Source organism: Pseudomonas alkylphenolica (assembly GCF_004025535.1).
In the GTDB taxonomy this organism is placed as follows: domain Bacteria; phylum Pseudomonadota; class Gammaproteobacteria; order Pseudomonadales; family Pseudomonadaceae; genus Aquipseudomonas; species Aquipseudomonas alkylphenolica_A.
Genome location: NZ_QJRG01000038.1, coordinates 1 through 57,671, shown reverse-complemented (window position 1 = coordinate 57,671; position 57,671 = coordinate 1). Strand labels below are relative to the sequence as shown.

Sequence of the window (57,671 nt, the reverse complement as noted above, 5' to 3'; positions counted from 1 at the left end):
CGGTGACAACATCAGCGAAGAGGCCGCAATTGCCGCCGCTCGCGGTTTCCCTGGCCTCAAGGGCATGGACCTGGCGAAAGTCGTCAGCACCACCTCCAGCTACGAATGGCGCTCCAGCGTCTGGGAGCTGAAAACCGACAGCCACGCGACCATCGATGCCGCCGAGCTGCCGTACCACGTGGTTGCCTACGACTTCGGCGTCAAGCTGAACATCCTGCGCATGCTGGTTGCCCGCGGTTGCCGCCTGACCGTGGTGCCGGCGCAAACCCCGGCCAGCGAAGTGCTGGCGCTCAACCCGGATGGCGTGTTCCTGTCCAACGGCCCTGGTGATCCGGAGCCATGCGACTACGCGATCCAGGCGATCAAAGACATCCTCGAGACCGAAATTCCGGTGTTCGGTATCTGCCTGGGTCACCAGCTGCTGGCCCTGGCCTCCGGTGCCAAGACCGTGAAAATGGGTCATGGTCACCACGGTGCCAACCACCCGGTCCAGGACCTGGATACCGGCGTGGTGATGATCACCAGCCAGAACCACGGTTTTGCGGTTGACGAAGCCACCTTGCCGAGCAACGTTCGCGCCATCCACAAGTCGCTGTTCGACGGTACCCTGCAAGGTATCGAGCGCACCGACAAGAGCGCTTTCAGCTTCCAGGGTCACCCTGAAGCCAGCCCGGGCCCGACCGACGTCGCGCCACTGTTCGACCGTTTCATCGATGCCATGGCCAAGCGCCGCTGAGCACCTGCGAGAAGGCCCTGAACCGGTGCAAGCCGCGTTCAGGTGCTGTCCCAAGATTGTTCAAAGCGGCTTGCCGACTGACCTGCGGAATTGAGTGATACCCATGCCAAAACGTACAGACATTAAAAGCATCCTGATTCTCGGCGCTGGCCCGATCGTGATCGGCCAGGCCTGCGAATTCGACTACTCCGGCGCCCAGGCCTGCAAAGCCCTGCGCGAGGAGGGTTATCGCGTCATCCTGGTGAACTCCAACCCGGCCACCATCATGACCGACCCGGCCATGGCCGATGCCACCTACATCGAACCGATCAAGTGGCAGACAGTAGCCAAGATCATCGAGAAGGAGCGCCCGGACGCGCTGCTGCCGACCATGGGTGGCCAAACCGCTCTGAACTGCGCCCTGGACCTGGAGCGCGAAGGCGTCCTGGAAAAGTTCGGCGTGGAAATGATCGGTGCCAACGCCGACACCATCGACAAAGCCGAAGACCGTTCGCGTTTCGACAAGGCGATGAAGGCCATCGGCCTGGAGTGTCCGCGCTCCGGTATCGCCCACAGCATGGAAGAAGCCAATGCCGTGCTCGAGAAGCTGGGCTTCCCGTGCATTATTCGTCCGTCCTTCACTATGGGCGGCACCGGTGGTGGCATTGCTTACAATCGTGAAGAGTTCGAAGAAATCTGTGCTCGTGGTCTGGACCTGTCGCCGACCAAAGAGCTGCTGATCGACGAATCGCTGATCGGCTGGAAAGAGTACGAGATGGAAGTGGTCCGCGACAAAAAGGACAACTGCATCATCGTCTGCTCGATCGAGAACTTCGACCCGATGGGCGTGCACACCGGTGACTCGATCACTGTTGCGCCGGCGCAGACCCTGACCGACAAGGAATACCAGATCATGCGCAACGCCTCGCTGGCGGTGCTGCGTGAAATCGGTGTGGAAACCGGCGGTTCCAACGTGCAGTTCGGTATCTGCCCGGACACCGGCCGTATGGTCGTGATCGAGATGAACCCGCGGGTGTCGCGTTCTTCGGCCCTGGCTTCGAAAGCCACCGGTTTCCCTATCGCCAAGATCGCTGCCAAGCTGGCCGTCGGTTATACCCTCGACGAACTGCAGAACGACATCACCGGTGGCCGCACCCCGGCGTCCTTCGAGCCGTCGATCGACTATGTCGTTACCAAGCTGCCACGTTTTGCCTTCGAAAAATTCCCGAAAGCCGACGCCCGCCTGACCACCCAGATGAAGTCTGTAGGTGAAGTCATGGCCATCGGCCGTACGTTCCAGGAATCCCTGCAGAAGGCCCTGCGCGGTCTGGAAGTCGGTGTCTGCGGTCTGGATCCTAAAGTCGACCTGGCCAGCCCTGACGCTGCCAGTGTGCTCAAGCGCGAGCTGACTGTGCCGGGTGCCGAGCGCATCTGGTACGTCGCCGACGCCATGCGTTCGGGCATGACCTGCGACGAAATCTTCGCCCTGACCGGTATCGACCACTGGTTCCTGGTGCAGATGGAAGATCTGATCAAAGAAGAAGAGAAGGTCAAGACTCTTGCACTGTCGGCGATCGACAAAGACATGATGCTGCGCCTGAAGCGCAAAGGCTTCTCTGACCAGCGTCTGGCCAAGCTGTTGGGTATCACCGACAAGAACCTGCGCCGTCATCGTCACAAGCTGGAAGTGTTCCCGGTCTACAAGCGCGTCGACACCTGCGCGGCCGAGTTCGCCACCGACACCGCCTACCTGTACTCGACCTACGAGGAAGAGTGCGAGGCCAACCCGTCGACGCGCGACAAAATCATGATCCTCGGTGGCGGTCCTAACCGTATCGGCCAGGGTATCGAGTTCGACTACTGCTGCGTACACGCCGCCCTGGCGCTGCGTGAAGACGGTTACGAGACCATCATGGTCAACTGCAACCCGGAAACCGTCTCCACCGACTACGACACCTCCGACCGCTTGTACTTCGAGCCGCTGACGCTGGAAGACGTGCTGGAGGTGGTGCGTGTCGAGAAGCCAAAAGGCGTGATCGTTCACTACGGTGGCCAGACTCCGTTGAAACTGGCGCGTGCCCTGGAAGAAGCCGGCGTGCCAATCATCGGTACCAGTCCTGACGCTATTGACCGCGCTGAAGACCGTGAGCGCTTCCAGCAGATGGTTCAGCGCCTGAACCTGCTGCAGCCGCCAAACGCCACCGTGCGCAGCGAAGACGAAGCGATTCGTGCTGCCGGTGTTATCGGTTACCCGCTGGTGGTGCGCCCGTCTTACGTGCTGGGCGGCCGTGCGATGGAAATCGTCTACGAACTGGACGAGCTCAAGCGCTACCTGCGTGAGGCTGTACAGGTTTCCAACGACAGCCCGGTACTGCTCGACCACTTCCTCAACTGCGCCATCGAGATGGACGTGGATGCGGTCTGCGACGGCAAAGACGTGGTAATTGGTGCGATCATGCAGCACATCGAACAGGCCGGTGTTCACTCCGGTGACTCGGCATGCTCGCTGCCGCCATACTCGCTGCCAGCCCATGTTCAGGACGAAGTCCGTGAACAGGTCAAGAAGATGGCCCTGGAGCTGGGTGTTGTCGGTCTGATGAACGTGCAGCTGGCACTGCAGGGCGACAAGATCTACGTGATCGAAGTCAACCCGCGCGCTTCGCGTACCGTGCCGTTCGTTTCCAAGTGCATCGGCACCTCCCTGGCGATGATTGCTGCGCGCGTCATGGCCGGCAAATCGCTGAAGGAAATCGGCTTCACCAAGGAAATCATTCCTAACTTCTACAGCGTCAAGGAAGCGGTGTTCCCGTTTGCCAAGTTCCCGGGTGTTGACCCGATCCTCGGCCCTGAGATGAAATCCACCGGTGAAGTCATGGGTGTCGGTGACAGCTTCGGTGAAGCCTTCGCCAAGGCCCAGATGGGTGCCAGCGAAGTGCTGCCGACCGGCGGTACTGCATTCATCAGCGTCCGCGACGACGACAAGCCGCAAGTGGCTGGCGTTGCCCGCGACCTGATCGCCCTGGGCTTCGAAGTGGTAGCCACTGTCGGCACCGCCAAGGTAATCGAGGCGGCTGGCCTGAAAGTGCGTCGCGTGAACAAGGTGACCGAAGGTCGTCCGCACGTGGTCGACATGATCAAGAACGACGAAGTGTCGCTGATCATCAACACCACCGAAGGCCGCCAGTCGATTGCCGATTCGTACTCGATTCGTCGCAATGCGTTGCAGCACAAGATTTACTGCACCACCACCATTGCGGCCGGTGAAGCCATCTGTGAAGCGCTGAAATTCGGTCCGGAAAAGACCGTTCGCCGCTTGCAGGATCTGCATGCAGGACTCAAAGCATGAGCATTACCAAATACCCGATGACCGTCCAGGGCGCTCGCGCCCTGGAGGAAGAGCACCTGTTCCTGAGCAAGACCGAGCGTCCGCGCTTGAGTCAGGCGATTGGCGAGGCCCGCGAGCTGGGTGACCTCAAGGAAAACGCCGAATACCATGCCGCCCGTGAAGAGCAAGGCATGGTCGAAGCGCGTATCCGTGATATCGAGGGCCGTCTGCAGAACTCGGTCGTGATCGATGTGACCACCATTCCCCATACCGGGAAGGTCATCTTCGGTACTACCGTGGACCTGGAGAACACCGAAACTGGCGATCAGGTGACCTATCAGATCGTTGGTGAGGACGAGGCCGACATCAAGAAGGGCAAGCTCTCTGCTGGGGCACCGATTGCCCGTGCAATCATCGGCAAGGAAGAAGGCGATACTGTCGTCGTCAAAACGCCAAGTGGCACGGTCGAGTACGAGATTGTCGAAGTCAAACACATCTGACCGGTACATGCCGGCGCCAACTCTCGAAGGGATCCTCTGGCAGCTGGCCCAGGTCTTCTGGGTTGGCGGCCTGTGGGTGTTTCACGTCGGGCTGGTACCGGCGCTCAAGGTCAGTGGCCTGGCGCCGTTGCTGGTGCAGGACATCGCCGTGCAGATTGATCGCTGGTTGATCGGCGTGGCAGCAGTCGGCCTGCTGACCCAGCTGGCGGTATTGGTGAGGTTGAGAGGGGTGGCGGCCTGGTGGCAGACCTTCAGCGGCCAGATGCTGCTGGTGGGTTTCACCGCGTGTGTCGGCTACTACACCTTGCGCTACGGTGTTTCCGTGGGGGAGCGATGGCAGGTGTTCTGCTTCGCTGTTCTGGGAATCAGCGGTATCGTACTGGCTGCTCAGCCGGTGCCGGGCAGGGCGCGCCGAGCGCGCCACTGACCGGAACGAACATCACTTGTAGCGATGGATGTTCGACAGCTGCTTGTTCGGCTGTGGGTTGCGGCGGTAGATCAGTGCTTTTTTCCCAATGGTCTGCACCAGTTCGGCGCGACCGGCCTTGCACAGTGCGGCAATTGCAGCGGCACGTTCTTCCCGATCTTCCGAGCGAATCTCGACCTTGATCAGTTCATGATCGGCCAGGGCGCGTTCGAGTTCGGCGATAACGCCCTCAGTCAGCCCATTGCCTGCCACAATCAGAACTGGTTTCAGATCGTGGCCAATGGATTTGTACTGTTTCTTCTGCTCGTTATTGAGCGGCATAATCTGACCCTTGTGTCTGATTCTGTAAAAATGGCGGCCATTTTACCCGAGGGCCCGTGGATCCGCCCAGTTAATCACGACCCTAATCATCGAGGTGCCCAGTGGCGCGTTCCAAGACAAGCCTTGGCTGGCTGAAAGAACACTTCAACGATCCTTACGTCAAAAAGGCGCAAAAGGACGGTTATCGCTCGCGTGCGAGCTACAAATTGCTGGAAATTCAGGAAAAGTACCGAATTATCCGCCCTGGTATGAGCGTAGTCGACCTGGGTGCGGCGCCGGGTGGCTGGTCACAGGTTACCAGTCGTCTGATCGGCGGTCAGGGCCGTCTGATTGCTTCCGACATCCTCGAAATGGACAGTATTCCAGACGTAACCTTCGTCCAGGGCGACTTCACTCAGGACGAAGTGCTGGAGCAGATCCTTGCTGCGGTCGGTAATTCACATGTAGACCTTGTGATTTCCGATATGGCCCCCAATATGAGTGGTACGCCTGCCGTGGACATCCCCAAGGCCATGTTCCTGTGCGAGCTGGCCCTCGATCTGGCGACCCGGGTGCTTAAGCCGGGTGGTGATTTCCTGATCAAGATTTTCCAGGGCGAAGGATTTGACGTATATCTGAAGGACGCTCGTCAGAAATTCGACAAGGTCCAGATGCTCAAGCCGGATTCCTCACGGGATCGCTCCCGCGAGCAGTACTTGCTGGCACGGGGTTATCGCGGCGAGTAAGGCTTCAAGCCGGTGGCTTCCGGGGCATCCGATAGTTTTTTCCAATCGGATGTCCTGCCTGACTTGGATGAACATCGTGTAGTCTAGGTTTCACAAAGGGTTACAGACGGCGCCTGCAGATGTGTGGGTTATGTAGTAAGTTAGGCCGGTGAATATCATGCGAGGCACGGCTGCGCCGTCAGCCGGCTTCAGAGGGTAGCTAATTGAACGATATGGCAAAGAACTTGATCCTGTGGTTGATCATCGCCGCTGTCCTGGTGACGGTGATGAACAACTTCTCCAGCCCGAATGAGCCGCAGACCCTCAACTATTCCGACTTCATTCAGCAGGTCAAGGATGGCAAGGTCGAGCGCGTAGCGGTCGATGGCTATGTCATCACCGGTAAACGTACTGATGGCGACAGCTTCAAGACCATCCGTCCGGCCATCCAGGACAACGGCCTGATCGGCGATCTGGTCGACAACCACGTTGTGGTCGAAGGCAAGCAGCCTGAACAGCAGTCCATCTGGACCCAGTTGCTCGTAGCCAGCTTCCCGATCCTTGTCATCATTGCCGTGTTCATGTTCTTCATGCGCCAGATGCAAGGCGGTGCCGGGGGCAAGGGCGGGCCGATGAGCTTCGGCAAGAGCAAGGCGCGCCTGCTCTCCGAAGACCAGGTCAAGACCACCCTGGCCGATGTCGCCGGTTGCGACGAAGCCAAGGAAGAAGTGGGCGAGCTGGTCGAATTCCTGCGTGATCCGGGCAAGTTCCAACGCCTGGGTGGCCGCATTCCGCGTGGTGTGCTGATGGTTGGCCCACCGGGTACCGGTAAGACCCTGCTGGCCAAGGCGATTGCCGGCGAAGCAAAAGTACCGTTCTTCACCATCTCCGGTTCCGACTTCGTCGAAATGTTCGTCGGTGTGGGTGCCAGCCGTGTTCGCGACATGTTCGAACAGGCCAAGAAGCACGCGCCGTGCATCATCTTCATCGACGAAATCGATGCCGTTGGTCGCCATCGTGGCGCCGGCATGGGTGGCGGTCACGATGAACGTGAGCAAACCCTCAACCAGTTGCTGGTAGAGATGGACGGCTTCGAAATGAATGACGGCATCATCGTCATCGCTGCGACCAACCGTCCGGACGTACTCGACCCGGCGCTGCTGCGTCCCGGTCGTTTCGACCGTCAGGTTGTCGTTGGCTTGCCGGATATCCGTGGCCGTGAGCAGATCCTCAAGGTGCACATGCGCAAAGTGCCGATTGGCGAAAACGTCAATCCCGCTGTGATTGCCCGTGGTACCCCAGGGTTCTCCGGTGCCGACCTTGCCAACCTGGTCAACGAAGCCTCGTTGTTTGCCGCGCGTGGCGGCAAGCGCGTTGTTGAAATGAAAGAGTTCGAGCTGGCCAAAGACAAGATCATGATGGGCGCTGAGCGCAAGACCATGGTCATGTCGGAAAAAGAGAAGCAGAACACCGCTTATCACGAGGCTGGTCACGCTATTGTCGGGCGCGTCGTGCCTGAGCACGATCCGGTCTACAAGGTGTCGATCATCCCGCGTGGCCGCGCTTTGGGTGTGACCATGTTCCTGCCTGAAGAGGACCGTTACAGCCTCTCCAAGCGCGCACTGATCAGCCAGATCTGCTCGCTCTACGGTGGTCGTATTGCCGAAGAGATGACGCTGGGTTTTGACGGTGTAACGACAGGTGCGTCGAACGACATCATGCGCGCCAGCCAGATTGCCCGGAACATGGTCACCAAATGGGGCCTGTCCGAGAAGCTGGGGCCGTTGATGTATGCCGAGGAAGAAGGCGAGGTGTTCCTGGGGCGCAGTGCCGGCTCGCAGCACGCCAGTGTCTCTGGCGAGACGGCCAAGCTGATCGACTCCGAGGTGCGCAGCATCATCGACCAGTGCTATGCGACCGCCAAGCAGATCCTTACCGACAATCGCGACAAGCTTGATGCAATGGCTGATGCGCTGATGAAGTACGAAACCATTGATGCCGAGCAAATCGACGACATCATGGCCGGTCGCACGCCGCGAGAGCCGCGTGACTGGGAAGGTGGGTCGGGCACTTCGGGCACTCCTGCGCAGCAGGGTGATCGTCCGGAATCGCCGATTGGCGGCCCTGCAGCGCAACTCTAAGGGTTCTTATGACCTCACAGCAGTACCCAGCCCGGTTGCCTTGCGGCAACCGGGTTCTTGATTTGTCCCGTACCCATGTCATGGGTATCCTCAATGTCACCCCTGATTCCTTCTCCGACGGCGGTCGCTTCAATCAGCAAGATGCAGCGTTGCGTCATGCCGAGGCGATGGTCGCGGCAGGCGCTACGCTGATCGATATCGGTGGCGAATCTACTCGGCCCGGTGCCAGGGCGGTTTCCGCGCTTGAAGAGCTTGAGCGCGTTGCGCCCATGGTTGAAGCGATCAATCGCGAGCTGGATGTAGTGATCTCGGTCGATACCTCGACACCTGCAGTTATCCGCGAGTCCGCACGGCTGGGTGCCGGGTTGATCAACGATGTGCGCTCGCTCACTCGTGATGGCGCCCTGGATGCGGCGGCGGCCACCGGTTTGCCGGTGTGCCTGATGCATATGCGCGGTGAGCCGGGCGACATGCAGAATAATCCGCATTACGACGATGTCACCGCCGAAGTGGCGAGCTATCTTGAACAACGAATGGCTGCCTGTGCAGCAGTGGGCATTGATGCCGGGCGGATCATCCTTGATCCGGGTTTCGGCTTTGCCAAGACGCTTGCGCACAATCTCAGCCTGTTCAAGCACATGGAGTCCCTCTACCGCCTGGGGCGACCATTGCTGGTGGGTGTTTCGCGCAAAAGCATGATCGGGCAAACCCTGGATCGTCCAGTCGAGCAACGGCTCTATGGCAGCCTGGCTCTGGCCGCGTTGGCGATGACCAAGGGCGCAAGTATCCTGCGCGTTCACGATGTCGCCGAAACGGCCGATATCGTGCGAATGATTGAGGCGGTTCAAACCGCCGAGTAAGTGGAGCGTCTATGAGCAGAAAATATTTTGGTACCGACGGCATTCGTGGCCGTGTCGGCGAATATCCAATCACACCGGATTTCATGCTCAAGCTCGGTTGGGCTGCGGGCATGGCGTTCCGCAAAATGGGTGCATGCCGGGTGCTGGTGGGTAAAGATACCCGTATCTCTGGCTACATGTTCGAGTCTGCCCTGGAGGCCGGTTTGTCCGCCGCAGGTGCCGATGTAATGCTGCTCGGGCCGATGCCGACCCCTGCCATCGCTTACCTGACCCGTACTTTCCATGCCGAAGCGGGCATTGTCATCAGCGCTTCGCACAACCCGCATGACGACAATGGCATCAAGTTCTTCTCCGGCCAGGGCACCAAGTTGCCTGATGCGGTGGAGCTGATGATCGAAGAGTTGCTCGATCAGCCCATGACAGTGGTCGAGTCGAGCAAGTTGGGCAAAGTGTCGCGAATCAATGACGCGGCCGGGCGTTACATCGAGTTTTGCAAAAGCAGCGTGCCGACCAGCACCGATTTTGCTGGCCTGAAGCTTGTGATCGATTGTGCGCATGGCGCAACGTACAAAGTGGCCCCTAGCGTGTTTCGTGAGCTGGGTGCAGAGGTGACGGTGCTGTCGGCCCAGCCAGACGGCCTGAACATCAACGAGAACTGCGGGTCAACCCACATCGAATCGCTGCAGGCAGCGGTTCTGGTGGGGCATGCTGATCTGGGTATCGCTTTTGATGGTGACGGTGACCGGGTGCTGATGGTCGATCACACCGGGGCCATTGTCGATGGCGACGAGTTGCTGTTCATCATCGCCCGCGACCTCAAGGAGCGTGGCAAGCTGCAGGGCGGCGTAGTCGGTACGCTGATGAGTAACCTGGGCCTGGAGCTGGCCCTGAAGGACCTGGATATCCCGTTTGTGCGTGCCAAGGTGGGTGACCGCTATGTGATGGCCGAGTTGCTGGAGCGCGACTGGGTGATCGGTGGCGAGAACTCCGGGCATGTCGTGTGCTGTAACCACACCACGACCGGCGATGCGATCATTGCCGCTTTGCAGGTGCTGCTGTCTCTCAAGCGTCGCGGAGAAACCCTGGCTCACGCCCGTCAGGCGCTGCGCAAGTGCCCGCAGGTGCTGATCAATGTACGCTTCGGCGCAAGCAAGGTTGACCCGCTGGAGCACCCTGCAGTGAAAGAGGCCAGTGCGCGTGTGACCGAGGAAATGGCCGGGCGTGGCCGTGTGTTGTTGCGCAAGTCCGGAACAGAGCCTTTGGTCCGCGTCATGGTCGAAGGCGACGACGAAAGCCAGGTTCGTGCACACGCTGAAACGCTGGCAAAACTGGTAAGTGAAGTTTGCGTTTGAAATACGCTTGCCAGCAGTGATCGGGTTGGGTAACATCTGCGCCCACTTTGACCGACGAGGTACAGCATGCGTCGCCCTATGGTAGCTGGTAACTGGAAGATGCACGGTACCCGCGCCAGCGTCGCTGAGCTGATCAAGGGCTTGAGTATTCAAGACCTTCCGAGCGGTGTTGAGGTCGCGGTGTTTCCACCCGCGCTGTACATCAATCAGGTGATTGATGGGCTGCACGGGAAGTCGATTACCGTCGGCGCTCAGAATTCTGCGGTAGAGCCTGAGCAAGGCGCACTGACCGGTGAAATTGCACCGAGTCAGCTGGTCGAGGCAGGTTGCGGGCTGGTATTGATTGGGCACTCGGAGCGCCGCCAGATCATTGGCGAGAGCGACGAAGTTCTGAATCGCAAGTTCGCTGCGGCACAGGCTTGCGGTTTGAAGCCGGTGCTCTGCGTAGGGGAAACCCTCGAAGAGCGCGAAGCGGGGAAAACGCTTGAGATTGTCGGGCGTCAGCTGGGCAGCATCATCGAAGCATTCGGTGTTGAAGCTTTCGCCAATGCGGTGATTGCCTATGAGCCTGTTTGGGCCATCGGCACCGGTCTGACGGCCACGCCACAGCAAGCGCAGGATGTGCATGCAGCCATCCGCGCACAGCTGGCGGCAGAGAATGCCGAAGTCGCGAAGAATGTGCGGCTTCTATACGGCGGCAGCGTGAAGGCGGCCAATGCGGCTGAACTGTTCGGCATGCCGGATATCGATGGGGGCCTGATTGGTGGGGCTTCCCTGAACGCAGACGAATTCGGTGCAATTTGTCGCGCCGCAGGAAACTGAAAAATGCTGGAAACAGTGATCGTTGTGTTTCATCTGTTGGGCGCACTGGGTTTGGTAGTGCTGGTGTTGCTGCAACAGGGTAAAGGTGCGGAAGCGGGTGCATCTTTCGGCGCAGGTGCTTCAAATACTGTGTTCGGAAGCCAAGGTTCTGCTACCTTTCTGAGTAAGTTTACTGCTATACTAGCTGCCTCTTTCTTCTTAACTGCTCTTGGGTTAGGATACTTTGCTAAAGAGAAAGCTCATGAGCTGACTCAAGCAGGTTTGCCAGATCCAGCGGTACTTGAAGTGAAGCAGCAAAAACCGGCAACAGATGATGTACCGGTGCTCCAGGAGCAGAAGAGCGAAGCCACTAACACTGGCGATGTTCCTCCCGCTCAAGAGCAGAAGTAACGGGTTTCAAAGTAGTATTGCCGAGGTGGTGGAATTGGTAGACACGCAACCTTGAGGTGGTTGTGCCCATAGGGTGTAGGGGTTCGAGTCCCCTTCTCGGTACCAATTGAAACAAGATAGCCCGCTACAGCGGGCTTTCTTGTAGGTGGAGGTTAGATTGACCCTGTCAGGGTTCGGTCGTATACTTTCGCCCCAGCTTTGTCGCGGGGTGGAGCAGTCTGGTAGCTCGTCGGGCTCATAACCCGAAGGTCGTTGGTTCAAATCCAGCCCCCGCAACCAGTATCAGCGGAGCCCCTTTTGCAGGGGCTTTTTCTTGGCTGAACAGTCATAGCGCCGGTATTCAACGGCGTATCAGGGATGGGCGCTTTGCCCATTTTTTATTTGCATAGCATGCACGAGGGGGTTCAGGTGTCGAGCAAGCTAGAACAGTTGCAGGCCTTGTTGGCCCCGGTGGTCGAGGCTCTTGGCTATCAATGCTGGGGGATCGAATTCATCTCTCAAGGCAAACATTCGGTCCTGCGAATCTATATCGATAAAGAGGAAGGCATTCTGGTTGATGACTGCGCAATCGTCAGTCACCAGGCCAGCGCCATTCTGGATGTCGAAGATCCAATCAGTTCCGAATATACCCTTGAAGTGTCCTCTCCTGGCATGGATCGCCCGCTGTTCACTTTGGAACAGTACGCTTCGCATGCCGGCGAACAAGTGAAGATCAAGCTGCGCACGCCCTTTGAAGGTCGTCGTAACTTTCAGGGCCTCCTCCGTGGCGTGGAGGAGCAGGATGTGGTTGTTCAGGTGGATAACCAAGAGTTCCTGTTGCCGATCGATTCGATCGACAAGGCCAACATTATTCCCAGTTTTGACTGAGGCGTGCCGGATCCCGCGGACCGCGCGGATCCAATGGCTTGCGAAAGGCGAGGCGTACGATGAGCAAAGAAGTACTGCTGGTTGTTGAGTCGGTATCCAACGAAAAGGGCGTACCGGCCGGCGTAATTTTTGAAGCGCTGGAAGTGGCTCTGGCCACTGCAACCAAAAAACGTTTTGACGACGAAGTCGACCTGCGTGTGGAAATCAATCGCCACACCGGTAGCTACGAGACTTTCCGTCGCTGGACAGTCGTCGAGGAAAAGGATCTGGACGATCCGGCGATCGAAGTATGGCCGGCCAAAATCCAGGACTCCCATCCTGAAGCCAAAGTCGGCGACGTGATCGAAGAGAAAATCGAATCGATCGAGTTCGGCCGCATTGCTGCCCAGACCGCCAAGCAAGTCATCGTGCAGAAGGTTCGTGAAGCCGAGCGCGCTCAAGTGGTAGATGCCTACCGCGAGCGTCTGGGTGAAATCATCTCCGGCACCGTCAAGAAGGTCACCCGTGACAACGTCATCGTTGACCTGGGCAACAACGCCGAGGCGCTGCTGGCCCGTGAAGACATTATCTCGCGCGAAACTTTCCGTGTTGGTGTGCGCTTGCGCGCCCTGCTCAAGGAAATTCGCACTGAGAACCGTGGTCCTCAGCTGATTCTGTCGCGTACCGCGCCACAGATGCTGATCGAGTTGTTCCGCATTGAAGTGCCGGAAATCGCCGAGGGCCTGATCGAAGTTATGGCCGCGTCCCGTGATCCGGGCTCGCGTGCCAAAATCGCCGTACGCTCCAAGGACAAGCGCATTGACCCGCAAGGTGCCTGTATCGGCATGCGCGGCTCGCGTGTTCAGGCAGTGTCCGGTGAATTGGGCGGCGAACGTGTGGATATCGTCCTGTGGGACGACAACCCGGCACAGTTCGTCATCAACGCAATGTCGCCGGCTGAAGTCGCGGCGATCATCGTCGATGAAGATGCCCATGCCATGGACATCGCAGTGGGTGCAGACAACCTGGCCCAGGCGATCGGCCGTGGTGGCCAGAACGTGCGTCTTGCCAGCCAGTTGACCGGCTGGACCCTGAACGTGATGACCGAATCGGACATCCAGGCCAAGCAGCAAGCTGAAACCGGTGACATCCTGCGCAACTTCATCGACGAGCTGGAAGTCGACGAAGAGCTGGCACAGGTGCTGGTCGATGAAGGCTTCACCAGCCTGGAAGAGATTGCCTACGTACCGTTGGAAGAAATGCTCAACATCGACGGCTTTGACGAAGACATCGTCAATGAGCTTCGTGCTCGCGCCAAGGATCGTTTGTTGACCAAGGCCATCGCTACTGAGGAAAAGCTGGCAGACGCCCATCCGGCCGAAGACCTGCTCTCGCTTGAGGGTATGGACAAGGATTTGGCGATGGAACTGGCGGTGCGCGGCGTAGTTACCCGCGAAGACCTGGCCGAGCAGTCGATTGACGACCTGCTCGACATCGACGGCATCGACGAAGAGCGTGCCGGCAAGTTGATCATGGCCGCCCGAGCCCACTGGTTCGAGTAATTAGGCGCGGCCTGAGGAGAGAAGTGCATGACGCAAGTCACGGTGAAAGAATTGGCCCAAGAGGTCGCTGCACCGGTAGAGCGCCTGCTGCAGCAGATGCGTGAGGCAGGTCTGCCGCACACCGACGCCGGTCAGGTAGTGACCGACAGTGAGAAGCAGGCTCTGCTGACTCATCTGAAAAGCAGCCACAAGGCGAAGGTGGAAGAGCCGCGCAAGATTACCTTGCAGCGCAAGACCACCAGCACCCTGCGTGTTGCCGGTAGCAAGAGCATCAGCGTAGAAGTACGCAAGAAGAAAGTATTCGTTCAGCGCAGCCCGGAAGAAATCCAGGCCGAGCAGAAGCGCGAGCTGGAAGAGCGCCGGGCCGTCGAGAACGCTGCCCGCGAGAAAGCCGAAGCTGAAGCGCGTCAGCGTGCCGAAGAAGAAGCGCGTCGCCAGCCAGCAGGTGCAGCCCCGGCTGCTGCGCCTGCCGCCGCAGCCCCGGCTGCTCCAGCGCCAGCTCCGGTAATCGAGGCTGCTGATGCAGCGCCGGCACCGGTTGCCGAGCGCAAGAAAGACGACGTGCGTCGCAACGACAAGTCGCGTGACGACGATCGTCGTGGCGGCGAGCGCCGCAACGAAGCGCCGCGCGTGTCGGTCAAGGTCAAGGAAAAGGAAAAGGCGCCAACTCCGCGTGCCGCTCCGCGTACCACCGACGAAGAAAGCGATGGCTTCCGTCGTGGTGGCCGTGGCAAGGGCAAGCCGAAGAAGCGCAATGCCCACGGTTTCCAGAGCCCGACCGGCCCGGTTATCCGTGACGTGCAAATCGGCGAGACCATCACCGTTTCCGATCTGGCCAACCAGATGTCGGTGAAGGGCGCTGAAGTCGTCAAGTTCATGTTCAAGCTGGGCACTCCGGTGACCATCAACCAGGTGCTCGATCAGGAGACCGCTCAACTGGTCGCCGAAGAGCTGGGCCACAAGGTCACGCTGATCAGTGACACCGCCCTGGAAGATTCCCTGGCCGAATCGCTGAAGTTCGAAGGCGAGACCGAGACCCGTGCGCCGGTCGTGACCGTAATGGGCCACGTTGACCACGGTAAGACCTCGCTGCTCGACTACATCCGTCGTGCCAAGGTAGCTGCTGGCGAAGCCGGTGGCATCACCCAGCACATCGGTGCTTACCACGTGGAAACCGACCGCGGTATGGTCACCTTCCTCGATACTCCGGGTCACGCCGCGTTTACCGCCATGCGTGCCCGGGGTGCCAAGGCTACCGACATCGTGATCCTCGTGGTTGCGGCGGACGACGGTGTAATGCCGCAAACCAAGGAAGCGGTCCAGCATGCCAAGGCTGCCGGCGTTCCACTGGTTGTAGCCGTGAACAAAATCGACAAGCCAGGTGCTGATCTCGATCGCATCCGTAACGAACTGGCCGTCGAAGGCGTAACGTCCGAGGAATGGGGTGGTGACACGCCGTTCGTCAAGGTTTCCGCCAAGATGGGTACCGGTGTCGACGAGCTGCTTGAAGCTGTTCTGTTGCAGGCCGAGATCCTCGAGCTCAAGGCCACTCCATCGGCCCCGGGTCGTGGTGTTGTCGTTGAATCGCGTCTGGACAAGGGTCGTGGCCCGGTGGCTACCGTGCTGGTTCAGGACGGTACCCTGCGTCAGGGCGATATGGTCCTGTGCGGTTCGAACTACGGCCGTGTACGCGCCATGCTCGACGAAAACGGCAAGCCTGTTAAAGAAGCGGGTCCTGCGATCCCGGTCGAGATCCTCGGCCTGGACGGTACGCCGGATGCCGGTGACGAGCTGTCGGTAGTGGCTGACGAGAAGAAGGCCCGCGAAGTTGCCCTGTTCCGTCAAGGCAAGTTCCGCGAAGTCAAACTCGCTCGCGCCCACGCTGGCAAGCTCGAGAACATCTTCGAGAACATGGGCCAGGAAGAGAAGAAGACCCTCAACATCGTGCTCAAGTCCGATGTGCGTGGTTCTCTCGAGGCCCTGCAGGGCTCCCTGAGCGGTCTGGGCAACGACGAAGTACAGGTGCGCGTGATTGGTGGCGGTGTCGGTGGTATCACCGAAAGCGACGCCAACCTGGCCCTGGCCTCCAATGCAGTACTGTTCGGCTTCAACGTGCGTGCCGATGCCGGCGCGCGCAAGATCGTCGAGCAGGAAGGTCTGGATATGCGTTACTACAACGTAATCTACGACATCATTGAAGACGTCAAGAAAGCCCTGACCGGTATGCTCGGCAGCGATGTTCGCGAGAATATCCTGGGTATCGCCGAAGTGCGTGACGTGTTCCGTTCGCCGAAGTTCGGCGCTATCGCCGGCTGTATGGTCACCGAGGGTGTGGTTTACCGCAACCGTCCGATCCGCGTACTGCGCGAGGACGTGGTGATCTTCGAAGGCGAACTGGAATCGCTGCGTCGCTTCAAGGACGATGCCTCCGAAGTCCGTGCCGGCATGGAATGCGGTATCGGCGTGAAGAGCTACAACGACGTCAAAGTCGGCGACAAGATCGAAGTCTTCGAGAAAGTCCAAGTGGCTCGTACGCTCTAAGTATCGAGCATGGGAGGCGCGAAACGCCCGTCGCAAGGCGGTCGTCAGCGACTCTGAACGCAACGCCCGGTCAGGCTCAAGCCTGGTCGGGCGTTTGCCGCTTTAGTTACAGGTAGCAAAAATGGCAAAAGAATATAGCCGTACCCAACGCATTGGCGATCAGATGCAGCGTGAGCTGGCTCAACTGATTCGTCGCGAAGTCAAAGATCCACGTGTTGGCCTTGTGACCATCACCGCCGTCGACGTCAGCCGCGATGTCGGCCACGCCAAGGTGTATATCACCGTGATGGGCCAGGACAGCGCTGAAGACATCAAGCAAAGCCTCAAAGTGCTCAACTCTGCTGCAGGCTTCCTGCGCATGCAGCTGGGCAAGGAAATGAAACTGCGCAGCGTGCCGCAACTGCATTTCCACTACGACGAAAGCGTGACGCGCGGTGCCCACCTGTCGGCGCTGATCGAGCGTGCTGTTGCCGAAGACAGTCAGCACCAGGCCGCCGATACCCCGGACACCAAGGAGTAAGCGGTGGCCCAGGTCAAACGTATTCGCCGTAACGTCAGCGGTATCATCCTGCTCGACAAGCCGTTGGGGTTCACCTCCAACGCCGCCCTGCAGAAGGTCCGTTGGCTGCTCAATGCCGAGAAGGCCGGTCACACCGGCAGTCTCGACCCGCTGGCCAGTGGCGTGTTGCCGTTGTGCTTCGGTGAGGCCACCAAGTTTTCCCAGTATCTGCTCGACTCCGACAAGGGTTACGAGACGGTAATGCAACTGGGACAGACCACCACCACGGGCGATGCTGAAGGCGAAGTGCTCAAGTCTCGGGACGTGACCGTTGGTCGCGCCGATGTTGAAGCAGTTCTGCCACAATTTCGTGGTGAAATCAGTCAGATACCTCCGATGTACTCGGCGCTCAAGCGCGACGGCCAGCCGTTGTACAAGCTTGCCCGTGCAGGGGAAGTAGTGGAGCGTGAAGCGCGTTCTGTTACTATTAACCGCTTGGAGCTGCTTGAGTGCGAAGGCACTCGGGTGCGCCTGTCGGTTGGTTGCAGCAAAGGCACCTACATCCGCACCCTGGTCGAGGATATCGGCGAGGTGTTGGGTTGCGGGGCTTATGTCGCTGAACTGCGCCGCACGCATGCCGGGCCGTTCGAACTGGCCCAGACCGTGACCCTCGAAGAACTCGAAGCGGTCCACGCCGAAGGTGGCAACGAAGCAGTCGATCGCTTCCTGATGCCGTCTGACAGCGGTCTGCAAGACTGGCCACTGCTGCAGTTCTCCGAGCACAGCGCGTTTTACTGGCTGCATGGCCAACCGGTAAGAGCCCCCGAGGCGCCGAAGTTCGGTATGGTCCGGGTACAAGATCACAACGGTCGCTTCATCGGTATCGGTGAAGTGAGCGAAGACGGGCGTATCGCGCCTCGTCGTTTGATTCGGTCGGAATGATCGAAACCTTCAGTTTCAGGCTACGGCCTGGCACTGGCGGTAAAGAGGATGGCTGTTAATAGGCATGGTCATGCCTCACTTTATGAATACAGGGATTTGTCCCTGGCCTATTGGAAACCGTTTGTTCGGTTTCCCTTGATTTGGAGAAGCCAGATGGCACTCAGCGTTGAAGAAAAAGCAAAGATCGTTGGCGAATACCAGCAAGCCGCCGGTGACACCGGTAGCCCAGAAGTGCAAGTTGCACTGCTGACCGCCAACATCAACAAGCTGCAAGGCCACTTCAAGGCCAACGGCAAAGACCACCACTCCCGTCGTGGTCTGATCCGCATGGTTAACCAGCGTCGTAAGCTGCTGGACTACCTGAAGGGCAAAGACACCACTCGTTACAGCGCCCTGATCGGTCGCCTGGGTCTGCGTCGCTAATAGCGGCCTGGCCAGTGGTGTGCACGGCGTGCTGCATTCCTCGCTTCCGGTGCCTGGCATCGGCAGCGATGAGCACGCCGCGCGTATCTATGAGGTTGGCTGTCTGTCTCGCTTGAGCGGTTTACCGCAAGGGCAGGGCAGGCTCCCAACCTCTAGTTTTATCTGGACTGCCAACAGGGCCGATTCCCTGAGCTGCCCAAGAATTCGCAAGAACCAGTTCCCCCAGAGCCACTGAAGAAGGTAGGAAACCGTGAACCCGGTAATCAAGAAATTCCAGTTCGGTCAATCGACCGTTACCCTCGAGACGGGCCGTATTGCTCGTCAAGCGTCCGGCGCCGTATTGGTCACCGTCGACAACGATGTCACCGTACTGGTGACCGTGGTCGGTGCCAAACAGGCCGATCCAGGCAAAGGCTTCTTCCCCCTGTCCGTTCACTATCAGGAAAAGACCTACGCCGCCGGCAAGATCCCTGGTGGTTTCTTCAAGCGTGAAGGCCGTCCTTCCGAGAAAGAAACCCTGACCTCGCGTCTGATCGACCGTCCGATCCGTCCGCTGTTCCCAGAAGGCTTCATGAACGAAGTGCAGGTTGTCTGCACCGTCGTTTCCACCAGCAAGAAGACCGATCCGGACATCGCTGCGATGATCGGTACCTCGGCCGCTCTGGCAATCTCCGGCATTCCGTTCGAAGGCCCGATCGGTGCCGCGCGCGTTGCTTTCCACGAAAGCACCGGCTACCTGCTGAACCCGACTTACGAGCAACTGGCTGCTTCGAGCCTGGACATGGTCGTTGCCGGTACTTCCGACGCCGTGCTGATGGTTGAATCGGAAGCCAAAGAGCTGACCGAAGACCAGATGCTGGGCGCTGTACTGTTCGCCCACGACGAATTCCAGGCTGTTATCCAGGCTGTCAAAGAGCTGGCCGCCGAAGCTGCCAAGCCTACCTGGGACTGGACTGCCAAGGCCGAAAACACTTCCCTGCTGAGCGCCATCCGCGCTGAACTGGGCGAAGCTGTTTCCCAGGCTTACACCATCACCGTCAAGGCCGACCGTTACGCTCGCCTGGGCGAACTGCGCGATCAGGCGATCGCCAAGTTCTCCGGTGAAGAAGGCCAGCCGTCGGCTGCTGAAGTCAAAGAGATCTTCGGCGAAATCGAATACCGCACCGTTCGCGAAAACATCGTTAACGGCAAGCCACGTATCGACGGCCGCGACACCAAAACCGTGCGTCCGCTGAACATTGAAGTCGGCGTGCTGCCAAAAACTCACGGTTCGGCGCTGTTCACCCGTGGCGAAACCCAGGCCCTGGTCGTTGCGACCCTGGGTACTGCCCGTGACGCTCAACTGCTGGACACCCTCGAAGGCGAGAAAAAAGACCCCTTCATGCTGCACTACAACTTCCCTCCGTTCTCGGTGGGCGAGTGTGGTCGTATGGGCGGTGCTGGTCGTCGCGAAATCGGTCACGGCCGTCTGGCCCGTCGTTCGGTTCAGGCCATGCTGCCTGCCGCTGACGTGTTCCCGTACACCATCCGTGTTGTGTCGGAAATCACCGAGTCCAACGGTTCCAGCTCCATGGCTTCGGTCTGCGGTGCTTCCCTGGCGCTGATGGACGCCGGTGTACCGATGAAGGCGCCGGTTGCCGGTATCGCCATGGGTCTGGTTAAAGAAGGCGAGAAATTCGCCATCCTGACCGACATCCTCGGTGACGAAGACCACCTGGGCGACATGGATTTCAAAGTAGCTGGTACCGCCAAGGGTGTTACCGCGCTGCAGATGGACATCAAGATCAACGGCATCACCGAAGAAATCATGGAAATCGCTCTGGGCCAAGCCCTGGAAGCGCGCCTGAACATCCTCGGTCAGATGAACCAGATCATCGGTCAGTCCCGTAGCGAGCTGTCGGAAAATGCTCCGACCATGATCGCCATGAAGATCGACACCGACAAGATCCGTGACGTCATCGGTAAAGGCGGCGCAACCATTCGTGCCATCTGCGAAGAAACCAAGGCTTCGATCGACATCGAAGACGACGGCTCGATCAAGATCTTCGGTGAGACCAAAGACGCTGCTGAAGCTGCTCGTCAGCGCGTTCTGAGCATCACTGCAGAAGCCGAGATCGGCAAGATCTACGTCGGTAAGGTCGAGCGCATCGTTGACTTCGGTGCTTTCGTAAACATCCTGCCTGGCAAGGACGGTCTGGTACACATCTCCATGCTGAGCGATGCTCGCGTCGAGAAAGTCACCGACATCCTCAAAGAAGGTCAGGAAGTCGAAGTACTGGTACTGGACGTGGACAACCGCGGCCGTATCAAGCTGTCGATCAAAGATGTTGCTGCAGCCAAGGCATCCGGCGTCTAAGCTGAATGTGTTGAAGAAAAGGACCCTACGGGGTCCTTTTTTTATGCCTGCAGGATTTAGCTTGTGGACATGCATCTTGCATGCAGGATTTTGCCGGGGCTTGCAAATTGCACGATGGCATAATTAAGCGCTTATCGTAAGCAATTGATTTATATAGGTATTTTTTAAGGCAAAAGCTGGCACAGGCCCTGCAATGGTATCCATACCCCTGCTGCCAGGACTTACGGCGCAGACTTTTCGAAAAACAGGAGTGTCTCGTATGAAGAAGTTCGCTATTGCTGCCGCTACTGCCACCGCCCTGACCCTGACCTTGGCTAACGCGGCGTTCGCCCAACAGCCTTCCCAGGCTCCGCTGACTGTCGCTGCCGGTGAAATGACCAAGGCAACAGAAGCGACCAAAGACACCTGGATCACCACCAAGGTCAAATCCGACCTGGTGACCGAGAAGGGTATTCCAGGCACTGACATCAAGGTAGAAACCAACAAAGGCGTGGTTTCCCTGTCTTCCGACGTCGCGCTGACCAAGTCGCAGAAAGATACGGCAGTGATGATCACCAAGAAAATCGACGGCGTTAAGGCGGTTTCGGCTGATGGCCTGAAAACCGACTGACCCGCAAAAACAAAAGCCCCGGCACTGGTTGCCGGGGCTTTTTTATTGGGCGAACGACGCTCAGATGCCGCTGTTACTCGGCATCCAGATGCAGTGGCGTGATTACCCGTCCATCCGCTTCGGCCTCGCCGAGGCTCGCATCAATGAAGTACACCCGATCGTCTTCCAGCTTCGCCTTGTCGACCAGGTAATCCTTGATGCTGCTGGCCCGTGCCTGCCCCAGCTGGCGTAGCAGCAGCGGGCTTTCACCCCAGGATTTGAGCACCGCGTCGCGCAACTGATTGGTACGCTGTTCGCGGTCCAGTTGCTCCCATTCGGCAGGTGGCTGCTGTTTCATGCGGGTACGGTAGATGCCTTCGAGCATCGCCGGTTTGTCGCTGTCGGGTACTTTCAGTTCCGAAGCCTGGGCCGGGACCTTGTCGCCGCGACGCTGGAGCATCTTGTAGTAGGTGCTCTGGTATTCACGCTCCAGACGTTGCTGGGCAATCAACGGTCCGTCGCTGCTCTGGGCGCTGGTGCCTTCGATCTCCAATCGCAGCGCAGGGCGCTCCTTGAGGGCCGCTGCGAGCTTGTCGAGGGCGCCCTGGGCGTCCGCTGCGAGGTCGCTGGAGCCTGCGGCAAAGGCTACGCTGCCGAGGTCCTGGGCATCGCCGCCGCTGATCAGGCCGCCGATGAACTTGAACGGTGCCTGGGCAGCACGCAGCACGAGATTGCGCAGCGTCTGCCAGACAATCGGCATGACACTGAACTGTGGATCGTTCAGATCACCGGTAACCGGTAGTTCGATGGAGATCTTGCCCTCGGTGTCTTTGAGCAAGGCCACCGCCAGGCGAATCGGCAGGTCTACGGCGTCCGGGCTATCGACCTTCTCACCCAGTTGCAACTGCTCGACCACGACCTTGTTCTCGGCCTTGAGCCTGCCCTGGGTGATGATGTAATGCAGGTCGATGTTCAGTCGGCCCTTGCGGATGCGGAACCCGGCGAATTTGCCCGAGTAAGGCGTCAGGGTGGTCAGCTCGACGCGTTTGAAGCTGGTGGCGATATCCAGGCTGGCCATCGGGTCGAAGGGGTTCAGCGCGCCTTTGATGGTTACGGGCGCATAGCGATCAACCTTGCCCTTGATATCGACCTTGGCCGGCTTGGGCTGACGGTTGTCGATGGTACCGATCTGGCCATTGAGCTGCTGGATCGCGGTGGCGAAGTTGGGCGTCAGACTAAAGTCGGCGAAGTTTGCCGAGCCATCGTTGATATCAATAGCGCCAATACGAATGCCTAGTGGCTTGGTGCTGCTCGCCGGGGCCTTGGCTTTCGCCGGGGTGCTGGATTGCGCAGTTGCCGGCTGCGGTATCAACAGGTCATCGACGTTAGTGGTGCGGTCTTCGTTGATCATGAAGCGCGCGTAAGGCTGCTTGAGGGTGACTTTGCCAATGGACAAGGCATCACCATGGCGGTAGGACACGCCATCGAGATTCAACTGCTGCCATTTGACGAAGTCGCGGTCCTTGATGGTGTCGAGCGTATGCAACTGGTTGACCTGGGCCTTGCCGTCGATGCTGAACGCCAGTGGCTCGGTACTCTTGAGGTCGACATTGAGGTCGCTGCCAAGCATGCCGCTGCGCAGTTCCAGGCGAATGAACGGGCTGATATAGGCCTGGGCGATACGCAGGTCGATGTCCTGGGTACTGACCTTGAGCTTGGCGGTAACGGGCGCGAGGTTGACCTCGCCGGCGGCTTGCAGCTTGCCTTGTTTGCCAACCCCGGTGTCGAGCTTGAGGTTGAAGGGTGACTGGTTGAGGCTGTCGAAGTTTTGCAGGTCAAGGTTCAGCGGCCCGACGTCGAGGGCAACCGGCTCTTTCTGCGAGCGGTCCGCCAGGTGCACTTGATAATTGCGAAGTTGCACGTCCTTGAGCAGTACCTGCCAGGGCTTCCCGGGTTCGGACTTTTCCGCTTGTTGCGCTTTATCGGGTTCGGCAGCCGCGGGTTCGGCTTTCTCTTTTGCCGACGGCTTGGCCGGCTGGCTGGCGAACAGCTTCTGCCAGTCGAGCTGGCCGTCTGCCTCAAGCGTTGCCCAGGTTTCCAGCTTCTCGCTACGGATCTTGCCGACGGTGACCTGCTGCTTGGCGAGATCGACCGAGGTTTCGCTCACGTCAAGTCGGGCCAGGCGCGCCAGCGGGCGACCATCCGGTGCTTTGATGGCAAACGGCGCGATGCTGATCGAGGTTTTGTCGAGCAGCAGTTCGGTGTCTTTGGACAGGTTCAACGAATAGTGGGTGTCCAGGCTGATGACGCCGTCTTCCAGCACCAGCGGCACTGCATCGCGCACGTAGGGCCAGAAAGCCTTCATCTTGCCTTCGGTGACCTTCAAGGTGCCTTCGGAGGCGAGTGGCACCACGCTGAAGGAACCGCTCCAGTCGATGCGGCCGCCGTAGGGGCCAACGGCGACAAGGGTCATGTCACTGCTGTCGTCGGGCAGCGTGCTGAGGTTCTTCAGCTCCAGGTTCATCGAGTCGTAGAGGAACTCGATCGGTTCGCTGGGACGCAGGTCCTCGAAGTGCAGGTAACCCTCATGGAGCTTGATGCTGCCGATGCGTACCGGGAACGGGTCACTGGCGGGCGCTGGTGGTGTCGGCTCGCTGGGCGGCAGCTTGAACAGTTGTGTGAGATTGAGGCTGCCATCCTTGGCAAACAGCAGTTCGGTACGCGGCTTGTCCAGTTCGATGCCCTCAAGGTGCAGGGCCTTGGTCCACAGGCTGTCGATCTGCAGGTTGGCATACAAACGCTCGAAGCCGACCTGCTCCTTGCCGGTTTCGCCGATCTGCAGGCCCCAGAGCGTCAGCTCCAGGGTGAACGGGTTGAGTTCGATTCGCTGCAGGTGGGCGGGCACGGTGGCGTAATTGGCCAATTGCTGGTTGGCTATTCGCAGGACCACTCCCGGAAGAATCAGAAAACCAAGAAGGCTGTAGAGGGCCAGTGCGGCCAACATGGCGCCGAGGGCGCGTCTCAATCCTTTAAGCATGTGCGGCGTCGTCTGTCTGAAACGGAAGTGCTTGGAGTATGGCACGTAAAAACGGTTCCGAAGCGCCCTCGGAAATTACCGTTTTTTTGCTTTAGAGCTGAAGAATCAAGGTTTTCAGGGGCGGTTGGCCATCCTGCGACGGAAAGTCGCTGGCGGGTTTGAGCACCTGCCAGTCCCGTACCGGTCGGCCGATTTTCTCGGCACAGCGCAGCACCTGCTCACGCCAGTCGTCGAGGCTGACTTTGGCGAGATTGTTACAACAGATCAGTACGCCGTTCTCGGCCGTGCTTAGCAAGGCGGGTTTGAGCAGGCTCTGGTAGTCGCGCAGCAGGTCGACCGTGCCGAAGGCACTCTTGGCCCACGCCGGCGGATCCAGAAGCACCAGGTCGAACTGGCGCTGCTCAAGACGCGGGTAGGGCGGCAGCTTGTGCCCCCGGCGCTGGCTGACAGGCAGGCCGGCAAACTGGCGGATGGCTGGAAAATAATCGGACTGGATGAACTCCATCGGTTGCAGCGTCGGGTTGAGTGCGCCGTTTTCCTTGCCCACGGCCAGGTTGCCTTCGGCGAAGTCCAGGTTGCATACGGAGGCAGCGCCGCCTGCAGCGGCACTCAGGCCAACGCCACAGGTGTAGGCGAACAGGTTAAGTACACTTTTGCCGGCGCTGTGCTGCTTGACCCAGCCGCGGGCATTGCGCAGGTCGAGAAACAGTAGCGGGTCCTGGCCCGCGTGACGGCCACGCACACGGTAGTTCAAACCCCATTCATGGCCGATCTGGTCGGCGAGGGCGGCCTCGCTGGCGGTGTACACCGGGTCGCGGCGATCAATGCGGCTGTTGCCCTGGGAGCGGTCGTTGTAGACCAGCAGCAACTCAAGACCGAGTTCGGCCTCGATGCTGGCATGCAGCATTAGCAGCGACTCGGCGTCCAGGGTTTGGTGAAAGCTTTGCACCAGCAACTGCGGGCCATAACGATCGATGGTCAAACCACCGGCGCCTTCCTGGCTGCCGTGGAACAGGCGGTAGCAGTCGGTGCCTTGGGCATGCAGTTCGTTGAGCAGGCCCTTGCGGGCATCGAGGGCGGCGCGCAGCGCCTGATTCAAGAGGGACATGCACGTGGCCTTGGTTTGCGGACGTGCAGTTTAACAGCCAAGCCGGGGGAGGGGCCATGGCAGCCCCTCCCGCGGGGTACTAGCGCTCGATGGCCAGCGCTACGCCCTGGCCGCCCCCGATGCACAAGGTGGCCAGGCCCTTCTTGGCGTCACGCTTGATCATTTCGTGCAGCAGGGTGACCAGAACGCGGCAGCCCGACGCGCCGATCGGGTGGCCGAGGGCAATGGCGCCGCCGTTGACATTGACCTTGCTGGCATCCCATTCCAGCTCCTTGCCCACCGACAGTGCCTGCGCCGCGAAGGCTTCGTTTGCCTCGATCAGGTCGAGGTCGGCCAGTTGCCAGCCGGCCTTGTCGAGGCAGCGGCGGGTGGCGCTGACCGGGCCGATCCCCATGATCGCCGGGTCTACACCGGCGTTGGCGTAGGCTTTGATCCGTGCCAGCACTGGCAGGCCCAACTGCTGGGCTTTGGCCGCACTCATCAGCAGGACCGCCGCAGCGCCATCGTTGAGGGAAGAAGCGTTGCCGGCCGTAACGGTACCGTCTTTCTTGAAGGCCGGCTTGAGCTTGCTCAGCGACTCGGCGGTGGTGCCAGCACGCGGTTGTTCGTCAGTGGCAAAGGCAATCGGGTCGCCCTTGCGCTGAGGAATCAGGATCGGGGTGATTTCATCGATGAAGCGTCCGGCCTCGATGGCGGCAGCTGCTTTTTGCTGCGAGGCGGCGGCGAAGGCGTCCTGTTCTTCACGGCTGATGGCGTATTTGTCGACCAGGTTCTCGGCGGTAATACCCATGTGGTAGTCGTTGAACGCGTCCCACAGGCCGTCGCTGATCATGCTGTCGATCACTGTGCTATGGCCCATGCGCAAGCCGGTGCGCGCGCCCGGCATGACATAGTTGGCCAGGCTCATGTTTTCCTGGCCGCCGGCGATGATCACTTCGGCGTCGCCGCAACGAATGGCCTGGGTGGCCAGGTGCAGCGCCTTGAGGCCGGAGCCGCAGACTTTGTTCAAGGTCATGGCCGGTACGGCGTGGGGCAGGCCGGCCTTGATCGCGGCCTGGCGCGCCGGGTTCTGACCGGCACCGGCGGTCAGTACCTGGCCAAGGATGACTTCATCGACCAGTTCGCCATCGATACCGGTTTGCGACAGCAGCTGGCGAATCACGGCAGCGCCCAGGTCAACGGCGGGAATTGCCGCCAGTGCGCCCTGATAGCTACCGACAGCGGTACGGGTGGCGGCAACGATAACGACGTCTTGCATGGTGCGGGTCCTCACTCTTATTCGATTTAGTGTCAGAACGGCGAAGGCCGGGTGGGCCTTGATGGGCCCTCATGGTGGCATAGATGCGCCAGGCTCTTCCAATCCTGTGCTCAGCTGATGTCCATGCGCCGCCGTGCCCGGTGCGCCGAACCATCGCGCATGGCCCAGCGCAACACCGGCGCCGTGGTGTTGATCCCCAGGCGAATCAGGCGTCGCTGCAACGGGTGTTGTTGCAGGTTGAGCATGTCGCTGGCCCATTCGGGCAGCAAGTCGATACCAGCGCGCAACATCAGGCTTCCCACCGGTTGCGCAAGACGGCTGGGGGCAGGCGCATCGAGCAACACCTGAACCACTTCATGACTGCGTTCATCACAACGCAATTGTGGGCGCATGCTGTGCAGATAATCCGCTATTTGCTGGCGTGAACGCGGTACATCGCGGGCACCGAGGCGTTCGGCAATCAGGGCAATCTCGGCGTAGTAGGCGTCTTGCTCGGCGACGCCCAGGTCCGGGTTGCGGTAACGCAGGTGGGCCGCCAGAAAGCTGCTGACCTCGGCCACGTGTACCCAGGTCAGCAAGTCGGGATCGCTGGCAGCGTAGGGAGTGCCGTCGGCGGCATTGCCGACCACTTGCAAATGAATGGCACGGACCTTTTCGATCAGCCAGTTGGCATCCCGGGTGGCGCCAAAGGTGGTGCCGGAGATGAACTGGCTGGTGCGGCGAAGGCGCCCCAGCAGATCCTGTCGAAAGTTGGAATGGTCCCAGACGCCAGCCAGTGCCAGCGGATGCAGGAGTTGCAGGAGCAAGGCACTGATGCCACCGATCAGCATGCTCGGGAAGTCGCCGTGTACCCGCCAGCTGGTGCTGTCCGGGCCGAACAGCCCGGGGTCGCCTTTGGGGTTTTCCAGGTCAAGCTGTCCCAGGGACAAGCCGGTCAGGCTCATCACCTGGGTTTCGATGCGGCGGCGAATCGCTTCCATGGTTACCTTGCGTACACGGCAACCGTGAAAGGTTGCCGTTCATGTGTTCAAACGTTTATCGATCAGGCCCTGAACCACGCTCGGGTCGGCCAGCGTCGAGGTGTCACCGAGGCTGTCGAGTTCATTGCAGGCGATCTTGCGCAGGATACGGCGCATGATTTTGCCAGAGCGGGTCTTGGGTAATGCCGGTGCCCACTGAATCAGCTCAGGTTTGGCAAAGCTGCCGATTTCCTTGCTGACCAGGGCCAACAGTTCCTGCCTGAGGGTGTCGTCCGGGTTCACGCCGTTCATTGGCGTAACAAAGGCATAGATGCCTTGCCCCTTGAGATCGTGAGGGTACCCGACTACAGCCGCTTCGGCGATGCTGTCGTGCAACACCAGCGCGCTTTCGACTTCGGCGGTGCCGATGCGGTGCCCGGAAACGTTGATCACGTCATCGATGCGCCCGGTTATCCACAGGTCGCCGTCGGCATCGCGACGGGCACCGTCGCCGGTGAAGTAATAGCCGGGCAGCGGCTTGAAGTAGGTATCGATCATCCGTTGCGGGTCGCCATACACGCTACGGATCTGCCCAGGCCAGCTGGCTTTGATCGCCAGCATGCCGCTGCCGGGCCCTTCGATGAGCTTGCCTTTGTCATCGAGCAATACGGGCTGTACGCCAAACAGCGGTTGGGTGGCACACCCGGGTTTTATCCGCCGGGTGCTGACCAGCGGGCTGATCATGATGCCGCCGGTTTCGGTCTGCCACCAGGTATCAACGATGGGGCAACGTTGCTCGCCGACGGCATTGAAATACCACTCCCAGGCTTCCGGGTTGATCGGCTCGCCGACGCTGCCCAGCAGCCGCAGACTCTTGCGCGAAGTGCTCTGCAACGGGCCCTCGCCTTCTCGCATCAAGGCGCGCAGGGCGGTGGGGGCGGTATAGAAAATGTTCACCTGGTGTTTGTCGACCACTTGCCAGAAACGCGAGGTGTCGGGGTAATTGGGCACACCTTCGAACATCACCGTGATTGCACCGTTGGCCAGGGGGCCGTAGACGATGTAGCTGTGCCCGGTGACCCAGCCGACATCGGCGGTGCACCAGAACACTTCGCCCTCGCGGTAATCGAACACGGTCTTGAAGGTCAGTGCGGCCTGCAGCAGGTAGCCGGCGGTGGTGTGCAGCACGCCCTTGGGTTTGCCGGTGCTGCCGGAGGTGTAGAGGATGAACAGCGGGTCTTCAGCGTCCATTGGCTCGGGCGGGCAGTCATCACCGACCTGCTTGACCGCTTCGTGATACCAGAGGTCGCGCCCTTCGTTCCAGTCGATCGTGCCATCGGTGCGCTTGATCACCACCACGGTGCCTACGTTCGGGCAACTGAGCAGCGCCTTGTCGACGTTGTTTTTCAGAGCTACGGTCTTGCCGCCGCGAACGCCCTCATCGGCGGTGATGACCGTGCGGCAATCGGCGTCGAGGATGCGGTCCCGCAGGGCGTCGGGGGAAAAGCCGCCGAACACCACTGAATGAATGGCGCCGATGCGGCTGCAGGCGAGCATGGCGTAGGCAGCCTCGGGCACCATGGGCATGTAGATGCACACCCGGTCACCTTTTTTAACCCCACGTTGCTTGAGCACGTTGGCCAGGCGGCAGACGTGACCGTACAGCTCACGGTAGGTGATGACACTGGAGTCGGCAGGGTTGTCGCCTTCACTGATGATCGCCGGTTGGTTGCCTCGCGTGGCCAGGTGGCGGTCGATGCAGTTGTAGCTGACGTTGAGTTGAGCACCTTTGAACCAGCTAGCCTGGCCGGTCTTCATGTCGCTTTGCTGGATGCTGGTCCAGGGCTTGATCCAGTCCAAAGCCTTGGCCTGTTCTGCCCAGAACGCGTCAGGGTCTTCAATCGACTGGCGGTACAGGCGCTGGTAATCGGCCTGGCTCAACTGCGCCGCTTTGCTCACGGCATCGGCATGGGGAAAGGCGCTGATATCGAACATGGTGGGGTCCTGTTCTGAGCATTTTTTTGTCAGAACAGTGTAGCCGCTACCCCAGGCCGCGTTCGTTCGGCCCGGGGTGGCGTCAGTGGATCAACCGCGGTGACGGCTGCGGAAGAAGTTGATCAGGCCTTGGGTAGAGGCGTCTTCAGCGGCGTCTTCAATGCCGCCGACCAGGCGCTGGTAAACACCCTTGCCGAGTTCTTTGCCCAGTTCCACGCCCCACTGGTCGAAGGCATTGATACCCCAGACCACGCTTTGCACGAACACTTTGTGTTCATACATCGCCACCAGTGCACCCAGACGACGCGGGCTGATGCGCTCGACCACCAGCGTGTTGCTCGGGCGGTTACCGGGGATCACCTTGTGCGGCGCCAGCTTCTGCACATCGGCTTCGGCCATGCCTTTTTCGCGCAGCTCGGCCTCGGCCTCGGCACGGGTCTTGCCGAGCATCAGTGCCTGGCTTTGCGACAGGCAGTTGGCGTACAGCCACTGATGATGATCGGCAACCGGGTTGAAGCTGACCACCGGGACGATGAAGTCTGCCGGGATCAACTGCGTGCCCTGATGCAGCAACTGGTGGTAGGCGTGCTGACCGTTGCAGCCAACGCCACCCCAGATCACCGGACCGGTGTCGTGGTTGACCGGCGTACCGTCCTGGCGAACGCTTTTGCCGTTGGATTCCATGTCCAGCTGTTGCAGGTGCTTGGTAATGTTACGCAGGTAGTGATCGTAGGGCAGGATCGCATGGCTCTGCGCCCCCCAGAAGTTACCGTACCAGACCCCCAGCAACGCCAGCAGCACGGGCATGTTCTGCTCGAACGGCGCGTTCTGGAAATGCTGGTCCATGGTGTAGGCACCGGACAGCAGTTCTTTGAAGTTGGCCGTGCCGATGGCCAGCGCGATGGGCAGGCCGATTGCCGACCACAGCGAGTAGCGACCGCCGACCCAGTCCCACATCGGGAAGATATTCTCTTCACGAATGCCGAAGGCAATCGCTGCGGCCTTGTTACTCGATACGGCGATGAAGTGTTTGTACAGTTCGGCTTCCGAACCGCCCTGAGCGAGGTACCAGGCGCGCGCGGCCTGGGCGTTTTTCAGGGTTTCCAGGGTGTTGAAGGATTTTGAGGAAACAATGAACAGGGTGGTTTCGGCGCGCAGCTTGGCCGACAGCTCATGGAACTCACTGCCGTCGATATTGGCCAGGTAATGGCAGCGCACACCGCGTTGGGCGTAGGGCAGCAAGGCCTCGGATACCAGCTCCGGGCCGAGGAACGAGCCACCAATTCCGATGTTGACGACGTCGGTAATCGGCTTTTCGCTGTAACCGCGCCACAGGCCGTCATGAATGCGGCCGACCAGTTCGGTGACCTGGTTGAGGACTTTGTGCACCTCGGGCATCACGTTCACGCCATTGACGGCCAGTTTGTCGCCTACCGGGCGGCGCAGCGCCGTGTGCAGGGCAGGGCGGCCTTCGGAGGCGTTGAGAATCTCGCCGGCGAACAGCGACTTGATCGCTTCTTGCAAATCAACTTCGTTGGCCAGTTTGACCAGCAGTTCGCGGGTCTGGCTGTTGATCAGGTTCTTCGAGTAGTCGAGGAACAGACCGCAGGTGCTCAGGGAAAACTGGTCAAAACGCTTGGGGTCAGCCGCGAACGCCTCGCGCATGCTGAAGCCCTGCATGGCATCGCGGTGTTGCTGGAGAGCCTGCCAGGCTGGCAGGGTCGTAACGTCGTGAGGGGTGCGGTAATACGCCATCGCTGCAGGTTTCCTTATTGCGTGAACTGCCTTGGACACTGGAAAAAACGTCCTGTTAGCAGGCTGATGCCAATTATAGGCATGCAGCCTGCTTTACAGGGAGTAGGCAGGAGGCCTACAGAGCAGGAAGGGGAGGGTGTTACTTGTCGTCGAGATTCAGGTGCAGGTTGTCGATCAGGCGCGTGGCGCCCAGGACAGCGGCAGCCAGGATCACCACGTCACGATCTTCAGCAGCGGCGGGGCGCAGGGTCAGGGCGTGGCGGATTTCCAGGTAGTCCGGTCGAAAACCGGCAGCAGCCAGTTGGGTCTGGCCCTGGGCAATCATTGCCGGGTAGTCGCGCTGGCCCTGGCGGATCGCTTCGGCCATCTCGCTGAGCACGCGGTAGAGTGCCGGCGCGGTGTCGCGCTGGGCCTCGTTGAGGTAACCGTTGCGCGACGACAGCGCCAGGCCATCGTCGGCCCGCACAGTCGGCTCGCCAATGATCTGGATCGGCATGTTCAGGTCACGAACCAGCGCACGGATCACCGCCAGTTGCTGGAAATCCTTCTGGCCAAATACGGCGAGGTCAGGCTGGACCATGTTGAACAGTTTACTGACGACGGTGGCCACCCCTTCGAAATGGCCGGGCCGGCTGGCGCCGCAGAGCCCTTCGGACAGCTGCGGAACGCTGACCCGGGTCTGCCCGTCCATGCCGTCCGGGTACATCTCTTCCACAGTCGGTGCGAAAAGCAGGTGGCAACCGGCCTGGAGCAGTTTCTCCTGGTCGGCGGCGAGGGTGCGCGGGTATTTATCCAGGTCCTCGCTGGGGCCGAACTGCAACGGGTTGACGAAGATGCTCGCCACCACGAAGTCGACGCGTTGCGCCGCCTTGGTCACCAGCGCCGCGTGGCCGCTGTGCAGGTTGCCCATGGTCGGAACGAAACCGATGCGTTTACCCTCGCTGCGTGCCCGCGCTACAGCGGCGCGCAGTTCGCGGACAGTCTTGACTGTATTCATGCACTGAACCCGTGTTCGCTACCTGGGAAGCTGACGTCCTTGACGGCGGTGACGTAAGCCTTGAGTGCACCCTGGATGTCACTCTGGCCGGTCATGAAGTTTTTCACGAATTTTGGTACGCGCCCGGTCAGCGACAAACCCAGCATGTCGTGCATTACCAGCACCTGACCATCGGTAGCACTGCCGGCACCGATACCAATGACCGGAATGCTCACCGCGTGGGTGATTTCTGCCGCGAGCTCGCTGGGAACGCATTCGAGCAGCAGCATCGCCGCGCCCGCCTGTTCCAGGGCAATGGCATCGGCGCGCATCTGCCGGGCCTGGTTTTCCTGACGACCCTGAACCTTGTAGCCACCGAGGATATTCACAGTCTGCGGGGTCAGGCCCATATGGGCGCAAACCGGGACGCCGCGCTCGGCCAGGAGGCGGATGGTTTCGGCGAGCCAGGCAGCACCCTCGACCTTGACCATGTGCGCGCCAGCCTGCATCAGGGCGCCGCTGTTGGCGAACGCCTGCTCGGTGGTCGCACAGGCCATGAACGGCAGGTCGGCGAGAATCAGCGCGCCTTCATTGCCCCGCTTGACGCAGGCAGTGTGGTACGCCATTTCGGCGGTGGTGACGGGCAGGGTACTGTCATGGCCTTGCAGAACCATGCCCAGGGAGTCACCTACCAGCAGCACTTCAACGCCAGCACGGCTTGCGGCCTGGGCGAAAGTGGCGTCATAGCAGGTCAACATGGTTATTTTCTCACCCTTGGCCTTGAGGCTCTGAAGGGTGGTCAGGGTTACTTCTGGCATGAAAAAGAATCCTCATTCAGGCGCTGTGAAAAACGACTGCGTACAACGCGTGTATTCATCTACTGGAACAGCACATCATCGATCGTGGTGTTTGAGTGTTACGACCGTTCCAGGCCTATTTACGCCTTCTTGTGGCGCGCGGGCGCCTTGGGACGCCTATAGTCGTGAGGGTGGGGGCTGAAGTCAATTACCCTGTTACCGCAATGTTACGAAAGCGCTGTTACGGGCGTTACCCTGTGGGGGAACGCCCGGTTACAGGCGCTCCAAGCCGACGAACGGGCAATCTGCCAGCAGCTTGGCAAGGGGGCGCTGGTCGGCCAGTACGAAACTTTCCGGCACCAGTTCGGCCAAGGGGTAGAGAACGAAGGGGCGCGCCTGCATGTGGTAGTGCGGCACTTTCAGGCGCGGCACATCGATTACCTGGTCGCCGTACAACAGGATATCCAGGTCCAGGGTGCGCGGGCCCCAGCGTTCTTTGCGTTCGCGGCCCTGGGCGGCTTCGATGGCCTGCAGGCTGTCGAGCAGTGCCAAGGGCGCAAGGCCGGTTTCCAGCGCGGCAACGGCATTGGTGTACCGCGGCTGGCCCGGTGAAAGCGACTCGCTGCCATAGAACGCAGAAACCGCTGTCACCTGGGTTTCGGGCAGCTGGCGCAGGGCGTCGAGTGCGCTGCGCAACTGCGACTGCGGTTCATCCAGGTTGCTGCCCAGGCCGATATAGACGCGCTCCATGCGTTACTCGCCCGCGCCGCCGTCAGCGCGTTTGCGCTTGCTCGGGCTGCGCTTGCGTTTGCGCGGCGCGCTACCTGCACCTTCGTCGCGGCTACCCAGATCGCGGATCATGTCGCGACGCTCGCTGTCGTTGCTGTCCTGGTAGTCAGTCCACCATTGGCCGAGGCCGTCGGTTTCTTCGCCAGCGCTTTCACGCAGCAGCAGGAAGTCGTAGCCGGCACGGAAGCGCGGGTTATCGAGCAGCAGGTCAGCACGCTTGCCGCTGCGACGTGGCAGGCGCTCCTGCATGTCCCAGATCTCGCGGATTGGCAGGGTGAAGCGCTTGGGAATCGCGATGCGTTGGCATTGCTCGCTGATCAGCTCGTGGGCGGCCTCGTTCATCGCCGGAATCGGTGGCATGCCACGACTCTGCAGGCGCAGCGCGCGCCCAGGCAAGGCAGGCCACAACATGGCGGCAAACAGGAAGGCCGGGGTTACCGGTTTGCCCTGCTTGATGCGCAGGTCGGTGTTGATCAAGGCCTGGCTGATCAGGGTGTGGGTGTAGGTCGGGTGTTCTTCCAACGCCTCGGCACTGGCCGGGAACAGTGGGTCGAACAACTGCAGGTCGACCAGCATTTCGAAAGTGTCGGCAGCATGCCCGGAGAGGAACAGCTTGAGGGACTCTTCGAACAGGCGGGCGGCCGGGATCTCGCGCAGCATCGGCGCCAGGTCGCGGATCGGCTGCACGGTGTGCTTCTCGATACCGAAATTGAGCTTGGCAGCGAAACGCACGGCACGCAGCATGCGTACCGGGTCTTCCTGGTAGCGCTGGGTCGGGTCGCCGATAAGGCGGATCAAACGATTGCGGATGTCGTGTACGCCATTGGCGTAATCGAGGATGCGCTCGCTGACCGGGTCGTAGTACAGGGCGTTGATGGTGAAGTCGCGGCGTTGCGCGTCTTCTTCCAGGGTGCCATAGACGTTGTCGCGCAGAATTCGCCCACTCTCGTTACGCGACGAGGTGTGGCTGTCTTCGGCTTCGCTTTCCGGGTGGTTGGCGCGGAAGGTGGCGACTTCAATGATTTCACGGCCGAAATGGATGTGAACCAGTTTGAAGCGGCGGCCGATGATGCGCGCATTACGGAATTCGGCACGAACTTGTTCGGGGGTGGCGCTGGTGGCGACGTCAAAGTCCTTGGGCGTGATGCCCAGGAGCTGGTCGCGGACGCAGCCGCCGACCAGGTAGGCCTGGTAGCCAGCATTTTGCAGGCGCTCAACGATGCTCACCGCATGACGACTGAACTGGCCACGTTGCAGCGAATGTTGACCGCTATTGATCACTTCAGGCGTGGTGCGCTTGTGGTGCGGACCACGTACGGGAGGACGGAACGACTGGAACAGCTTCTTCAGCATGGGATGCACTGTTTGAAGGAATGTTCGGCCAAAAACGAAGAATGGCCGCATGATGGGCGTGGATTCTAGCATTTACTGGGGGGATGGTGTAGGCGGTAGCAAAGCGGGGTGATGCGAGGGGGGAGAAACTACAAGGGGAGCCGAAGCTCCCCAAGAAGTAGTTGCGTGCTCTTATTGTTTTTTTGCCGGGCTTCTTGTTTTTGTTGAGTGCCCTATCCACAAAACGCAAAGCTTGTGGACGATCTCCCTAACCGGGATTCAAGAGCAAACGGATTGCTTTGGTCGCTGAGGTTGCAATGATCGTGTGATCCAACCAGTTCAGGCCCTGCTTGAGTGCAGTTTTTATTGTTCTCTGCCTGGTTGTGGGGCAAGCCCCAAAAACAACTCCTCTCCAAAAGAATCAGTTAGCTGCGCCTCCGCCGTCTTGTTCTTATTGTGCGTGAGCCGATTCGTCTTATTTTTATTGTCTTTTGCAGTGCTTGTTATTGTTCTTGTACCAAACATATAGCAGGTGCCGTGCCAACTTTTGCAAACCCCAGTAAAACAAGGGGTTGGAGCGATTTTGCAGGCCTGGGTGGGCAAAAAAAAGCCGGGGTTTCGTTACCGTAAGCCCCGGCTTTTGTTACGAGATTGTGGCGAGGTAACAGTTTTTTCACATTTCGTTCTGTTACCGCATTTCTCCGCACACATGGCTGAAAGGTATCAGCTGTCGCTGGTGGCACCGCTCTTGCGCCGCGGGATGCCCAGGCGTTGACGACGTTCCCACAGGCACTTGCGGCTGACGCCCAGTTTGCGTGCCAGTTCGGTCTCGGTCATGTGGTCCTGATGCTCGAGTACAAAGTGCTGGAAGTAGTCTTCAAGCGACAGGTCTTCGGTCGGCTCATGGCTGGTGGTGCTGGCCGAGCTGCCGTTGCCTGGCAGGCTGGCGAACGGCTCGTCGTCGTCGAGGTCGCTGAGTTCGATATCGATACCCAGCAGGTCGGCGGAAATTTCCGGGCTCTCGCACAGAATAACGGCGCGCTCCACGGCGTTTTCCAGTTCGCGGACGTTACCGGGCCAGGAATAATGACGGATGGCTTGTTCGGCATCATGGCCGAAGCGCAGGTCGTTACGGCCGATACGGGCGCTTTGTCGGGCCAGGAAGGCATTGGCGATCTCGTTGACGTCAGCACCGCGTTCGCGCAGGGCCGGCAACTTGAGTGCAATCACGTGCAGGCGGTAATAAAGGTCTTCGCGGAACTGGCCGACTTTTGCCAGGTTCTTCAGGTCACGGTGGGTGGCCGCGATCAGGCGCACGTCGACCTTTTGCGATTGCACCGAACCGACACGGCGGATCTCGCCTTCCTGGAGTACCCGCAACAGGCGCGCCTGGGCTTCGAGCGGCAGTTCGCCAATCTCGTCAAGGAACAACGTACCGCCGTCAGCCGCTTCGACCAGGCCCGCACGACCCGCGCTGGCGCCGGTGAATGCACCTTTTTCGTGGCCGAACAGCTCCGACTCGATCAGGGTTTCCGGAATGGCCGCACAGTTCACCGAGATCATCGGTGCCTTGGCACGGCGCGAAAGGTTGTGCAGGGCGCGAGCCACCAGTTCCTTGCCGGTCCCCGACTCACCCTGGATCAGCACATTGGAATCTGTAGGCGCGACTTTGCGGATCTTGCTGTACAGGTCCTGCATCGGCGGGCAGGAACCGATGATGCCGATTTCGCCATTGGCGGCAGTGTGGCTGCCTTTTTCCGCGCTGCCAGTCCTGCCATTGCCGCGTGCTTCGGCAGGTACTGCCGGAGCGTTCTGGCGATCACGCAGGATGCGCGCTACCGCCTGGAGCATTTCATCATGATCGAAAGGCTTGGCGATGTAGTCCACTGCGCCCATCTTCATCGAATCAACAGCAGAGCGCAGGCTGGCGTAGCTGGTCATGATCAGCACCGGGGTGCCCTGTCCGAGCTTGATCAGCTCGGTACCCGGGGCGCCGGGCAGGCGCAGGTCGCTGACAATCAAGTCGAAGGTGGCAATGCTGAAGCGTTCCTGGGCTTCCTGTACCGAGCCGGCCTCGCTGACCTGGTACTGGTTCCGTTCGAGCAGTCGACGCAGCGCCGAGCGGATGATGGTTTCGTCTTCGACGATCAGAATGTGCGGCATTGATTCAATTCTCTCGACGGTCTCAGTTCACAGCGGACGTCGCTACGACATGGCGCGGCAGGGTCACACGGATCCGGGTGCCTCGCTGGCTCTGTATATCGGCCGGGCTGTCGATGGTGATTTGTCCATAATGCTCTTCCACGATGGAATAGACCAGAGCAAGCCCCAGTCCGGTCCCTTCGCCCGGGTCCTTGGTTGTGAAGAACGGTTCAAACAGACGATCCATGATGTTTTTCGGAATACCGCTGCCTTCGTCTTCGACGATCAGGTCAACGGTATGCTCGCTCGCTTCGCTCTTGACCCGCACGGCGCTGCCGGGCGGTGAGGCGTCACGGGCGTTGGAGAGCAAGTTGATCAAGACCTGGGCCAGACGTTGCGGGTCGCCATCGACCCAGTGCTCGGGGTCGCACAGGTTGAAGAACTGCACTTCGAAGTTGCGCCGGTTCAGGGCCAGCAGACCAATGGCGTCCTGGGCGACTTCAGCCAGGCACACCGGTTCGTCACTGTGCTGATGGCTGCCGGCATGGGCAAAGCTCATCAGCGACTGGACAATGCGTGAAATGCGTTTGGTCTGCTCAAGGATCTGGCTGCTCAGCTCGGTAATTTCACCGTCGTCTTCGCGTTCTTCGCGCAGGTTCTGGGCGAGGCAGGCGATGCCGGTGACCGGGTTGCCGATTTCGTGAGCCACCCCGGCCGCCAGGCGGCCGATACTGGCCAGGCGCTCGGAGTGCACCAGCTTGTCTTCCAGGGCCTGGGTTTCGGTGAGGTCCTCGACCAGTACCACCAGGCCACTGTTACCCGGTGCCAATGGCTCGTCGATGGCCGCCTTGTGCAGGTTGAGCCAGCGCGTCTGGCCATCCAGGCCCAGGCGTTGTTTGTGCAAGTGCTCATCAGGCACGGTGATAAAGCCCAGCAGCAACCCGCGCCATGGCTCGCTGATGGTGGTCAGGCGTGAGCCGACCACGCGCTTGGCCGCAATGCCGGTGAGCTCTTCCATGGCCTTGTTCCACATCAGGATCTCCTGATCCTTGGCCAGTGAGCAGACGCCCATCGGCAACTCCTGCAACGTCTGGCGGTGGTAGCGGCGCAGCGCGTCGAGTTCGGCGGCAAGGCCGGTCAGGCGCGAGTGGTAGTCTTCCAGGCGGCTTTCGATGAAGTGAATGTCTTCGGTAACGTAATTCTCGTTGCCTGATTTGTACGGCAGGAAGGTTTCGACCATGTCCTGGGCCACGCTTGGGCCCATCAACCCGGAAAGGTTGGCTTCGATACGGTCGCGCAAGCGACGCAAGGCATAGGGGCGACGCTCGTCGAAGGGCAGGTAGAGGTCACGCAGGGCCTGTTCCACTTCTTTTTGGGCAGCCTTGGCGCCCAACGGTTTGGCCAGTTGCGTGGCGAACTCCTGGGGGGATGCGGCGTGCAGTTCGCGGCGTTGTGGGCGGCGGACGTTGTCCACGGCGCAGGCCTCGGCGGCACTTACTTCTTCGGTGCTGGCGTTGGTGAACAGGGAAATCAGGGTGAACAGCAGCACATTTGCGGCCAGCGAGGCGATCGCCGCCATGTGCCAGCTGGTGTCGTCGAGCACATAGATCATGTTCAGCAGCGGGATGTAGAAGCCCTGCAGGTTGCCCACCAGTGGCAACAGCATGGTCACCATCCACACCAGAATCCCCGCCAGCAACCCGGCAATGAAGCCGCGGCGATTGGCCGTCGGCCAGTAAAGCACCGAGAGCACGCCCGGCAGGAACTGCAAGGTAGCAACAAAGGCGACGATGCCGAGGTTGGCCAGGTCTTGCTGGCTGCCCAGGGTCAGGTAGAAGCCGAAGCCGGCGGCGATGATCGCAACGATCAGCGCCCGGCGGGTCCACTTCAGCCAGCGGTAGATGTTGCCTTCGGCCGGTGGTTGGTACAGCGGCAGCACCAGATGGTTGAGGGCCATGCCGGAGAGTGCCAGTGTGGTGACTATGATCAGGCCACTGGAGGCCGACAACCCGCCGACATAGGCGAGCAGTGCCAGGGCCTGGTTGTTGGCCGCGATCCCCAGGCCCAGAGTGAAGTACTCGGGGCTGGTGCTGGCGCCCATCTTCAGGCCCGCCCAGAGGATCAGCGGTACGGCCAGGCTCATCAGCAGCAGGAACAGCGGCAGGCCCCAGCTGGCGCTTACCAGCGAGCGCGGATTGAGGTTTTCGGTAAAGGCCATGTGGTACATGTGCGGCATGACGATGGCCGAGGCGAAGAACACCAGCAGCAGCGTTCGCCACGGGCCTTCCTGCAGCGGAGTGTGCAGCGCGGCCAGGGCAGTCTGGTTCTGCAGCAGCCACACTTCGAGCTGATGCGGGCCGCCGAATACGCCGTACAGGGCATACAGGCCAATACCGCCCAGGGCCAGCAGCTTGATCACCGATTCAAAGGCAATGGCGAACACCAGGCCTTCGTGTTTCTCCCGGGTCGCGATATGCCGCGAGCCGAAAAAGATGGTGAACAGGGTAATCAGTGCGCAGAAGGCCAGAGCAACCCGCGCCTTCACCGGTTCGCCGGTGAGGATGCTGATGGAGTCGGCGACAGCCTGAATCTGCAAGGCCAGCAGCGGCAACACACCGATGAGCATGAATATCGTGGTCAGTGCACCGGCCCAGGTGCTGCGAAAGCGGAAGGCAATCAGGTCGGCGAGTGACGACAGCTGATAGGTGCGGGTGATCTTGAGAATCGGGTACAGCAGTACCGGGGCCAGCAGGAACGCGCCGGACACCCCCAGGTAACAGGCCAGGAAGCCGTAACCGTACTGGTAGGCCAGGCCGACCGAGCCGTAGAACGCCCAGGCACTGGCGTAGACACCCAGTGACAGGGTGTAGGTCAGGGGGTGGCGAATGATCGAGCGCGGGATCATGCCGCGTTCACTGATCCAGGCCACGCCAAACAGCACCAGCAGGTAGGCGGCGCTGATCAGGATCATCTGGGTCAGGCTAAAGCTCATCGGCATCACGTTGGCTCTGCAGGATAAAGGTCACGACGATCAGGATCAGCCAGAGCAGGTAAGGGCGATACCAGGCTCCGGTGGGCTCGATCCACCAGTCCATGATGGCCGGGGAGAACAGATAGATCCCCACGACCAGAAGCAGGACCAAACGATAGATATACATGCTGGCCTCAAAGGTTAGGGCGCTGCGGCTTGGACTTATTATTGGCGCAAATGGCTGCGGCGATGGTAACGGATGGGTTGACGACTGCAAGCGGCCTCGCGCGATTTGCCCAAAGATTTGAATTTATTGAGCTTTCTTTGCGCAGGCCGATCAGTGCAATTGTGCTTCGGGCAACGTATGGCAGCGCGCAATGGCGCTGCTTGTCCATTGTCGCGCAGCATGAGCCAGTACTTCCTCCGGGCGTGCCTGGACCATCGCCGGGTCGGTGACCTGCCCCAGCGCGCGCAGGGCACGCAGGATCAGCGGCGTGGCCTGTTCGGGCGGCAGCGGCGCGGAACGGTAACTTTTGCCCAGTTTGTGGCCGTCGGGCTGGGTTATCAATGGCACATGCAGGTAGCGTGGTTGCGACAGGCCCAGCAACTCCTGCAGGTACAGCTGGCGCGGAGTGTTGTCGAGCAGGTCGGCGCCCCGCACGATGTCGGTCACGCCTTGCCAGGCATCATCCAGTACGACGGCCAGTTGATAGGCATAAAGACCGTCGCGCCGGCGAATGACGAAATCACCGACCTCGCGGCCCAGGTGTTGCTCGAAGGGGCCCTGTACCCTGTCTTCGAAGCGGTAGATCAATTCCGGGACGCGCAGGCGAATGGCAGCATCGTGCTGGGCATGCCCGGCGTTGCGGCAAAGGCCAGGGTAAATGCCGTTATAGCCTTCCAGCTGTTTGCGCGAGCAGGTACAGGCGTAAGCCAGCCCCATGGAGAACAGGCGCTGGACGACTTCGGCGTAGGCATCGTGGCGTTGGCTCTGGTAGGTCACCTCGCCGTCCCAAACCAGGCCATAGCTTTCCAGCGTCTGCAGGATGGCGGCCTGGGCGCCGGGGGCTTCGCGCGGCGGGTCGATATCTTCCATGCGCAGCAACCAACGGCCGCCCGCTGCCCGTGCGTCGAGCCAGGAGGCGAGGGCGGCGACCAGCGAGCCGAAATGCAGGAAGCCGCTGGGGGTGGGGGCGAAGCGCCCGACATAGCTGGTGTGATTCATGACAACGCCGAAAAGTCAGTGGTGCACAAATGAAACGGGGCGCCCATGGCGCCCCGTTCAGGTCGGTCAGCTATCAGCCTTTGCCGACGGTTTTTTCCTTTTTCTCCGCCAGTTCCTTGCAATCGAAGCACAGGTCAGCGGTTGGACGGGCTTCAAGACGTCGCAGGCCGATTTCTACGCCACAGGCGTCGCACCAGCCGTACTCTTTGTCCTGAATCTTCTGCAGGGTCTTGTCGATCTTCTTGATCAGCTTGCGCTCGCGATCGCGGTTGCGCAGCTCCAGGGCAAACTCTTCTTCCTGGCTGGCGCGATCGGCTGGGTCAGGGAAATTGGCCGCTTCGTCCTTCATGTGGTCCACAGTCCGGTCCACACTGGTCATCAGCTCTTGCTTCCATGCCCCGAGAAGCTTGATGAAGTGCTTGCTCATGGGCTCGCCCATGTACTCTTCACCCTTGGTTTCCTTATAGGGCTCGACGCCGTACATGGTCTGACTGGCTTTCTGCTTTTCTAGGGTGGACATGTATAGACCGCCTCTCACTCTTGTAATCCATTGCGCAGGCTGCTCCATCTCCGGCGCCCGCCGGCCCTGCGACTGCGAGCCGCCGAACTTACCAGATCGAATCGGGGCGCGCTACTCCCGGTTGCCTTCGTAGTAGACAGCGGGTTTAGCCACACGTTCGTCTCGGCACATGGGTAGAATCATTATTCTAGACCCATTTGAGAGAAGGCTGATGGCCCAGTCCTACAGTGCGCGCAGCCGCGCCATAGAACCCTTCCACGTTATGGCCCTGCTGGCGCGCGCCAACGAGTTGCAGGCCAGCGGTCACGATGTGATCCACCTGGAGATCGGCGAGCCGGACTTCACCACCGCCGCGCCGATTGTAGAAGCGGGCCAGGCTGCCCTGGCTGCCGGGCATACCCGCTACACTGCAGCGCGCGGTTTGCCTGCGCTGCGCGAAGCCATTTCCGGCTTTTACCAGCAGCGTTACGGGCTGAATATCGACCCGCAGCGCATCCTCATCACCCCGGGTGGCTCAGGTGCCTTGTTGTTGGCCAGCAGCTTGCTGGTCGACCCGGGCAAACACTGGTTGCTGGCCGATCCTGGCTACCCGTGCAACCGTCATTTCCTGCGCTTGGTCGAAGGTGGCGCGCAGCTGGTGCCGGTGGGCCCTGAGGTCAACTACCAGCTCACGGCAGACCTGGTCGAGCGCTACTGGGATCAGGATACGGTCGGTGTCCTGGTCGCCTCCCCGGCGAATCCAACCGGTACCGTGCTTGACCGTACCGAACTGGCTAGCCTGTCTGCCGCTACCCGTGCTCACAATGGCCATCTGGTGGTCGATGAGATTTACCACGGGCTGACCTACGGCATGGACGCCGCCAGCGTGCTGGAAGTCGATGATCACGCGTTTGTGCTGAATAGTTTTTCCAAGTATTTCGGCATGACCGGCTGGCGGCTCGGCTGGCTGGTGGCGCCGCCGGCCGCCGTCGGGGATCTGGAGAAACTGGCCCAGAACCTCTACATCAGTGCCCCGAGCATGGCGCAGCAGGCCGCACTGGCTTGCTTCGAACCGCAGACCCTGGCCATCCTCGAAGAGCGCCGCGCCGAATTTGGCCGGCGCCGCGACTTCCTGTTGCCTGCCTTGCGTGAGCTGGGCTTCCGCATTGCCGTGGAGCCGCAAGGTGCGTTCTATCTGTACGCCGATATCAGCGCCTTTGGCGGTGACGCCTTTGGGTTTTGCCAGCACTTTCTTGAAACCGAGCATGTTGCCTTCACCCCGGGTCTGGACTTTGGCCGCTACCAGGCTGGCCACCACGTGCGCTTTGCCTACACGCAGAGCCTGCCGCGTCTGGAGCAAGCGGTTGAACGCATTGCCCGGGGTTTGCGGAGCTGGCAAGGCTGATGCGATTTTCTCCCGAACTTGAATGTGGGCGTTTGCTGCGTCGCTACAAGCGTTTCCTCGCGGACATCGAACTGGCCAATGGCGAGCAGATCACCATCCACTGCCCCAATACCGGTTCCATGCTCAATTGTATGGTGGAAGGCGGGCAGGTCTGGTTCAGTCGCTCCAACGACCCTAAACGCAAATTGCCCGGCACCTGGGAAATCAGCGAAACCCCGCAAGGGCGGCTGGCTTGCGTGAATACCGGGCGGGCCAACGCGCTGGTCGAGGAGGCCCTGCTGGCCGGGCGCATAGCCGAGTTGGCCGGGTTTACCGGGTTAAAGCGTGAAGTGCCTTATGGTGAAGAGCGCAGCCGCATCGATTTTCGTCTGGATTTCGATCAGGGACCGGCCTATGTCGAGGTCAAGAGTGTGACCCTGGGCTTCCCCGGTTCGACGGTAGCGGCGTTTCCTGATGCCGTGACCCAGCGCGGGGCCAAGCACCTGCGTGAGCTGGCTGCGCTTGCCCGTCAGGGGGTGCGCGCGGTGCAGCTGTACTGTGTGAACTTGAGCGGAATTGATGCGGTGCGCCCGGCACAGGAGATCGATGCCGCCTATGCCGCGGCGTTGCGCGCAGCAGTGGCTGACGGGGTGGAAGTGTTGGCCTACGGTACGCGTATCGATGCTGAAGAGGTGATCATCGACCGTGCCTTACCGGTGCTGCTCACTCCGTGAGCCAGATACCCTGGCTGTCTTCCAGGCAGCCCAGGGCAATCAATTGCTCACCTTCGCAGGGGCCAGCCACGCACTCGCCGGATTCGATCAGAAACAGCGCGCCATGCAGACTGCAGGCAATCAGGCTGGCGCTGCTGTCGAGAAATTGGTCAGGTTCCCAGTTCAGCGCAATACCGCGGTGGGGGCAGCGATTGCGATACAGGTAGACCTGCCCGGCACGGCGCACGGCAAACACCGAAGTGTCGTCGACGGTAAAACCGCGACTGCGGCCTTCAGCCAGTTCGTCGGGTGAACAGAGAAATTGCATGGTCTTGGGGTGCCTGCTTGAACGGAGCGCAACGGACGCTTTATACCCGGTGCTTCGAGGGTTATCCACCCAAGTAGCCTCAGTAACATCCGGACCCTCGGCAGACGCGAAAAATCCGGGCAAAAAAAGACCCGGCAAAAAGCCGGGTCAATAACCGTGATTAGCCTGATGAGGAGATAATCTGAAAGTCCGAACCAGGGGCCTTCATCTTACCCAACCGATCTCGCGACCAGTTGTGATAATCATAACGATTCTCATTACGATGTCAATTGTCTTGACTCGTTATTTTCAATTATTTTTTCTCAGGGTCTTGGCATCCAGTTGTTGATTGAGGGCTTCTTTGCGTTCAGGCGGAATATCGTTCCAGTGCATATCCAGCAACGCGCCTTCGATGGCGTACAGCAGCACCTTGGAAGCCCGAAACCCCCGGGTACGCACCGCCTGGTAGGCATTCACCGCGCCAAGGCGGCGTAGATCCGAAGCGCTGTGGATGCCTACCGCATGCAGCCACTGCGCGGAGGTCTTGCCAAGGTTTTTCAGATGCTGAAGTTCATCGTTCATCAAGCCTCCTTGCGACGGCTGAACGGGTCTTGTGAAGGTATCGCTGGCAGGTCAATGAGCAGTGTAGCGGCACTTGGAAAATACGCGGCTTTTTGCCATCGCTCCGCCGACGGGTAGCCGACAACAACCCGCCAGGCCGCAGCTGGCGGGGGAGGGAGAGCGCTTAGCGAGTGCGGTAGCGCAGGCGGGTGCCGAAATTTACCGACATCAGAATTTCATCGGCGCTCAGCTCGGCAGGGAAGTAAGTACCGGAGATCTGCGCGTGGGAAAGGCTTGCCCCTTCGAGGCCGTTGCCGCGCAGGTCCAGTCCGCGCAGGTCGGCGGCGCGAAAGTAGGCGTCGGTGAAATCGATACCGGCGGTGTCCAGTTCACGCAGGTCAAGGCCACGAAAGTCACCCCCGCGAAAGTCGATGACAGTGTCCCGAGGCTTTTCGCGATTGAAGCTGGCGATCTGTTCATCATGCACCAGTGCGTACAGTGCGCTGTCCAGTTGCCGTGGCTGATTCATAAGGCGCCTCCTTGTTTGGACTTATGGTGACACTATAGTGCCACCACTCAGGAGGCGCCCGGATTCAGGTATGAAGTGTCGACTGCTTCACGTCCTGAAGGTGATCAGAGCCCTGGCAGGCGCTGACGGATTTGCCCGACCAGTTGGTCGAGGCTGCCGCTTTCGTTGGTTTCCACGCGCTTGCTTTGCAGCAGTTCTTCGGCGTTCAGCGGGTCACGGCTGGCGTGTTGTGCCTTGATGACGTCCAGGGTGGCGTCCGACGGATCGTTCTGTTCGGCCTGACGCTGTGCCAACCAGCTGGCGATGACGGCATCGGGGGCGTTGCAGTCGAGGATCAGGAACGGCACGCCGGTCTCGCTGGCAACGTGTGCCGCAGCCTGGCGTTGCGCGTGCTTGAGGTAGGTGGCATCGATCACCACCGGGAACCCGGCGCGCAGGACAGTCTCGGCCAGTGTGTGCAGGTGGGCGTAAGTGGCCTGGCTGGCGTCTTCGCTGTAGATGCCAGCTTGCAGTTGGCCGGCGCTGGCGGCTGCCTGCTCACCGAACAAGCGCTTGCGCTCAACATCCGAACGCAGGCGTACGGCGCCCAGCGCATCGACCAGACGCATGGCTACATGGCTCTTGCCGACGGCGGAAACACCGTGGGTAATGGCCAGGAAGCGGGAAGGGATCGCGCTGTAGCTCTCGGCGAGGTTGGCGTAGTTACGGTAAGTGCGCAGGGTAGTAGCGCGCTGCACCGCATCGGCGTCGGCGCCCATGCTGAACAGGGCTACCTTGGCGCGCACCAGGGCGCGGTAGGCTTTATAGAAGTTCAGCAGTTCAAGGCCTGCATAGTCACCGGTCAGCTCCAGGTACTGGCTGACGAAGCGACGCGACAGCGATTTCAGGCCGCGGTCTTCCAAGTCCATCGCCAGGAAGCCGACATCGGCGTAGACGTCGGTCAGGCGGAACGGCTCGTTGAACTCGATGCAGTCGAAGATCACCACCTTGCCATCGATCAGGGTGGCGTTGCCCAGGTGGATGTCGCCGTGGCATTCACGGATGAACCCTTCGGCTTTGCGCGTTTCGAACAGACCATGCAGGCGTTTGAAGTTGTCCTCGGCCCAGGCTTGCAGCGCATCGAGTTGCTGCAGGTCGGCCTTGTCGCTCAGGAACGGACGGATCTGTTCGAAGTTCTGCGATACAGGCGCCATCACCGCGTCCGGGGTACCCAGCGGGTGCTCCACGGCAACCTTTGGCGCATCGAGGTGGAAACGCGCAATCTGCCCGGCCATCTGGTCAATGTGTTCGGCAGTCAGTTCACCGTTGGCCTGCAGCGTGCTGAGCATCTGGCTCTGCGGGAACTGGCGCATTTTCAGTGCGTATTCGATCGGCTCGCCTTCGCCGCCCAGTTGCGGTGCTTCAGCGCTGCCGGTGATCGGCAGTACGTCCAGGTACAGACCTTCGGTCAGGCGCTGGTTCAGGCGCAACTCTTCGTTGCAGAAGTGTTTGCGCGCAGACAGCTCGGTGAAGTCGAGGAAGCCGAAGTTCATCGGCTTCTTGATCTTGTAGGCGTAGTCGCCCGTCAGCACCACCCAGGAAATATGGGTTTCGATAACCTGGAAGTCCTTGACCGGGTGGGGAAACAGGGCGGGGTTCTGCAGCGCGGCGATCAAGACTTGGCTCACGGGCGATCCTTGTGGGTCTGGGTGATTTTGAGTCGGCCATTATGGCGGCAAGCGAGGGATGTGCAAACCGCCGGAGGGCGCCTGTCGATGATCGATAAAGTGCGTATAATCCGCCGCCATGACTCGTACCCGATCTCCCCGTACCCCGAAAAAACGCCCGTCTGGCCGCTCGCGCGCCTGGCTGGGCTGGGCCATCAAGCTCAGCCTGGTCGGCCTTGTGGTACTGGCCGGTTTTGCCGTTTACCTCGACGCTGTGGTCCAGGAGAAGTTCTCCGGCAAGCGCTGGACCATCCCGGCCAAGGTGTATGCCCGGCCGCTGGAGCTGTTTGTCGGCCAGAAGCTGAGCAAGGCTGACTTCCTTATTGAGCTCGATGCCCTTGGCTATCGCCGCGAAAGCGTGGCCAATGGCCCGGGCGCCGCAGCGGTCAGTGGCAATACCGTCGATCTGAACACCCGCGGCTTTCAATTCTATGAGGGCATGGAACAGGCGCAGGCAGTTCGCGTGCGCTTTTCCGGTGACTATGTTGCAGGCCTGAGCGGTATCAATGGCTCCAAGCTCGACGTCGTGCGCCTGGAGCCCCTGCTGATCGGCGGCCTGTACCCGAAGAACCTTGAAGATCGCATCCTGATCAAGCTCGACCAGGTGCCGCCGTATCTGCTCGAAACCCTGGTGGCCGTGGAAGACCGCGACTTCTATAGCCACTTCGGTGTGTCGCCCAAGTCGATTGCCCGTGCCGTCTGGGTCAACACGTCTTCGGGCGCCATGCGTCAGGGCGGCAGTACCCTGACCCAACAGCTGGTCAAGAACTTCTACCTGACCAACGAGCGTAGCCTGAGCCGCAAGCTGACTGAAGCGATGATGGCCTTGCTGCTGGAGCTGCACTACGACAAGCGCGAGATTCTCGAGGCGTACCTCAACGAGGTGTTCATCGGCCAGGATGGTCAGCGTGCGGTGCACGGCTTCGGCCTGGCCAGCCAGTTCTTCTTCAGCCAGCCACTGTCTGAACTGAAGCTGCATCAGGTGGCGTTGCTGGTCGGGATGGTCAAGGGACCGTCGTATTACAACCCGCGCCGCTATCCGGAGCGTGCCACCGTACGGCGTAACCTGGTACTCGACCTGTTGGCCGAGCAAGGCGTGGCCACTCCCGAGGCGGTGGCTGCTGCGAAGAAAATGCCATTGGGTGTGACCAAGCGCGGCAGCCTGGCCGATAGCTCGTTCCCGGGATTCCTCGATCTGGTCAAACGCCAGTTGCGCCAGGATTACCGCGACGAAGACTTGACCGAAGAGGGGCTGCGCATCTTCACCAGCTTCGACCCGATCTTGCAGATGAAGTCCGAATCGGCCATGGCTGAAACCTTCAAACGCCTGGCCGGGCGCAAAGGCGCTGATGAGGTCGAGGCCGCGATGGTTGTGACCAACCCGGAAACCGGTGAGGTGCAGGCCTTGATCGGCAGTCGCCAGGCAGGTTTCGCGGGGTTCAACCGGGCTATTGATGCGGTGCGGCCGATCGGCTCGCTGGTCAAGCCGGCGGTGTACCTGACCGCCCTGGAAAAACCGAGCAAGTACACCCTGACCAGTTGGGTTCAGGATGAACCGTTCTCGGTCAAAGGTGGCGACGGCCAGGTATGGCGGCCACAGAACTACGATCGCCGTTCCCATGGCACCATTTATCTGTACCAGGGCCTGGCGAACTCCTACAACCTGTCGACGGCCAAGCTGGGCCTGGAACTGGGCGTGCCCAATGTACTCAAAACCATAGGGCGCCTGGGCGTGAACGTGGACTGGCCGGCATTCCCGTCGATGCTGCTGGGTGCTGGCGGCATGTCGCCGATGCAGGTCGCGACCATGTATCAGACCCTGGCCAACGGTGGCTTCAACACGCCGATGCGCGGTATTCGCAGCGTATTGACCGCCGAGGGCGAACCGCTCAAGCGCTACCCGTTCCAGATTCAGCAGAGCTTCGATCCGGGGGCCATCTACCTGGTCCAGAACGCCATGCAGCGGGTGATGCGCGAAGGCACCGGCCGCTCGGTCTACAGTGTGCTGCCGAGCTCACTGAACCTGGCCGGTAAAACCGGTACCAGTAACGATTCGCGCGACAGCTGGTTCGCAGGTTTCAGTCAGGATCTGCTGGCCGTGGTCTGGCTCGGTCGTGACGACAACGGCAAGACACCGTTCACCGGTGCCACGGGTGCACTGCAGGTATGGACCAGTTTCATGCGCAAGGCCGACCCGCTACCGCTGGACATGCCGTTGCCTGACAACGTGGTCCAGGCCTGGGTCGATCCGCACACCGGGCAGGGTTCTGATGGCAGTTGCCCGGGGGCCGTACAGATGCCGTATATTCGCGGCAGTGAACCGCCTGCCGGCGCCGCCTGTGGCGGCACGCAGGATCCCGCCGAGTCCGTCATGGACTGGGTCAAGGGCTGGATGAATTAAGCACTAGGCAACGAGGGTGTGACGTGAACAAGTGGTTGTTTCCTGCCTTGACGGCATTGGCTTTGCTCAACGGTTGTGCCAGCGTTCAACGCGGCTCGATCCCTGTGGTTGACTCCAGCACTCGCGTGTCCAACAGCGAGCGGGTCACAGCCAATCGTGCTGCCCAGGCCAACGCCGGCACGCGCCAGGCCCAGGCCGTGCCTCAGGATTCCGGCGTCACCGTGATGGTCCCGCAAGGGGCGGGCGCGGCGCCGATCCAGACTTTCCCGGCCTCGACGGCACCTGCGCCGATCAGCACCGGGCCGATTACACCAGGTCCCAGCACTGCCGCGCCGTTTGACAGCGGTTCGGCCAACGGCGGCAGCTACACCATGCCTAGCACCGCCCCGAGCGCCCCTACCGGCATTCCGCGCAGTGCTGCCCCCAGCGGTGGTCTCTCGGCAGACGAACAGCTTGATGGCCCGGTACTGGCGTTGCTGACCACCGCTCAGCAACAGCAGGGCAGTGGTGACTACAACGGCGCCTCGTCCAGCCTGGAGCGCGCCCAGCGTATCGCCCCGCGCGAGCCGCAGGTGCTCTACCGCCTGGCCCAGGTACGCCTGGCCCAGGGTGATGCCGCGCAATCCGAGCAACTGGCGCGTCGCGCCCTGACCTACGCCAACGGTCGCCCCGACCTGCAGGCCGGGCTGTGGAACATCATTGCCCAGGCCCGTGAGAAACAGGGCGACTCGGCCGGTGCGGCGCTGGCGCGGCAAAAAGCCCAGGTCAGCCTCTGATGGACCCGCGCATTCTCGATATTGCCGATCACCTGCTGCTGATCGAGCACGAGCTCCACGCCCAGGGCTGGTGGAGCGATGTGTCGCCAGGCGCCCAGGCACTGGCCAGTACCGTGCCCTTCGCCGTCGACAGCATGGACTTCGCTCAGTGGTTGCAGTGGATTTTCCTGCCGCGGATGAAAGAAATTCTCGAGAAGGGCCTGCCGTTGCCAAACGCATCGGGCATCCTCGTCATGGCTGAAACGGTATACGTGGATCGCCCGGAGGAAAGTCGCGAGCTACGCAGGCTGCTAGCAGAGTTTGACCAATTGATCAGTCCATCTGCCTGAATTTCCCTCTTTTACCCCTTAGAGCCACAGATTGTGGCTCTTTTTGTTTGTATTGTTTGTTTTTCTGCTGCTGTCTTTGGCAATAGTGGTGGCGACGGTTCGTCCTTGCGATAAATTGGCAATAATTTTTCTTGACTTGCGCGCGCCGAAAAAGAAGAATCCAGATTCCGCTGTAGAGGGACTGCCAGAAGCAGACCCGCTAAGCAGATCATGAGGCGCACACCCGCGCCGACCTGTTACACCCCGCAACGCGTTACCTCGCGCTGGGTGGGAAAACCCCGCAACACTTTGGGGCGCTCCCAATACTTGCTCAGTCAGTGCTGACGTAGTCGGCGATTCCGTCGCTCATGCTCTGCTTGGCAGTAAACCTATTAAGACCCGTCCACCGTGGGCGGTATTCTGGCGTTTTAGAGGTGAACAACGTGGAGCTTTTATCTGGCGCTGAGATGGTCGTCCGCTTTTTGCGTGACGAAGGCGTTAAGCACATCTACGGGTACCCTGGTGGTGCTCTTCTTCATGTTTACGATGCCCTGTTCAAAGAACCGGAAGTCAGTCATATCCTGGTTCGTCACGAGCAGGCCGCTACCCATATGGCGGACGGTTATGCCCGTGCCACCGGCAAAGCCGGTGTGGTACTGGTAACTTCCGGTCCGGGCGCGACCAATGCCATTACCGGCATTGCAACTGCCTATATGGATTCCATTCCGATGGTCATCCTCTCCGGTCAGGTGCCTAGCACCATGGTCGGTACCGATGCCTTTCAGGAAACCGACATGATCGGTATTTCCCGGCCGATCGTGAAACACAGCTTCATGATCAAGCACGCCTCGGAAATCCCGGAAGTCCTGAAAAAAGCCTTCTACCTCGCGCAGTCCGGCCGTCCGGGCCCGGTTGTGGTCGATATCCCGAAAGATATGACCAACCCGGCGGAGAAGTTCGAATACGTCTACCCGAAAAAGGTCAAGCTGCGTTCCTACAGCCCGGCCGTTCGTGGTCACTCCGGACAAATCCGCAAGGCCGCCGAAATGCTCCTGGCCGCCAAGCGTCCAGTGGTCTATGCCGGTGGTGGCGTGATTCTCGGTGGTGGCTCCGCTGCCCTGACCGAAATCGCCCAGATGCTCAACCTGCCGGTCACCAACACCTTGATGGGCCTGGGTGGCTATCCGGGTACCGACCGCCAGTTCCTCGGCATGCTCGGTATGCACGGCAGCTACACCGCCAACCTGGCCATGCACCACGCCGATGTGATCTTCGCTGTCGGTGCGCGCTTTGACGACCGCGTTGTAAACGGTCCGGCCAAGTTCTGCCCGAACGCCAAAGTTATCCACATCGATATCGACCCGGCATCGATCTCCAAGACCATCAAGGCCGACGTGCCAATCGTAGGTCCGGTCGACAGCGTCCTGACCGAAATGGTTGCGACCTTGCGCGAAATCGGCGAACTGCCGGAAAAAGCGGCAATCGATGCCTGGTGGAAGCAGATCGAAGAGTGGCGTGGCGATCGCGACATGTTCCCTTACGACAAGGGCGACGGTAACGTCATCAAGCCGCAGACCGTCATCGAGACCCTGTGCGAAGTGACCAAGGGCGATGCCTTCATCACCTCCGATGTCGGTCAGCACCAGATGTTCGCGGCGCAGTACTACCGCTTCAACAAACCCAATCGCTGGATCAACTCCGGCGGCCTGGGCACCATGGGCTTCGGTTTCCCCGCGGCCATGGGCGTGAAGCTGAACTTCCCGGACCAGGACGTTGCCTGCGTTACCGGTGAGGGCAGCATCCAGATGAACATTCAGGAACTGTCGACCTGCCTGCAGTACGACCTGCCGGTGAAGATCGTCAACCTGAACAACGGTGTATTGGGTATGGTCCGCCAGTGGCAGGACATGGCCTACAACAGCCGTCACTCGCACTCCTATATGGAATCGCTGCCTGACTTCGTCAAGCTGGCTGAGGCCTATGGTCATGTGGGCATTCGCATCACCAGCCTGAAAGACCTCAAGCCCAAGCTCGAAGAAGCGTTCGCCATGAAAGATCGCCTGGTGTTCATCGACATTCAGGTCGACAACAGCGAGCACGTCTACCCGATGCAGATCAAAGACGGCTCTATGCGCGATATGTGGCTGAGCAAGACGGAGCGTACCTAATCATGCGGCACATTATTTCCCTGCTGTTGGAAAACGAACCCGGTGCCTTGTCTCGCGTGGTTGGTCTGTTCTCGCAGCGTAACTACAACATCGAAAGCCTGACCGTAGCGCCAACCGAAGACCCGACCCTGTCGCGTCTGACATTGACCACGGTCGGTCATGATGAGGTGATCGAACAGATCACCAAAAACCTGAACAAGCTGGTTGAAGTCGTCAAGCTGGTCGACCTCTCGGAAAGCGCGCACATCGAACGTGAACTGATGCTGGTGAAGATCAAGGCCACGGGCGCTCAGCGTGCCGAGATCAAGCGCACCACCGATATCTATCGTGGGCAGATCGTCGATGTCAGCAGCAGCGTCTATACCGTTCAGCTGACTGGCGCCAGCGATAAGCTTGACAGCTTCATTCAGGCCATCGGTACCGCGTCCATTCTCGAAACAGTGCGCAGTGGCGTCACCGGCATTGCCCGTGGCGACAAAGTGCTCAGCATCTAACTCAAAAAATTAGCGATGGCCCTAAAGGGCCGAGATAACAGGGGTATTTTCATGAAAGTTTTCTACGACAAAGACTGCGACCTTTCGATCATCCAGGGCAAGAAAGTTGCCATCATCGGTTACGGCTCCCAGGGCCACGCTCAGGCGTGCAACCTGAAAGACTCCGGTGTGGATGTCACTGTCGGTCTGCGTAAAGGTTCGGCCACCGTTGCCAAAGCCGAAGCTCACGGCCTGAAAGTTGCCGATGTAGCCTCCGCTGTTGCCGCTGCCGACCTGGTCATGATCCTGACCCCGGACGAGTTCCAAGGCCAGCTGTACAAGAACGAAATCGAGCCGAACATCAAGAAAGGCGCCACCCTGGCCTTCTCCCACGGCTTCGCAATTCACTACAACCAGGTTGTGCCACGTGGTGACCTGGACGTGATCATGATCGCGCCAAAAGCGCCAGGTCACACCGTACGTTCCGAGTTTGTCAAAGGCGGCGGTATCCCTGACCTGATCGCTATCTACCAGGACGCCTCGGGCAACGCCAAAAACGTTGCACTGTCCTACGCTGCAGGCGTTGGTGGCGGCCGTACCGGCATCATCGAAACCACCTTCAAGGACGAGACCGAAACCGACCTGTTCGGCGAACAAGCCGTTCTGTGTGGCGGTACCGTCGAGCTGGTCAAAGCCGGTTTCGAAACCCTGGTTGAAGCGGGCTACGCGCCAGAAATGGCTTACTTCGAGTGCCTGCACGAACTGAAACTGATCGTTGACCTCATGTACGAAGGCGGTATCGCCAACATGAACTACTCGATCTCCAACAACGCCGAATACGGCGAGTACGTGACCGGCCCTGAAGTCATCAACGCCGAATCCCGTCAGGCCATGCGCAACGCACTGAAGCGCATCCAGGACGGCGAATACGCCAAGATGTTCATCAGCGAAGGCGCTACCGGCTACCCATCGATGACCGCCAAGCGTCGTAACAACGCCGCTCACGGCATCGAAATCATCGGCGAGCAACTGCGCTCGATGATGCCTTGGATCTCGGCGAACAAAATCGTCGACAAAGCCAAGAACTAATCGGCTTTTGATGCGATGGAAACGCGGCTTCGGCCGCGTTTTTTCGTTTAGGCGGTCAGCTTCTGGTATAAAGCTTCATCGTCTGTCGGCGAACCCTCGCCGCAGACTTCTGTCGAAACTTTCCACACCGTTGCAAGGTAATGTCCATGAGCGAACGTCCCGAAGAGCCGAACAAGGCCTCTGACGCCGAAAGCCTGCTACCGATCGATGAGCATGTTGAAGAAGGGCATGACGCCGAAGGACGCAAGGTTCGGCACCGCGGCATCTATCTGCTGCCCAACTTGTTCACCACTGCGAACCTGTTCGCTGGTTTCTATTCCATCATCAACTCCATGAGTGCCCAGGCGGCCCTCAGTGCGGGCGACCCGCGAGAGGCAAGCAAGTACTTTGCCTTTGCTGCCATTGCCATTTTCGTTGCCATGGTGCTCGACGGCCTCGACGGCCGTGTGGCGCGCATGACCAACACCCAGAGTGCCTTTGGTGCCGAGTACGACTCGTTGTCGGATATGGTCGCCTTCGGTGTAGCTCCAGCCCTGCTGGCCTTCGGCTGGGCCCTGGGTGACATGGGTAAGGTCGGCTGGATGGTTGCCTTCATCTATGTCGCGGGTGCGGCGCTGCGTCTGGCGCGTTTCAACACCCAGGTCGGCACCGCCGACAAGCGCTACTTCATTGGCCTGGCAAGCCCGGCAGCGGCGGGTGTTGTGGCCGGTACCGTCTGGGCATTCAGCGACTACGGCATCCAGGGTTCGAAGCTGTCGTTCCTGGTGGCGTTGCTGGTGGCCGCGGCAGGTATGCTGATGGTCAGCAACATCAAGTACAACAGCTTCAAAGAGCTGGACCTCAAGGGCCGTGTACCATTCGTAGCGATCCTCGCGGTGGTGCTGGTGTTCGCGGTAGTCTTCAGTGACCCACCGCGCATTCTGCTGCTGGTGTTCCTCGGCTACGCGGCCTCCGGACCGGTGCAGTACCTGCTGCGCATCCGTCGGCGGAAAAACATCGAGTGATGTAATTTCATTCGGGCTCCGTAGTCTACTGGTGCATCAGTCCTCCAGTTCTACGGAGCCACCATGCTTATCAAGCTGTCCAAAGCCTCCGATTGCCAAGAGTCGGACGTCACTCCCGAATCCCTGTATGTATCCCGTCGCGCGTTGCTGGGTGGCTCAGTTGCTGCCGTGGCCGTTTCTGCATTGCCGCGTTGGGCGAGTGCAGGGGAGATGTCACGCTACGCCGATGTCGAGGCGAGCACCGCTCCGGCCTGGTTTGCAGACAAGCTTGGCGCTACCCGCTGGCAGGCGATTACCGCCCCGGGGGAAGCGATCGCCCCCTATAAAGACGCCACGCACTACAACAACTTTTATGAGTTCGGGACCGACAAGGGTGACCCGGCGGCCAATGCCGGCAGCCTGAAAACCGAACCCTGGACGGTGGTGGTGGACGGGGAGGTGGGTAAGCCCGGGCGCTATGCGCTGGAAGACTTCATGACGCCTTACCAGCTGGAGGAGCGCATTTATCGCCTGCGTTGTGTCGAAGCCTGGTCAATGGTCATACCCTGGCTCGGCTTTCCCTTGTCGGCGTTGCTCAAACAGGTGGAGCCGACCTCGAAGGCGCGCTACATCCGTTTCGAAACCCTGCAGGACCCCAAGAGCATGCCGGGCCAGCGTTCCAATTTTGCCCTGATCGACTGGCCTTATATAGAAGGCCTGCGCCTTGATGAGGCAATGAATCCTTTGGCGATCCTGGCGGTTGGCATGTACGGCCGCGAGCTGCCCAACCAGAACGGTGCGCCGCTGCGCCTGGTGGTGCCCTGGAAGTATGGCTTCAAGAGCATCAAGTCGATTGTGCGTATCAGCCTGGTGGCAGAGCAGCCGCGTACCACGTGGCAGGCCATTGCGCCGGAGGAGTATGGCTTCTATGCCAACGTCAATCCGGAAGTGGATCACCCGCGCTGGACCCAGGCCCGGGAGCGGCGACTGCCCAGCGGGCTGTTCAGTCCCAATGTGCGCCCCACACAGATGTTCAATGGCTATGCCGAGGAAGTCGCGGGGCTCTACAGTGGGCTCGACCTGAGGAAGAACTACTGATGCGTTATCCACTGTTTCGCCTTGGCATTTTTATCCTGGCGAGTATCTGGCCGTTGTGGTGGCTGTATGAGGCGGCCATGAGTGCACTGGGGCCGGACCCGGGCAAGATCCTCGTTGATCGCCTGGGGTTGGGCGCGCTGATCTTTTTGCTGATTACCCTGAGCATGACGCCGCTACAGCGTTTGACCGGTTGGGCGGGGTGGATCGTTTCGCGCCGGCAACTGGGGTTGTGGTGCTTTGCTTATATAGTGCTGCACATGACCTCCTATATGTTCTTTGTCCTGGGGTTGGACTGGGGGCAGTTGGGCGTGGAGTTGAGCAAGCGGCCGTACATTATTGTCGGTGCGTTGGGCTTTCTTGGGTTGCTGGCGTTGGCTGTTACCTCCAATCGTTACAGTCAGCGCCGCTTGGGTGCGCGCTGGAAGAAGTTGCACAAGCTGGTTTATCTGATTCTAGTGTTGGGTTTGTTGCACTTTCTATGGATAGTGCGGGCCGATCTCAAGGAGTGGGTTGTGTATGCGGGTATTGGCGCGTTTCTGCTGGTGCTGCGTATCCCGGTGTTTGCCAAGCGAATCCCGCGCCTTGCGAGTCGAAAAACAGCTTCTGTAACAAAAGCTTGAATAAGTGCTTGACGCCCCTGCAGATCTCTCTATAATTCGCCCCACTTCCGGCGCAGTCGGAGCGGAAAACTCCTTGAGATTCAATGAGTTAGATGTTCCAGGTAGTACCGGAGGGGCTTCGATCGAAAGATCGGCAGCGGTGAAAAAGGTGGTTGACAGCGGATTGAAACGCTGTAGAATTCGCCTCCCGCTGACGAGAGATCGCAGCGAGTTAAGCGGTTGAAGTTGAAAGAGAAATTCTGAAAAACTTCAAAATAAACGCTTGACAGGCACTGAGGAAAGCGTAGAATGCGCGCCTCGGTTGAAGCGAAAGACTTCAACCACCGCTCTTTAACAATCGAATCAAGCAATTCGTGTGGGTGCTTGTGACTCAGACTGATAGTCAGAAAGATTATCA

General features: G+C 60.0%; 49 protein-coding genes and 2 tRNA genes (1 of these 51 running past the window's edge). 31 read left to right on the top strand and 20 right to left on the bottom strand.

The features are described 5' to 3' along the window. The 4 genes from carA to DM813_RS08700 form a co-directional block, all read left to right on the top strand. A protein-coding gene (gene carA, locus DM813_RS08715) for a glutamine-hydrolyzing carbamoyl-phosphate synthase small subunit (RefSeq protein ID WP_128323018.1) crosses the window boundary here: on the top strand, positions 1–736 show its 3' portion. It extends 401 nt beyond the left edge of the window; the window shows 736 of its 1,137 coding nt (coding positions 402–1,137); the start codon falls outside the window, past its left edge; its stop codon occupies positions 734–736. A gap of 103 nt (positions 737–839) precedes the next feature. Beyond that, a complete protein-coding gene (carB, locus tag DM813_RS08710) occupies positions 840–4,061 on the top strand; it encodes a carbamoyl-phosphate synthase large subunit (protein ID WP_128323017.1) in 3,222 nt (1,073 codons plus the stop codon). Next, positions 4,058–4,540 (top strand): transcription elongation factor GreA, encoded by a 483-nt coding sequence (gene greA / locus DM813_RS08705; protein ID WP_197878061.1) that lies wholly within the window; start codon positions 4,058–4,060, stop codon positions 4,538–4,540. The genes carB and greA overlap by 4 nt, the downstream gene beginning before the upstream one ends. Then, the gene (locus DM813_RS08700) at positions 4,518–4,967 is read left to right on the top strand and encodes an MFS transporter (protein ID WP_128323016.1); all 450 of its coding nucleotides are present in this window, start codon (positions 4,518–4,520) and stop codon (positions 4,965–4,967) included. Before greA ends, DM813_RS08700 begins: the two co-directional genes overlap by 23 nt. A 12-nt stretch (positions 4,968–4,979) precedes the next feature. Here DM813_RS08700 and yhbY read toward each other — a convergent pair whose 3' ends face one another. Next, positions 4,980–5,288: a ribosome assembly RNA-binding protein YhbY gene (yhbY, locus tag DM813_RS08695; RefSeq protein ID WP_038606752.1), complete on the bottom strand. Its 309-nt coding sequence runs from the start codon at positions 5,286–5,288 to the stop codon at positions 4,980–4,982. Between the two features lie 101 nt (positions 5,289–5,389). Here yhbY and rlmE point away from each other — a divergent pair, with 101 nt between their 5' ends. The 16 genes from rlmE (at position 5,390) to DM813_RS08615 (ending at position 21,336) form a co-directional block, all read left to right on the top strand. After that, positions 5,390–6,013 carry a 23S rRNA (uridine(2552)-2'-O)-methyltransferase RlmE gene (rlmE, locus tag DM813_RS08690; RefSeq protein ID WP_128323015.1) on the top strand — a complete coding sequence of 208 codons (624 nt, stop codon included), beginning with the start codon at positions 5,390–5,392 and terminating at the stop codon, positions 6,011–6,013. A 212-nt stretch (positions 6,014–6,225) separates the two neighbouring features. Then, entirely contained in the window at positions 6,226–8,133 is a 1,908-nt protein-coding gene (gene ftsH, locus DM813_RS08685; RefSeq protein ID WP_128323014.1) for an ATP-dependent zinc metalloprotease FtsH, read from the top strand. Between the two features lie 8 nt (positions 8,134–8,141). Then, entirely contained in the window at positions 8,142–8,993 is an 852-nt protein-coding gene (gene folP, locus DM813_RS08680) for a dihydropteroate synthase (protein WP_128323013.1), read from the top strand. Positions 8,994–9,004: 11 nt separating this feature from the next. Continuing rightward, on the top strand, positions 9,005–10,345 hold the full coding sequence (gene glmM / locus DM813_RS08675) for a phosphoglucosamine mutase (protein ID WP_128323012.1): 1,341 nt from the start codon (positions 9,005–9,007) through the stop codon (positions 10,343–10,345). Between the two features lie 66 nt (positions 10,346–10,411). Next, positions 10,412–11,167 (top strand): triose-phosphate isomerase, encoded by a 756-nt coding sequence (gene tpiA / locus DM813_RS08670; protein WP_128323011.1) that lies wholly within the window; start codon positions 10,412–10,414, stop codon positions 11,165–11,167. 3 nt (positions 11,168–11,170) lie between these two features. Next, entirely contained in the window at positions 11,171–11,557 is a 387-nt protein-coding gene (secG, locus tag DM813_RS08665; RefSeq protein ID WP_128323010.1) for a preprotein translocase subunit SecG, read from the top strand. Between the two features lie 19 nt (positions 11,558–11,576). Continuing rightward, positions 11,577–11,662 (top strand) — tRNA-Leu (locus DM813_RS08660). A gap of 97 nt (positions 11,663–11,759) precedes the next feature. Beyond that, positions 11,760–11,836, top strand: a tRNA-Met gene (locus DM813_RS08655). A 129-nt stretch (positions 11,837–11,965) separates the two neighbouring features. Then, positions 11,966–12,424, top strand: coding sequence for a ribosome maturation factor RimP (rimP, locus tag DM813_RS08650; protein ID WP_164897221.1), 459 nt, complete (start codon positions 11,966–11,968; stop codon positions 12,422–12,424). A 59-nt stretch (positions 12,425–12,483) separates the two neighbouring features. Next, positions 12,484–13,965, top strand: coding sequence for a transcription termination factor NusA (gene nusA, locus DM813_RS08645; protein ID WP_128323009.1), 1,482 nt, complete (start codon positions 12,484–12,486; stop codon positions 13,963–13,965). A gap of 27 nt (positions 13,966–13,992) precedes the next feature. Further along, positions 13,993–16,506 (top strand): translation initiation factor IF-2, encoded by a 2,514-nt coding sequence (gene infB, locus DM813_RS08640; protein WP_128323008.1) that lies wholly within the window; start codon positions 13,993–13,995, stop codon positions 16,504–16,506. A gap of 121 nt (positions 16,507–16,627) precedes the next feature. After that, the gene (rbfA, locus tag DM813_RS08635) at positions 16,628–17,026 is read left to right on the top strand and encodes a 30S ribosome-binding factor RbfA (protein ID WP_038606777.1); all 399 of its coding nucleotides are present in this window, start codon (positions 16,628–16,630) and stop codon (positions 17,024–17,026) included. Positions 17,027–17,029: 3 nt separating this feature from the next. Next, entirely contained in the window at positions 17,030–17,947 is a 918-nt protein-coding gene (truB, locus tag DM813_RS08630; protein WP_128323007.1) for a tRNA pseudouridine(55) synthase TruB, read from the top strand. A gap of 153 nt (positions 17,948–18,100) precedes the next feature. Continuing rightward, positions 18,101–18,370: a 30S ribosomal protein S15 gene (rpsO, locus tag DM813_RS08625; protein ID WP_010222985.1), complete on the top strand. Its 270-nt coding sequence runs from the start codon at positions 18,101–18,103 to the stop codon at positions 18,368–18,370. 250 nt (positions 18,371–18,620) lie between these two features. After that, positions 18,621–20,726, top strand: coding sequence for a polyribonucleotide nucleotidyltransferase (pnp, locus tag DM813_RS08620; RefSeq protein WP_128323006.1), 2,106 nt, complete (start codon positions 18,621–18,623; stop codon positions 20,724–20,726). Between the two features lie 259 nt (positions 20,727–20,985). Further along, positions 20,986–21,336 (top strand): BON domain-containing protein, encoded by a 351-nt coding sequence (locus tag DM813_RS08615; RefSeq protein ID WP_128323005.1) that lies wholly within the window; start codon positions 20,986–20,988, stop codon positions 21,334–21,336. A gap of 73 nt (positions 21,337–21,409) precedes the next feature. Here DM813_RS08615 and DM813_RS08610 read toward each other — a convergent pair whose 3' ends face one another. The 15 genes from DM813_RS08610 to dksA all read right to left on the bottom strand — a co-directional run bounded on the left by DM813_RS08610 (position 21,410) and on the right by dksA (position 42,179). Continuing rightward, on the bottom strand, positions 21,410–24,352 hold the full coding sequence (locus tag DM813_RS08610; protein WP_128323004.1) for a DUF748 domain-containing protein: 2,943 nt from the start codon (positions 24,350–24,352) through the stop codon (positions 21,410–21,412). Positions 24,353–24,443: 91 nt separating this feature from the next. Further along, positions 24,444–25,460, bottom strand: coding sequence for a class I SAM-dependent rRNA methyltransferase (locus tag DM813_RS08605; RefSeq protein WP_128323003.1), 1,017 nt, complete (start codon positions 25,458–25,460; stop codon positions 24,444–24,446). A gap of 79 nt (positions 25,461–25,539) precedes the next feature. Further along, a complete protein-coding gene (locus tag DM813_RS08600; RefSeq protein WP_128323002.1) occupies positions 25,540–26,718 on the bottom strand; it encodes an acetyl-CoA C-acetyltransferase in 1,179 nt (392 codons plus the stop codon). A 110-nt stretch (positions 26,719–26,828) separates the two neighbouring features. Then, positions 26,829–27,698 (bottom strand): oxygenase MpaB family protein, encoded by an 870-nt coding sequence (locus DM813_RS08595; protein ID WP_128323001.1) that lies wholly within the window; start codon positions 27,696–27,698, stop codon positions 26,829–26,831. A gap of 39 nt (positions 27,699–27,737) precedes the next feature. Continuing rightward, entirely contained in the window at positions 27,738–29,672 is a 1,935-nt protein-coding gene (gene acs / locus DM813_RS08590) for an acetate--CoA ligase (protein WP_128323000.1), read from the bottom strand. A 90-nt stretch (positions 29,673–29,762) separates the two neighbouring features. Next, positions 29,763–31,427 (bottom strand): glucose-6-phosphate isomerase, encoded by a 1,665-nt coding sequence (gene pgi, locus DM813_RS08585; protein ID WP_128322999.1) that lies wholly within the window; start codon positions 31,425–31,427, stop codon positions 29,763–29,765. A 139-nt stretch (positions 31,428–31,566) separates the two neighbouring features. Further along, positions 31,567–32,424 (bottom strand): pantoate--beta-alanine ligase, encoded by an 858-nt coding sequence (gene panC / locus DM813_RS08580; protein ID WP_128322998.1) that lies wholly within the window; start codon positions 32,422–32,424, stop codon positions 31,567–31,569. Then, positions 32,421–33,221 carry a 3-methyl-2-oxobutanoate hydroxymethyltransferase gene (gene panB, locus DM813_RS08575; RefSeq protein ID WP_128322997.1) on the bottom strand — a complete coding sequence of 267 codons (801 nt, stop codon included), beginning with the start codon at positions 33,219–33,221 and terminating at the stop codon, positions 32,421–32,423. The genes panC and panB overlap by 4 nt, the downstream gene beginning before the upstream one ends. Positions 33,222–33,473: 252 nt before the next feature. Then, positions 33,474–33,950 (bottom strand): 2-amino-4-hydroxy-6-hydroxymethyldihydropteridine diphosphokinase, encoded by a 477-nt coding sequence (gene folK, locus DM813_RS08570; RefSeq protein WP_128322996.1) that lies wholly within the window; start codon positions 33,948–33,950, stop codon positions 33,474–33,476. 3 nt (positions 33,951–33,953) lie between these two features. After that, positions 33,954–35,342 carry a polynucleotide adenylyltransferase PcnB gene (locus tag DM813_RS08565; protein WP_164897220.1) on the bottom strand — a complete coding sequence of 463 codons (1,389 nt, stop codon included), beginning with the start codon at positions 35,340–35,342 and terminating at the stop codon, positions 33,954–33,956. Between the two features lie 702 nt (positions 35,343–36,044). Next, positions 36,045–37,484, bottom strand: a complete 1,440-nt coding sequence (locus tag DM813_RS08560; protein ID WP_128322994.1) for a sigma-54-dependent transcriptional regulator — start codon at positions 37,482–37,484, stop codon at positions 36,045–36,047. Positions 37,485–37,506: 22 nt separating this feature from the next. Next, positions 37,507–40,461 (bottom strand): sensor histidine kinase, encoded by a 2,955-nt coding sequence (locus DM813_RS08555; RefSeq protein WP_164897219.1) that lies wholly within the window; start codon positions 40,459–40,461, stop codon positions 37,507–37,509. Then, complete coding sequence (locus tag DM813_RS08550; protein WP_003250005.1) at positions 40,445–40,621, bottom strand: hypothetical protein; 177 nt, start codon at positions 40,619–40,621, stop codon at positions 40,445–40,447. Before DM813_RS08550 ends, DM813_RS08555 begins: the two co-directional genes overlap by 17 nt. 150 nt (positions 40,622–40,771) lie before the next feature. Further along, on the bottom strand, positions 40,772–41,659 hold the full coding sequence (gluQRS, locus tag DM813_RS08545) for a tRNA glutamyl-Q(34) synthetase GluQRS (RefSeq protein WP_128322992.1): 888 nt from the start codon (positions 41,657–41,659) through the stop codon (positions 40,772–40,774). 73 nt (positions 41,660–41,732) lie between these two features. Beyond that, on the bottom strand, positions 41,733–42,179 hold the full coding sequence (dksA, locus tag DM813_RS08540; RefSeq protein ID WP_128322991.1) for an RNA polymerase-binding protein DksA: 447 nt from the start codon (positions 42,177–42,179) through the stop codon (positions 41,733–41,735). A 211-nt stretch (positions 42,180–42,390) separates the two neighbouring features. Between dksA and DM813_RS08535 the strand changes: the two genes are divergently transcribed. After that, positions 42,391–43,563 carry a pyridoxal phosphate-dependent aminotransferase gene (locus DM813_RS08535; RefSeq protein ID WP_128322990.1) on the top strand — a complete coding sequence of 391 codons (1,173 nt, stop codon included), beginning with the start codon at positions 42,391–42,393 and terminating at the stop codon, positions 43,561–43,563. Next, positions 43,563–44,276: a DNA/RNA nuclease SfsA gene (sfsA, locus tag DM813_RS08530; RefSeq protein ID WP_128322989.1), complete on the top strand. Its 714-nt coding sequence runs from the start codon at positions 43,563–43,565 to the stop codon at positions 44,274–44,276. Before DM813_RS08535 ends, sfsA begins: the two co-directional genes overlap by 1 nt. Here the strand turns inward: sfsA and DM813_RS08525 are convergent. The 4 genes from DM813_RS08525 to DM813_RS08510 all read right to left on the bottom strand — a co-directional run bounded on the left by DM813_RS08525 (position 44,266) and on the right by DM813_RS08510 (position 47,319). Beyond that, positions 44,266–44,583 carry a Rieske (2Fe-2S) protein gene (locus tag DM813_RS08525; RefSeq protein ID WP_128322988.1) on the bottom strand — a complete coding sequence of 106 codons (318 nt, stop codon included), beginning with the start codon at positions 44,581–44,583 and terminating at the stop codon, positions 44,266–44,268. The genes sfsA and DM813_RS08525 overlap by 11 nt on opposite strands. A 288-nt stretch (positions 44,584–44,871) precedes the next feature. Continuing rightward, positions 44,872–45,144 carry a TfoX/Sxy family protein gene (locus DM813_RS08520; RefSeq protein WP_128322987.1) on the bottom strand — a complete coding sequence of 91 codons (273 nt, stop codon included), beginning with the start codon at positions 45,142–45,144 and terminating at the stop codon, positions 44,872–44,874. 163 nt (positions 45,145–45,307) lie between these two features. After that, on the bottom strand, positions 45,308–45,652 hold the full coding sequence (locus DM813_RS08515; protein ID WP_128322986.1) for a pentapeptide repeat-containing protein: 345 nt from the start codon (positions 45,650–45,652) through the stop codon (positions 45,308–45,310). Positions 45,653–45,756: 104 nt separating this feature from the next. Continuing rightward, positions 45,757–47,319, bottom strand: a complete 1,563-nt coding sequence (locus tag DM813_RS08510; protein WP_128322985.1) for an AAA family ATPase — start codon at positions 47,317–47,319, stop codon at positions 45,757–45,759. 118 nt (positions 47,320–47,437) lie between these two features. Between DM813_RS08510 and mrcB the strand changes: the two genes are divergently transcribed. The 9 genes from mrcB to msrQ all read left to right on the top strand — a co-directional run bounded on the left by mrcB (position 47,438) and on the right by msrQ (position 57,274). After that, positions 47,438–49,759, top strand: a complete 2,322-nt coding sequence (mrcB, locus tag DM813_RS08505) for a penicillin-binding protein 1B (RefSeq protein ID WP_128322984.1) — start codon at positions 47,438–47,440, stop codon at positions 49,757–49,759. Between the two features lie 23 nt (positions 49,760–49,782). Beyond that, the gene (locus DM813_RS08500; protein WP_128322983.1) at positions 49,783–50,535 is read left to right on the top strand and encodes a tetratricopeptide repeat protein; all 753 of its coding nucleotides are present in this window, start codon (positions 49,783–49,785) and stop codon (positions 50,533–50,535) included. Continuing rightward, complete coding sequence (locus DM813_RS08495; RefSeq protein WP_128322982.1) at positions 50,535–50,864, top strand: YqcC family protein; 330 nt, start codon at positions 50,535–50,537, stop codon at positions 50,862–50,864. The genes DM813_RS08500 and DM813_RS08495 overlap by 1 nt, the downstream gene beginning before the upstream one ends. Positions 50,865–51,286: 422 nt before the next feature. After that, positions 51,287–53,011 carry an acetolactate synthase 3 large subunit gene (locus tag DM813_RS08490; protein ID WP_128322981.1) on the top strand — a complete coding sequence of 575 codons (1,725 nt, stop codon included), beginning with the start codon at positions 51,287–51,289 and terminating at the stop codon, positions 53,009–53,011. A gap of 2 nt (positions 53,012–53,013) precedes the next feature. Then, on the top strand, positions 53,014–53,505 hold the full coding sequence (gene ilvN / locus DM813_RS08485) for an acetolactate synthase small subunit (RefSeq protein WP_010223016.1): 492 nt from the start codon (positions 53,014–53,016) through the stop codon (positions 53,503–53,505). A 51-nt stretch (positions 53,506–53,556) separates the two neighbouring features. Further along, a complete protein-coding gene (ilvC, locus tag DM813_RS08480) occupies positions 53,557–54,573 on the top strand; it encodes a ketol-acid reductoisomerase (RefSeq protein WP_128322980.1) in 1,017 nt (338 codons plus the stop codon). A gap of 146 nt (positions 54,574–54,719) precedes the next feature. Beyond that, entirely contained in the window at positions 54,720–55,577 is an 858-nt protein-coding gene (gene pssA / locus DM813_RS08475; RefSeq protein WP_028944488.1) for a CDP-diacylglycerol--serine O-phosphatidyltransferase, read from the top strand. A 63-nt stretch (positions 55,578–55,640) separates the two neighbouring features. After that, positions 55,641–56,654, top strand: a complete 1,014-nt coding sequence (gene msrP / locus DM813_RS08470) for a protein-methionine-sulfoxide reductase catalytic subunit MsrP (protein ID WP_128322979.1) — start codon at positions 55,641–55,643, stop codon at positions 56,652–56,654. Next, positions 56,654–57,274, top strand: a complete 621-nt coding sequence (gene msrQ, locus DM813_RS08465) for a protein-methionine-sulfoxide reductase heme-binding subunit MsrQ (protein ID WP_128322978.1) — start codon at positions 56,654–56,656, stop codon at positions 57,272–57,274. Before msrP ends, msrQ begins: the two co-directional genes overlap by 1 nt. Positions 57,275–57,671: the final 397 nt, after the last annotated feature.

Excerpts from the sequence above, each read along its gene's own strand:
- carB (WP_128323017.1), top strand. The coding sequence starts at position 840 with ATGCCAAAACGTACAGACATTAAAAGCATCCTGATTCTCGGCGCTGGC.
- greA (WP_197878061.1), top strand. The coding sequence starts at position 4,058 with ATGAGCATTACCAAATACCCGATGACCGTCCAGGGCGCTCGCGCCCTG.
- yhbY (WP_038606752.1), bottom strand. The coding sequence starts at position 5,288 with ATGCCGCTCAATAACGAGCAGAAGAAACAGTACAAATCCATTGGCCAC.
- ftsH (WP_128323014.1), top strand. The coding sequence starts at position 6,226 with ATGGCAAAGAACTTGATCCTGTGGTTGATCATCGCCGCTGTCCTGGTG.
- folP (WP_128323013.1), top strand. The coding sequence starts at position 8,142 with ATGACCTCACAGCAGTACCCAGCCCGGTTGCCTTGCGGCAACCGGGTT.
- glmM (WP_128323012.1), top strand. The coding sequence starts at position 9,005 with ATGAGCAGAAAATATTTTGGTACCGACGGCATTCGTGGCCGTGTCGGC.
- tpiA (WP_128323011.1), top strand. The coding sequence starts at position 10,412 with ATGCGTCGCCCTATGGTAGCTGGTAACTGGAAGATGCACGGTACCCGC.
- secG (WP_128323010.1), top strand. The coding sequence starts at position 11,171 with ATGCTGGAAACAGTGATCGTTGTGTTTCATCTGTTGGGCGCACTGGGT.
- nusA (WP_128323009.1), top strand. The coding sequence starts at position 12,484 with ATGAGCAAAGAAGTACTGCTGGTTGTTGAGTCGGTATCCAACGAAAAG.
- infB (WP_128323008.1), top strand. The coding sequence starts at position 13,993 with ATGACGCAAGTCACGGTGAAAGAATTGGCCCAAGAGGTCGCTGCACCG.
- rbfA (WP_038606777.1), top strand. The coding sequence starts at position 16,628 with ATGGCAAAAGAATATAGCCGTACCCAACGCATTGGCGATCAGATGCAG.
- rpsO (WP_010222985.1), top strand. The coding sequence starts at position 18,101 with ATGGCACTCAGCGTTGAAGAAAAAGCAAAGATCGTTGGCGAATACCAG.
- DM813_RS08615 (WP_128323005.1), top strand. The coding sequence starts at position 20,986 with ATGAAGAAGTTCGCTATTGCTGCCGCTACTGCCACCGCCCTGACCCTG.
- DM813_RS08610 (WP_128323004.1), bottom strand. The coding sequence starts at position 24,352 with ATGCTTAAAGGATTGAGACGCGCCCTCGGCGCCATGTTGGCCGCACTG.
- DM813_RS08605 (WP_128323003.1), bottom strand. The coding sequence starts at position 25,460 with ATGTCCCTCTTGAATCAGGCGCTGCGCGCCGCCCTCGATGCCCGCAAG.
- DM813_RS08600 (WP_128323002.1), bottom strand. The coding sequence starts at position 26,718 with ATGCAAGACGTCGTTATCGTTGCCGCCACCCGTACCGCTGTCGGTAGC.
- DM813_RS08595 (WP_128323001.1), bottom strand. The coding sequence starts at position 27,698 with ATGGAAGCGATTCGCCGCCGCATCGAAACCCAGGTGATGAGCCTGACC.
- acs (WP_128323000.1), bottom strand. The coding sequence starts at position 29,672 with ATGTTCGATATCAGCGCCTTTCCCCATGCCGATGCCGTGAGCAAAGCG.
- pgi (WP_128322999.1), bottom strand. The coding sequence starts at position 31,427 with ATGGCGTATTACCGCACCCCTCACGACGTTACGACCCTGCCAGCCTGG.
- panC (WP_128322998.1), bottom strand. The coding sequence starts at position 32,424 with ATGAATACAGTCAAGACTGTCCGCGAACTGCGCGCCGCTGTAGCGCGG.
- panB (WP_128322997.1), bottom strand. The coding sequence starts at position 33,221 with ATGCCAGAAGTAACCCTGACCACCCTTCAGAGCCTCAAGGCCAAGGGT.
- folK (WP_128322996.1), bottom strand. The coding sequence starts at position 33,950 with ATGGAGCGCGTCTATATCGGCCTGGGCAGCAACCTGGATGAACCGCAG.
- DM813_RS08565 (WP_164897220.1), bottom strand. The coding sequence starts at position 35,342 with ATGCTGAAGAAGCTGTTCCAGTCGTTCCGTCCTCCCGTACGTGGTCCG.
- DM813_RS08560 (WP_128322994.1), bottom strand. The coding sequence starts at position 37,484 with ATGCCGCACATTCTGATCGTCGAAGACGAAACCATCATCCGCTCGGCG.
- DM813_RS08555 (WP_164897219.1), bottom strand. The coding sequence starts at position 40,461 with ATGCCGATGAGCTTTAGCCTGACCCAGATGATCCTGATCAGCGCCGCC.
- DM813_RS08550 (WP_003250005.1), bottom strand. The coding sequence starts at position 40,621 with ATGTATATCTATCGTTTGGTCCTGCTTCTGGTCGTGGGGATCTATCTG.
- gluQRS (WP_128322992.1), bottom strand. The coding sequence starts at position 41,659 with ATGAATCACACCAGCTATGTCGGGCGCTTCGCCCCCACCCCCAGCGGC.
- dksA (WP_128322991.1), bottom strand. The coding sequence starts at position 42,179 with ATGTCCACCCTAGAAAAGCAGAAAGCCAGTCAGACCATGTACGGCGTC.
- DM813_RS08535 (WP_128322990.1), top strand. The coding sequence starts at position 42,391 with ATGGCCCAGTCCTACAGTGCGCGCAGCCGCGCCATAGAACCCTTCCAC.
- sfsA (WP_128322989.1), top strand. The coding sequence starts at position 43,563 with ATGCGATTTTCTCCCGAACTTGAATGTGGGCGTTTGCTGCGTCGCTAC.
- DM813_RS08525 (WP_128322988.1), bottom strand. The coding sequence starts at position 44,583 with ATGCAATTTCTCTGTTCACCCGACGAACTGGCTGAAGGCCGCAGTCGC.
- DM813_RS08520 (WP_128322987.1), bottom strand. The coding sequence starts at position 45,144 with ATGAACGATGAACTTCAGCATCTGAAAAACCTTGGCAAGACCTCCGCG.
- DM813_RS08515 (WP_128322986.1), bottom strand. The coding sequence starts at position 45,652 with ATGAATCAGCCACGGCAACTGGACAGCGCACTGTACGCACTGGTGCAT.
- mrcB (WP_128322984.1), top strand. The coding sequence starts at position 47,438 with ATGACTCGTACCCGATCTCCCCGTACCCCGAAAAAACGCCCGTCTGGC.
- DM813_RS08495 (WP_128322982.1), top strand. The coding sequence starts at position 50,535 with ATGGACCCGCGCATTCTCGATATTGCCGATCACCTGCTGCTGATCGAG.
- ilvN (WP_010223016.1), top strand. The coding sequence starts at position 53,014 with ATGCGGCACATTATTTCCCTGCTGTTGGAAAACGAACCCGGTGCCTTG.
- ilvC (WP_128322980.1), top strand. The coding sequence starts at position 53,557 with ATGAAAGTTTTCTACGACAAAGACTGCGACCTTTCGATCATCCAGGGC.
- pssA (WP_028944488.1), top strand. The coding sequence starts at position 54,720 with ATGAGCGAACGTCCCGAAGAGCCGAACAAGGCCTCTGACGCCGAAAGC.
- msrP (WP_128322979.1), top strand. The coding sequence starts at position 55,641 with ATGCTTATCAAGCTGTCCAAAGCCTCCGATTGCCAAGAGTCGGACGTC.
- msrQ (WP_128322978.1), top strand. The coding sequence starts at position 56,654 with ATGCGTTATCCACTGTTTCGCCTTGGCATTTTTATCCTGGCGAGTATC.